At 65.5% G+C, this 56350-nt stretch carries 52 protein-coding genes and 2 pseudogenes (1 of these 54 cut by a window edge); 20 read left to right on the top strand and 34 right to left on the bottom strand.

Going from position 1 to position 56350, the window contains the following annotated elements:
• Both ACPUER_RS05875 and ACPUER_RS05880 read left to right on the top strand, forming a co-directional pair.
• Positions 1-227, top strand: a 227-nt coding sequence (locus ACPUER_RS05875) for a hypothetical protein (protein WP_425130594.1), incomplete at its 5' end; no start/stop codon positions are given.
• Positions 228-667: 440 nt separating this feature from the next.
• Complete coding sequence (locus ACPUER_RS05880; RefSeq protein ID WP_072440314.1) at positions 668-1105, top strand: ATPase; 438 nt, start codon at positions 668-670, stop codon at positions 1103-1105.
• A gap of 188 nt (positions 1106-1293) precedes the next feature.
• Here the strand turns inward: ACPUER_RS05880 and ACPUER_RS05885 are convergent, their stop codons facing one another.
• From ACPUER_RS05885 to ACPUER_RS05920, 8 genes are all read right to left on the bottom strand, one after another.
• A complete protein-coding gene (locus ACPUER_RS05885) occupies positions 1294-1980 on the bottom strand; it encodes a DUF429 domain-containing protein (RefSeq protein ID WP_425130595.1) in 687 nt (228 codons plus the stop codon).
• Between the two features lie 9 nt (positions 1981-1989).
• Positions 1990-2514, bottom strand: a complete 525-nt coding sequence (locus ACPUER_RS05890) for an HD domain-containing protein (RefSeq protein WP_034182569.1) — start codon at positions 2512-2514, stop codon at positions 1990-1992.
• 121 nt (positions 2515-2635) lie between these two features.
• Positions 2636-6106: an AAA family ATPase gene (locus tag ACPUER_RS05895; RefSeq protein ID WP_425130596.1), complete on the bottom strand. Its 3471-nt coding sequence runs from the start codon at positions 6104-6106 to the stop codon at positions 2636-2638.
• Between the two features lie 3 nt (positions 6107-6109).
• On the bottom strand, positions 6110-7360 hold the full coding sequence (locus ACPUER_RS05900; protein ID WP_425130597.1) for a metallophosphoesterase family protein: 1251 nt from the start codon (positions 7358-7360) through the stop codon (positions 6110-6112).
• Positions 7361-7782: 422 nt separating this feature from the next.
• On the bottom strand, positions 7783-8325 hold the full coding sequence (locus tag ACPUER_RS05905) for a hypothetical protein (protein ID WP_034182565.1): 543 nt from the start codon (positions 8323-8325) through the stop codon (positions 7783-7785).
• Positions 8326-8638: 313 nt separating this feature from the next.
• On the bottom strand, positions 8639-8878 hold the full coding sequence (locus tag ACPUER_RS05910) for a hypothetical protein (protein ID WP_425130598.1): 240 nt from the start codon (positions 8876-8878) through the stop codon (positions 8639-8641).
• A 207-nt stretch (positions 8879-9085) separates the two neighbouring features.
• Positions 9086-11071: a gamma-glutamyltransferase family protein gene (locus ACPUER_RS05915; RefSeq protein WP_425130599.1), complete on the bottom strand. Its 1986-nt coding sequence runs from the start codon at positions 11069-11071 to the stop codon at positions 9086-9088.
• Positions 11072-11088: 17 nt separating this feature from the next.
• Positions 11089-11547: a hypothetical protein gene (locus tag ACPUER_RS05920; protein ID WP_425130600.1), complete on the bottom strand. Its 459-nt coding sequence runs from the start codon at positions 11545-11547 to the stop codon at positions 11089-11091.
• Between the two features lie 43 nt (positions 11548-11590).
• On the opposite strand from ACPUER_RS05920, the gene ACPUER_RS05925 reads away from it, so the two are divergent.
• Positions 11591-12529 (top strand): tyrosine-type recombinase/integrase, encoded by a 939-nt coding sequence (locus tag ACPUER_RS05925; RefSeq protein WP_425130673.1) that lies wholly within the window; start codon positions 11591-11593, stop codon positions 12527-12529.
• 33 nt (positions 12530-12562) lie between these two features.
• Here the strand turns inward: ACPUER_RS05925 and ACPUER_RS05930 are convergent, their stop codons facing one another.
• The 3 genes and pseudogenes from ACPUER_RS05930 to ACPUER_RS05940 all read right to left on the bottom strand — a co-directional run.
• Entirely contained in the window at positions 12563-13042 is a 480-nt protein-coding gene (locus ACPUER_RS05930; RefSeq protein WP_175963970.1) for an RES family NAD+ phosphorylase, read from the bottom strand.
• The gene (gene parS / locus ACPUER_RS05935) at positions 13039-13494 is read right to left on the bottom strand and encodes a type II RES/Xre toxin-antitoxin system antitoxin (protein WP_031403156.1); all 456 of its coding nucleotides are present in this window, start codon (positions 13492-13494) and stop codon (positions 13039-13041) included. Before parS ends, ACPUER_RS05930 begins: the two co-directional genes overlap by 4 nt.
• A gap of 324 nt (positions 13495-13818) precedes the next feature.
• Positions 13819-13911 (bottom strand): annotated as a pseudogene (locus ACPUER_RS05940) (catalase); the annotation flags it as partial.
• Here ACPUER_RS05940 and ACPUER_RS05945 point away from each other — a divergent pair.
• From ACPUER_RS05945 to ACPUER_RS05955, 3 genes and pseudogenes are all read left to right on the top strand, one after another.
• Positions 13910-14056 (top strand): annotated as a pseudogene (locus ACPUER_RS05945) (helix-turn-helix domain-containing protein); the annotation flags it as partial. The pseudogenes ACPUER_RS05940 and ACPUER_RS05945 overlap by 2 nt on opposite strands.
• A gap of 334 nt (positions 14057-14390) precedes the next feature.
• A complete protein-coding gene (locus ACPUER_RS05950; protein WP_011349305.1) occupies positions 14391-14702 on the top strand; it encodes a DUF4148 domain-containing protein in 312 nt (103 codons plus the stop codon).
• A gap of 320 nt (positions 14703-15022) precedes the next feature.
• Positions 15023-15736, top strand: coding sequence for a dienelactone hydrolase family protein (locus tag ACPUER_RS05955; protein ID WP_425130601.1), 714 nt, complete (start codon positions 15023-15025; stop codon positions 15734-15736).
• A 414-nt stretch (positions 15737-16150) separates the two neighbouring features.
• Here the strand turns inward: ACPUER_RS05955 and ACPUER_RS05960 are convergent, their stop codons facing one another.
• A complete protein-coding gene (locus ACPUER_RS05960; protein WP_310144247.1) occupies positions 16151-17092 on the bottom strand; it encodes a LysR family transcriptional regulator in 942 nt (313 codons plus the stop codon).
• Positions 17093-17391: 299 nt separating this feature from the next.
• A complete protein-coding gene (locus tag ACPUER_RS05965; protein WP_425130602.1) occupies positions 17392-18690 on the bottom strand; it encodes an adenylosuccinate synthase in 1299 nt (432 codons plus the stop codon).
• A gap of 140 nt (positions 18691-18830) precedes the next feature.
• Between ACPUER_RS05965 and gcvA the strand changes: the two genes are divergently transcribed.
• Positions 18831-19736, top strand: a complete 906-nt coding sequence (gcvA, locus tag ACPUER_RS05970) for a transcriptional regulator GcvA (RefSeq protein WP_175963967.1) — start codon at positions 18831-18833, stop codon at positions 19734-19736.
• A 179-nt stretch (positions 19737-19915) separates the two neighbouring features.
• Here the strand turns inward: gcvA and ACPUER_RS05975 are convergent, their stop codons facing one another.
• The gene (locus ACPUER_RS05975; protein WP_072440343.1) at positions 19916-20227 is read right to left on the bottom strand and encodes a hypothetical protein; all 312 of its coding nucleotides are present in this window, start codon (positions 20225-20227) and stop codon (positions 19916-19918) included.
• Between the two features lie 748 nt (positions 20228-20975).
• On the opposite strand from ACPUER_RS05975, the gene ACPUER_RS05980 reads away from it, so the two are divergent.
• Positions 20976-21254, top strand: a complete 279-nt coding sequence (locus ACPUER_RS05980; protein ID WP_425130603.1) for a hypothetical protein — start codon at positions 20976-20978, stop codon at positions 21252-21254.
• 1539 nt (positions 21255-22793) lie between these two features.
• Positions 22794-24110 carry a replication initiation protein gene (locus ACPUER_RS05985; protein WP_175963965.1) on the top strand — a complete coding sequence of 439 codons (1317 nt, stop codon included), beginning with the start codon at positions 22794-22796 and terminating at the stop codon, positions 24108-24110.
• Positions 24111-24203: 93 nt separating this feature from the next.
• Here ACPUER_RS05985 and ACPUER_RS05990 read toward each other — a convergent pair whose 3' ends face one another.
• Together ACPUER_RS05990 and ACPUER_RS05995 are read right to left on the bottom strand one after the other, a co-directional pair.
• Positions 24204-25235 carry a ParB/RepB/Spo0J family partition protein gene (locus ACPUER_RS05990; RefSeq protein WP_347063937.1) on the bottom strand — a complete coding sequence of 344 codons (1032 nt, stop codon included), beginning with the start codon at positions 25233-25235 and terminating at the stop codon, positions 24204-24206.
• On the bottom strand, positions 25228-25923 hold the full coding sequence (locus ACPUER_RS05995) for a ParA family protein (protein WP_006759638.1): 696 nt from the start codon (positions 25921-25923) through the stop codon (positions 25228-25230). The genes ACPUER_RS05990 and ACPUER_RS05995 overlap by 8 nt, the downstream gene beginning before the upstream one ends.
• 1409 nt (positions 25924-27332) lie before the next feature.
• Between ACPUER_RS05995 and ACPUER_RS06000 the strand changes: the two genes are divergently transcribed.
• The gene (locus ACPUER_RS06000; RefSeq protein ID WP_425130604.1) at positions 27333-27497 is read left to right on the top strand and encodes a hypothetical protein; all 165 of its coding nucleotides are present in this window, start codon (positions 27333-27335) and stop codon (positions 27495-27497) included.
• Positions 27498-27958: 461 nt separating this feature from the next.
• Here ACPUER_RS06000 and ACPUER_RS06005 read toward each other — a convergent pair whose 3' ends face one another.
• Positions 27959-29086, bottom strand: coding sequence for an MBL fold metallo-hydrolase (locus ACPUER_RS06005; RefSeq protein WP_425130605.1), 1128 nt, complete (start codon positions 29084-29086; stop codon positions 27959-27961).
• An 83-nt stretch (positions 29087-29169) separates the two neighbouring features.
• Between ACPUER_RS06005 and ACPUER_RS06010 the strand changes: the two genes are divergently transcribed.
• Positions 29170-29823, top strand: coding sequence for a TetR/AcrR family transcriptional regulator (locus ACPUER_RS06010; protein WP_425130606.1), 654 nt, complete (start codon positions 29170-29172; stop codon positions 29821-29823).
• A 198-nt stretch (positions 29824-30021) separates the two neighbouring features.
• Positions 30022-30513 carry a flavodoxin family protein gene (locus tag ACPUER_RS06015; protein ID WP_175963960.1) on the top strand — a complete coding sequence of 164 codons (492 nt, stop codon included), beginning with the start codon at positions 30022-30024 and terminating at the stop codon, positions 30511-30513.
• Positions 30514-30612: 99 nt separating this feature from the next.
• On the opposite strand, the gene ACPUER_RS06020 is transcribed toward ACPUER_RS06015, so the two are convergent.
• Positions 30613-31197 (bottom strand): DUF2889 domain-containing protein, encoded by a 585-nt coding sequence (locus ACPUER_RS06020; RefSeq protein WP_425130607.1) that lies wholly within the window; start codon positions 31195-31197, stop codon positions 30613-30615.
• 764 nt (positions 31198-31961) lie between these two features.
• Between ACPUER_RS06020 and ACPUER_RS06025 the strand changes: the two genes are divergently transcribed.
• Positions 31962-32624 (top strand): ProQ/FinO family protein, encoded by a 663-nt coding sequence (locus tag ACPUER_RS06025; protein WP_175963980.1) that lies wholly within the window; start codon positions 31962-31964, stop codon positions 32622-32624.
• A gap of 501 nt (positions 32625-33125) precedes the next feature.
• Positions 33126-34187 (top strand): EamA family transporter, encoded by a 1062-nt coding sequence (locus ACPUER_RS06030; protein WP_425130608.1) that lies wholly within the window; start codon positions 33126-33128, stop codon positions 34185-34187.
• Positions 34188-34337: 150 nt separating this feature from the next.
• Here ACPUER_RS06030 and ACPUER_RS06035 read toward each other — a convergent pair whose 3' ends face one another.
• From ACPUER_RS06035 to ACPUER_RS06070, 8 genes are all read right to left on the bottom strand, one after another.
• Positions 34338-34685 (bottom strand): bleomycin resistance protein, encoded by a 348-nt coding sequence (locus tag ACPUER_RS06035; RefSeq protein ID WP_425130609.1) that lies wholly within the window; start codon positions 34683-34685, stop codon positions 34338-34340.
• Positions 34686-34744: 59 nt separating this feature from the next.
• On the bottom strand, positions 34745-35347 hold the full coding sequence (locus tag ACPUER_RS06040; protein WP_425130610.1) for a nitrogen fixation protein NifQ: 603 nt from the start codon (positions 35345-35347) through the stop codon (positions 34745-34747).
• A gap of 84 nt (positions 35348-35431) precedes the next feature.
• Complete coding sequence (locus ACPUER_RS06045) at positions 35432-35857, bottom strand: TOBE domain-containing protein (protein ID WP_175963955.1); 426 nt, start codon at positions 35855-35857, stop codon at positions 35432-35434.
• Positions 35858-36046: 189 nt separating this feature from the next.
• A complete protein-coding gene (locus tag ACPUER_RS06050) occupies positions 36047-37546 on the bottom strand; it encodes an efflux transporter outer membrane subunit (protein WP_425130611.1) in 1500 nt (499 codons plus the stop codon).
• Positions 37543-38520 carry an efflux RND transporter periplasmic adaptor subunit gene (locus tag ACPUER_RS06055; RefSeq protein WP_425130612.1) on the bottom strand — a complete coding sequence of 326 codons (978 nt, stop codon included), beginning with the start codon at positions 38518-38520 and terminating at the stop codon, positions 37543-37545. Before ACPUER_RS06055 ends, ACPUER_RS06050 begins: the two co-directional genes overlap by 4 nt.
• A gap of 1 nt (position 38521) precedes the next feature.
• Positions 38522-38734, bottom strand: coding sequence for a DUF1656 domain-containing protein (locus tag ACPUER_RS06060; RefSeq protein WP_175963952.1), 213 nt, complete (start codon positions 38732-38734; stop codon positions 38522-38524).
• Positions 38735-38768: 34 nt separating this feature from the next.
• Complete coding sequence (locus ACPUER_RS06065; RefSeq protein WP_175963951.1) at positions 38769-40892, bottom strand: FUSC family protein; 2124 nt, start codon at positions 40890-40892, stop codon at positions 38769-38771.
• Positions 40889-41368, bottom strand: a complete 480-nt coding sequence (locus ACPUER_RS06070; RefSeq protein WP_175963950.1) for a MarR family winged helix-turn-helix transcriptional regulator — start codon at positions 41366-41368, stop codon at positions 40889-40891. The genes ACPUER_RS06065 and ACPUER_RS06070 overlap by 4 nt, the downstream gene beginning before the upstream one ends.
• A gap of 319 nt (positions 41369-41687) precedes the next feature.
• Between ACPUER_RS06070 and ACPUER_RS06075 the strand changes: the two genes are divergently transcribed.
• Positions 41688-42548, top strand: coding sequence for an FAS1-like dehydratase domain-containing protein (locus ACPUER_RS06075; protein WP_425130613.1), 861 nt, complete (start codon positions 41688-41690; stop codon positions 42546-42548).
• Positions 42549-42649: 101 nt separating this feature from the next.
• Here ACPUER_RS06075 and ACPUER_RS06080 read toward each other — a convergent pair whose 3' ends face one another.
• Positions 42650-43582 carry an MBL fold metallo-hydrolase gene (locus ACPUER_RS06080; RefSeq protein ID WP_425130614.1) on the bottom strand — a complete coding sequence of 311 codons (933 nt, stop codon included), beginning with the start codon at positions 43580-43582 and terminating at the stop codon, positions 42650-42652.
• Between the two features lie 372 nt (positions 43583-43954).
• Between ACPUER_RS06080 and ACPUER_RS06085 the strand changes: the two genes are divergently transcribed.
• On the top strand, positions 43955-44242 hold the full coding sequence (locus ACPUER_RS06085) for a DUF1330 domain-containing protein (protein WP_175963947.1): 288 nt from the start codon (positions 43955-43957) through the stop codon (positions 44240-44242).
• A 178-nt stretch (positions 44243-44420) separates the two neighbouring features.
• On the opposite strand, the gene ACPUER_RS06090 is transcribed toward ACPUER_RS06085, so the two are convergent.
• From ACPUER_RS06090 to ACPUER_RS06100, 3 genes are all read right to left on the bottom strand, one after another.
• Positions 44421-46121, bottom strand: coding sequence for a dihydroxyacetone kinase family protein (locus ACPUER_RS06090; protein WP_425130615.1), 1701 nt, complete (start codon positions 46119-46121; stop codon positions 44421-44423).
• 239 nt (positions 46122-46360) lie between these two features.
• Positions 46361-47518: a sigma-54 interaction domain-containing protein gene (locus tag ACPUER_RS06095; protein WP_425130616.1), complete on the bottom strand. Its 1158-nt coding sequence runs from the start codon at positions 47516-47518 to the stop codon at positions 46361-46363.
• On the bottom strand, positions 47515-47733 hold the full coding sequence (locus tag ACPUER_RS06100) for a hypothetical protein (protein ID WP_425130617.1): 219 nt from the start codon (positions 47731-47733) through the stop codon (positions 47515-47517). The genes ACPUER_RS06095 and ACPUER_RS06100 overlap by 4 nt, the downstream gene beginning before the upstream one ends.
• Positions 47734-48075: 342 nt before the next feature.
• Here ACPUER_RS06100 and msuE point away from each other — a divergent pair, with 342 nt between their 5' ends.
• Entirely contained in the window at positions 48076-48636 is a 561-nt protein-coding gene (gene msuE / locus ACPUER_RS06105; protein WP_310135966.1) for an FMN reductase, read from the top strand.
• Positions 48637-48671: 35 nt separating this feature from the next.
• Positions 48672-49775 (top strand): dimethylsulfone monooxygenase SfnG, encoded by a 1104-nt coding sequence (gene sfnG, locus ACPUER_RS06110; RefSeq protein ID WP_425130618.1) that lies wholly within the window; start codon positions 48672-48674, stop codon positions 49773-49775.
• 60 nt (positions 49776-49835) lie between these two features.
• Here sfnG and ACPUER_RS06115 read toward each other — a convergent pair whose 3' ends face one another.
• On the bottom strand, positions 49836-50483 hold the full coding sequence (locus ACPUER_RS06115) for a LysE family translocator (protein WP_310135972.1): 648 nt from the start codon (positions 50481-50483) through the stop codon (positions 49836-49838).
• A gap of 106 nt (positions 50484-50589) precedes the next feature.
• On the opposite strand from ACPUER_RS06115, the gene ACPUER_RS06120 reads away from it, so the two are divergent.
• A complete protein-coding gene (locus ACPUER_RS06120; protein WP_175963940.1) occupies positions 50590-51441 on the top strand; it encodes a LysR substrate-binding domain-containing protein in 852 nt (283 codons plus the stop codon).
• A 22-nt stretch (positions 51442-51463) separates the two neighbouring features.
• Here ACPUER_RS06120 and ACPUER_RS06125 read toward each other — a convergent pair whose 3' ends face one another.
• Positions 51464-52354: a LysR substrate-binding domain-containing protein gene (locus tag ACPUER_RS06125; RefSeq protein ID WP_425130619.1), complete on the bottom strand. Its 891-nt coding sequence runs from the start codon at positions 52352-52354 to the stop codon at positions 51464-51466.
• Positions 52355-52506: 152 nt separating this feature from the next.
• On the opposite strand from ACPUER_RS06125, the gene ydiJ reads away from it, so the two are divergent.
• Positions 52507-55557 (top strand): D-2-hydroxyglutarate dehydrogenase YdiJ, encoded by a 3051-nt coding sequence (ydiJ, locus tag ACPUER_RS06130; RefSeq protein ID WP_425130620.1) that lies wholly within the window; start codon positions 52507-52509, stop codon positions 55555-55557.
• A 93-nt stretch (positions 55558-55650) separates the two neighbouring features.
• On the opposite strand, the gene ACPUER_RS06135 is transcribed toward ydiJ, so the two are convergent.
• Together ACPUER_RS06135 and ACPUER_RS06140 are read right to left on the bottom strand one after the other, a co-directional pair.
• Positions 55651-55953 carry an XRE family transcriptional regulator gene (locus ACPUER_RS06135; RefSeq protein WP_310135979.1) on the bottom strand — a complete coding sequence of 101 codons (303 nt, stop codon included), beginning with the start codon at positions 55951-55953 and terminating at the stop codon, positions 55651-55653.
• Positions 55954-56040: 87 nt separating this feature from the next.
• Positions 56041-56350, bottom strand: partial view of a branched-chain amino acid ABC transporter substrate-binding protein gene (locus ACPUER_RS06140; RefSeq protein ID WP_175963936.1) — the 3' portion only. The gene runs 845 nt beyond the window's last position; only the last 310 of its 1155 coding nucleotides appear in the window; its start codon lies off the right edge, out of view; it ends in the stop codon at positions 56041-56043.

The following is a 56350-nucleotide window of genomic DNA, read 5'->3' on the forward strand; positions in this document are numbered from 1 at the left end:
TTCGAACCGGTCGCTCACTCAAAGCTGACAGGAATATGAATCACTTCATAAACCTGACTTACTTTAGTGTGAGACTCTTGATACTTTCGCTTTCTGATCCGAGGATCAGCTCGCTTCCATCAAGCGCCCACACTTATCGGCTGTTAATTTTTAAAGAGCGTTTCTGCGAGGAACTTCGTGTTTCTCAGCAGCGCTGCGTTTTCAGCAGCAGAGAAGCGAAATTATGAACCGTGTTTCGCAGCTCGTCAACAACTTTTTAACCACTTCGTTGCGACTGCGCGGTCCATCTTCCTGCGCCAGCCGTGCGCCCAACCTGCCGCACACCGCCGACTTCGCTTCCCCTCTCCCGCGCCGCGTTTCCGTTAGCGCGAAAGAGGCGTGATTCTATGCACCCGCCCCCGTCTCCGCAAGCCCTTTTGTGAAATTGTTTTGAAAAAGCCTCTCTTTCCTCATATATATACGAGGCCGACGGCATGCCGTCCCAGGCGCGCTCCGGATTCGCATCCCCGCCAATCAACGGGCCGCCGGAACGCAACGCCGCGCCGCCCGGCTGCAACGTCGCGCGTTCGTGCCTTCATGGGTTTCGCAACCCTGTCCTGAGGATCGGACAAGGGGGCTCGCGCGGTCGAGTATCATGCCGCGACCGAACCACGTACTCATATCGACGATGGACAGCACCACTCAACCCGGCGACGCCGATCTTCGCGACGAATATGCAGCGCTGCGCGAGCGCGCCATCCTGCTCGAAGAACAGGCCCCGCCACTTCTGCAACGCATCTCGGATGTATTGCCGCGGATCAGCGGCGAATCCGAACTCGCGGACGAGCATCGCGAACGGCTCATCGGCGCACGCAATGCGGCGCTGGTTTCGATCGAAAACTATCAGCAGGCGATTCCTTTCCTGCAGACGGCCGACTCGATCATCGAGCAGATGGACAAGACGCCCGAGCGCGACGAAGACATCGAGTGGCGTGAATCGCTGCTGCAACGGCTCGACGAACTGATCGACGTCGCGGTCGTGATGATCGACGATGCGGAAGGCTACTTCGAACAGGCGCAAGCCTGCGATCTGTCCAGCGTGCCGAAATCCATCCTCGAGGATTGAGCAGTGCCGCTCGGGATCGCGCGGCGCACCGGCGTCATGTCGTGTGCACCCGCAATCCCGATGCATGCCGACAGACAATCGCTGCCTGACACCTTCGTCGTCAGGCCAGCCGCACACCTCCCGCAAAAGCTCACCTTGCCGCAACGACAATCCTGCGATCTGCGCCCGCCCGGGGTCGCGCGTCGCAACTACAACGAGTCGAGCACAATCGTCTCGCTCACGATCGGCACACGGATATATCCCCCCTCTGCATCGCCATACGCATGCGCGCTTCCATCGATGACGTATTGCGCCGTCAGCGCGCACAGGGTCGCGTCTCGCGCATCGACGGATAGCAGCGTCGACACGTCGATCCCCAGCCGTTCCAGCAATTGCCGGCGCTGGTTGCGCTTCTGCTTTGCCGACGCAACCGCCTTGCCCAGCATCGCGCAGGTAATCGCGTACGGATAGGTTTCGAAGCTCGCGCGCCCGCCCGCATAGTGCGCGCCGGTCAGCAATGGATAGGCATCCGCGAGCGCGCGGTAGACACGCTCTCCGATGAACATCCAGTCGAAGAAGCCCGACGTGCTCGCGACCGCCTGCTCCCGCGACGGCGTCGGAAAGCACGAGATCCGTTCGCGCGCGAGCGCCTGCTCGGCCGCCCGACGCCCGCTTCCCGCCCACCACAGGCTCGGCGCGTCGACGCCAACGGCCACGACGTCATGAGCGAGGCACAGCGCAGGCAACGCCTCGGGCGCGATCCGCCGTTCGCGGCAGACAACCGTCGACCCGCGCAGGATCACGAGATCGCACAGCTTCCTGTCGCCCCCGACGTCGACACCCGCCACCGCAGCCGGTTGCCGTGCGGCGGATCCGACGGATCGGGCCGAACGCATGCGGGCGCCTCAGTCCGCGGGCCGTGCGCCGTACGCGGCGTCGAAGATCGCCTCGAGACCGGGATGCACGCCGCGCATCGGATCGACGACCGACTTCGCCCAGTCGAAGTACGCCTGCTTGCGCTCGAGCGGCCAGTCCGCTGGCGGATGCCGCGCGATGTCGCGCAGGTTGCAGATCTTGTCGGCCAGCTTCACGAGCTTGGCGCGCCGGCTGATGGTCGCCGCATGCTCGACCTGCAGGCGCTTGCGCTCGTCCTTCGGCAGCGACTTGTCGTCCGTGACTTCCATCACGATGTCCGCCACGTCCTTGCCGAACAGCCGCAGCAGTTCCTGCTCGGTCGTCTCCGTATCCTCGACCGTGTCGTGCAGCACGGCTGCGACGATCACGCGTTCGTCCTCGACGCCGGCTTCGTTGGCCAGCACGTCGGCAAGCGCGATCGGATGATTGATATACGGCGACGCTTCTTCGTCCTTGCGCCGCTGATTGCGATGCTTGTCCGCCGCGAACGCGATCGCGGCTACCAGCTTTTTCATGTTCCCCCCTCGTGTGGCCAGTCCCGCGACCGGCAGAACCGGTCGCGTGCATTTCGGAACCGCACATACTACCTGCACGCGATGACTCTTCCCGTGTGCCGGCATCCCTGCGCGCCCCGCATCACGCGCCGGCCGGCGCGCGCTGCAGTTCGACCACGTTGACCCGCGCGCCGAATACGTCCTTCACGAGCGGCAGCAGGTGATCGTGGTGCGTCAGGAACAGCACCTGGGTTCGCGTCGACAGATCGCGCAGCGCGTCGAGCCCAGCCTTCGCGCGCGCGTCGTCGAAGTTGATGAACAGGTCGTCGGCAACGAACGGCAGCGCGGTCCTGCTGCCGAGCTGCAGCTCCAGCGCCGCGATCCGCAGCGCGAGGAACAACTGGTCGCGCGTCCCTTCGCTCAACCCTGCGACCTCGACCGACGCCCCCTTTATCCGCCGTGCATACAGCGCGGGCGGCGTCCGTTCGGTATCGACGGTGAGCTTCGCGAACTCGCCCAGCGTGAGCCCGGCGAAGATTTCGCCCGCCCGCCTGAGCATCGGCCCCTGCTTCTGGTCGCGATAGCGATCCGTCGCCCACTTCAGCAAGCGGCTGGCGGTGGCCGCCTCCAGATACTGTTCGGCCGCGTCGCCCATCGCCGCGAGCGCTTCCTGCCGCTTCGATTCGGCGACGGCCGCGTTCGCCTGGCCGTCGATCGCGCCGAACGCCTGGTCGGCCACGACCTGCTGCTGCGCGAGCTCGTTCAACCGCTTGCCGACATCGCCCAGCGACTGCTTCACAGCCTCCAGACGCGCCGGCACGTCGGCGATGTCCTGTTCCGCAACCTCAGCCTCGACGGCCGAACGGGACAGCCCGTCGCCGTCGCGCACCAGCGCCTCGTGCGCGGCATCGACCGCCTGCCGAAGCTGGCGCTGTCGATCCGAGCGTTCGGCCAGCGGCAGCGCCGCGTCGATCGACGCCACGCCGGCCAATTGAAGCAGCGGCTGGATACGCGCATCGGCGCCCGCCACCGCGGCGGCCGCATCCGTGACCTTGCCGTCGGCCTGCCGCACGGCTTCGTCGGCACGCTCGATCGCGCGCGCGATTTCCTTTGCGGCCGCGAGACGCATCGCCAGCCTGCGTGCAACGTCCAGCCAGTCGCCGCTCGCCAGCCATTCCGGCGCGAGCGTTTCGGCAAGCCGCCGCGCGCCGGCCTCGAGCGCGGCCAGCTCGGCGCGGATCGCAGCGATCCGGTTGCGCGGCGCATCCGCATCGGCCAGTTCGGCCGTCACCACATTCGCGAGCCCGAGCGCGCCTTCTGCCGCTGCCAGCGTCACCGCGCTCGCGGAAAGTTTCGCGTCGGCCAGCGCGTCGCGCCATTGCGCATGCCACGCATCGTAGGCTGCTTGCGCATGGCCGACTCGCGACTGCGCCGTTGCGCACCCGCGTTCGGCTTCCCGCGCGCGGTCGTCGAGGCTGTCCTTCTGCGCGATCGCTTTCTCGGCCGACTGCACGAACGTCTCGGCGATGGCGACGAGTGCCGCCAGTCCGTCCGTCTCGCTGCCTCGCGACACCGTATGCAGCGCCGAACGCAACGCGGCTTCGGCACCGGCGCGCGCCGCGCGAATCGTGTCGAATTCGCGGCGCTGACGGTCGAGATCGGCCTGCGCCGCGAACACCGTATCGCGCTTTGCGAGCCAGTCGCCCATCGCCGCCAGCGGCATGCCGGGCACCGCGGCCGTCATCGCGAGCTCGGCCCATGCGTCGCGATGCGCGGCCAGCTCGCGCTCGCGTTCGTCCGACGCAGCCTGCCTGCGCGCCACACCGGCACGCGCGGATTCGACCTGCTGACGCAGCGACTGCAGCGTCGCCGCCGCCTGCGTGGCGCCGAGCTGCGCATCGACGAGTTCGTCGGCCAGACGAATCGCGTCGTCGACCGCCGGTGCGCCAGTTGCCAGATCGACGGCGCCGCTGCGGATGTCGCCCCATGCGCCGTCGCGTCGTGCGCGCGCCGCCAGCACGTCGGCGGTCGTGACGACCTTGTGGTTCTCCGCGAAATGCTTCTCCTGCAATTCGAGCCGCTCGAGCTCTTCGAGCGCGCCGTCCCGCGCGTCGCGTGCGGCAGCAGCCGCGCTTGCGCGCTCGCTGTCTTCCTTGAGCAACGCGCCGAGCCGCGCCGCCGACGGCACGTCGAGCGCGCGCAGCGTGTCGACCGGCATGCGCCATTGGCCGAGCGCATCGAGCGCGCCGGACAGCGTGCGTTCGGCGGCAGCGATTTCGTGTTCGAGCGCCTGTTCGCGCTGGCCGCTGTTGCGAAAGCCTTGCGCATCGGCGAGCGCCGCGCGCAGCGCTTCCGGCACGTCGGCGGTCGACAGGCGCGCCCGTTGCTCCTGCACCTGCGCAAGCTCGTGCGTTCGTTCGTCGAGCGATTCGCGCGCGCCGGCGAGCGCCTGGTGCAGCGCGCCGTGTTCGCGCAGCAGGTTCGCGACGGTCTTCAGCGACAGCGCCGTCGGCAGCGACGCGCGCAGCGTCGCTTCGTCCGTCGGCCAGTCGAGCTGCGCGGCGGCCGAAAACGCGGCGGACAGGTGCCGCTCGACGTCGGCGCCGAGCAGCAACAGATCCTGCGCGTGATTCATACACGCGCCGCGCAGCCGATCGAGCGCTTCGATGTCGGCTTCGAGCGCCAGCGTATCGGCGTCGGCATCGATCGCATCGCGCGCCTGCCGTTTCGCAAGCAGGTCGGCACGCCGTTCTTCGAGCACCTTCTGTTCGGCCGCGAGATCGCCCTGCGCCTTCAGCAGGTCCGCATACGCGGTCGGCGGCAACTCGACGACCGCGCCCAGTTCTGCCAGCGCCGCATCCTTGACCGTCAGCTCCTTCAGGTACGGCGCCAACCGCCGAACGCGCTCGAGCTTCGAGCGCAGCGATTCGAGCCGGCGCTGCTCCACCCGCGCGTGCTCGATCTGCTGTTCGACCGCCTCGCGCGCGTCCTTGCGATCGACCCAGTCGCGCGTGCGCACCTGGACCGTCTTCAGTTCGGCCACGGCTTCGTTGAACGATGTTTCTGCCAGCGCAAACGCGCTGCCGCTGCGGCGCGGTGCCCAAAGTTCGACCGAACGCGCGTCGAGTTCCTCGCGCACCGGCCCGAGACTGCCAACACCGGCGGCCGATTCGAACAGCACCTGGCCGAGCTTGTCGGATGCGTCGAGAATGCTGCGGCCGCCGTCGACCAGCCGCCCGTGATCGAGCCCGAACATCTGCTCGAAGAATTCGCGCGTCGCGCCGTCGAGGATGGCGGCCAGATAGTCGTCGGGAAGTTTGTCGTCGGCAGGCGTGCGCAACGGACTGCGTCCGCGCGCACGGTGGAACGCGAACTCGCCCGTGCCGTTCTCGAGCACGCCGCCGATCCGCAGTTCAGGCGTGCTGTGCAGGAAATCGAGCGGCGTCTGCAGCTTCATCCCGAACAGCAACTCGGACACGGCCGTGCGGATCGTCGACTTGCCGGCCTCGTTCGGCCCGACGATCACATGAAAATCCTCGCCGGCCGACGGGAACCGCAGTGTTTCGTCGGTGAATTTGCCGTACTTGATCAGATCGAGCTGGCTGATGCGCATCGCTTACTCCCCCCTTGCCAGCCGCGCGAGCAACGCGGGACCGACCTGCTCGACCAGCGCCGTGAGCTCGCCCGCGCGCGCCATCGTCAACAACGGCACTTCCTCCTTCACGTCGCTGCGGACCTTGCCGACGAACGGCTTCAGGTCGCGTTCGAGCAGCGCGAGGAAATCCGGATCGTGCGCGGCTTCGGCCAGGATCTGCTTCAAATCCTCCAGCGCTTCAAGCTGCTCGCTCTCGCCCTGCTGATGATCGGCGGCAGACGTCGCGAGCCGGACCTTCTCCAGCCACAGCCGCTCGTTGCCGATGATGCCGATCTGGTTCAGTACCTCCGCACGCAGCTGCGGCGCGCGGCCGAAAAAGAGCCCATGCGCAGGCGTGCGCCCCGTGACCGTCACGCGCACCGCGCGCGGCACGTGGCCGTCGACGGTCAGCAGCGCCTCCAGCGACTGGCCGATCTTTCTCGACAGGTCGGCGACCGTGAAGCAATCGGATGCGTCGACCGACACGGCTTCCCAGCGCAGCACGTCGAGATACAGACGCTCGACCTGCGTGCGGCCTTGCTCGACCGTCACGAGCACCGCGCCGCGGCGCCCCGTCTCGCGGATATGGCGCCCTTGCAGGTTGCCCGGAAACACGACGGTGGACGGCCCCGTCCATTTCTGGAATTCGTGCACGTGGCCGAGCGCCCAGTAGTCGTAGCCCTTTGCGTGCAGTTCGGCCAGCGTGCACGGCGCATAGTTCGGGTGCGCCGCATAACCTTCGAGCGCCGTGTGCAGCACGCCGATGTTGTAGTACCCGGGCACCGGGTCCGGATAACCGATCGCAAGATTGTCGACGACGGCCTTGTCCTTGAAGCTCTGCCCGTGCAGCGCGACATCGAATTCCGGCAGCTTGTGGGTTTCGGGCTTGCGGTGGCCGAACACGGTGACGTTGTCGGGCAGCGTCAGCTTCTTCGTCATCTCGCTTTCGGCATCGTGGTTGCCGCCGAGGACGAATGCGCGAATGCCGGCCTTGCGCAGGCGCCCCATCTGCTGGCCGAAGAAGATGCCCGTGTTGTGATCCTTCCAGTCGCCGTCGTACAGATCGCCGGCGATCACGAGGAACGCCACTTCCTCTTCGATCGCGCGATCCACGAGTTGCCGCAGCGCCTCGCGCGACGCGTTGCGCAACTGCGCGGCCGGCGCGTCGGGATACGCGCTCAGGCCGTGCAACGGGCTGTCAAGGTGAATGTCTGCCGCGTGGATGAACTTCACGAAGATTCCTCTGTTTCATGACGAAGGGCGGCGCCGCGTGCGCAGGCCCGGCCGTCAATCTCAATCCTGGTAGCCGCCGGGTTCGCCGGAACGGCGTTTTGATGTCGTCTGTCGTCACGATATCGATCGGACATGCTTGCCCGCGTCGGCCGGCGCTGCCATCGCGGCGGCCCGGCAACCGGGAGCCCCGCTATTTAAGCATGGCGGCCGGGCAATGGGCAGGGACCGCGCGCGTCGCCTGTCGCGGGCTCGTGCCCGGGGCATCCGGTAGCGCGCACGTGCCCATCGCGCCGCCGGATTCGCGGCGAACGCCGATGCATCACTGTATTGCGAGGAACGTCGAACGGCGCGCCGTGTGTGCCGATAAAAAAACGGCCCGGCCCGCTTCGAAGCGGGCCGGGCCGTGATTGGATGCGTGTTGCTTACAGCGCGCCGCCTTGTGCCGAAGCCGAACCCTTCACGCCGACCGATGCGCCGCCCTGCACCGAATTCGTCGCGCCTTCGAGCGCTTCGCCGGCCTTCGCCTTCGCGCCGCCCGCAACATCGCCTGCCGTCGACACCGCGCCTTGCGCGTGGCTCTTTGCGGTGCCTGCGACGTGCTTCACGTGCGACTTCGTCGAGTGTACGGCCGAGGCTGCGGCATCCTTCGCCGTGCCCGCTGCCGAACCCACCGCCTGGGTCGCGCCGCCCACCGCATTGCCGGCTGCCGCGCCGACGCCGCCGACCGTCTTGCCGACGCCGTTCAGCGCACCGCCGACGAGGTTGCCTGCGCCCGAACCCGAGCCTGCCGCATTCGCGCCGGCGCCAGCCTGCACGCCCACGCCGCCGCCGAGCAGCGGCGTCTGGACCTGTGCGCCGACGCCTGCGGAACCCTCTGCGCCGGTCTGGGCCGTCTGTGCGAAAGCAGCCGACGTCGCCATCGCCGTCAGAGCGGCACCCAGCAGAATCGTACGAATCTTGTTCATGGTCATTCTCCCCAAAAGACGTTGTTGCTGCGGGCCGCGTTCGTGCGGCTTGTCGCATGCCTCGCCGCGACGTGCGGCAGGTGGAGCTAATGTAGCGGCGCCGACGCGCAAAACGATTGATTTGCGGGGACTGTTACTTCAGTTGCAAATGCTGACGATTGACTCACACTGTTTGACAATCGGGGGCTTGAGATGGGAAAGACGGCGTACTTGCCGACGAGCAGGCGCGAACCCGACGGCATGCGGCACGGGTCACCCCGCGATCACGCTTCACCCGATCGCCGCGCATCGGGAAACCACGAAAGTGAAACGGCTAGCAGGGGAACCAGCCGTTTTTATAGGCATTCCAAAGTATGTGTGTCGACCGGACCTCGGTGCGGCGCGACAACCGGCGCCTCGCGATCGATTCGATATCGTCGGACACACACGCCGCCGCTCCGGCGTTGTCCGATGCGCCGAAGGCGAGCTTGAATGCCTTTTCCCGCAATGCGTCTACTGCCGGCCTGTCGATCGCCGTACCCGGATCGTCGTCGATCGCATCGCATGCCGCCATCCGCGGCGCATCGAGCGGCTCGGCATCGCGACTGTCCAGCGCGCTGTCGCAATCGACATCGCCGAGGGAACCGAAAAGCCTGGCGCCGACAGGACTGCGTCCATTTCAAGCAGACGTGCGTGCGTCATTGCAGCCCCTTAAAGAAACGCGGCCCCGATCGCCTGTTGGCAGATACAGGCAGATCGGGGCCGTGCGCGTTCCGCCCGGTTACGGCCGGAACGTATCGCCGAGCACGACGCCTTCGCGACGCGGATCGGTGCCGCCCTGCAACGCGGGCGACTGGCCGACCGTCACGCGCATTACGGTGTTGACGCCGCTCGCCTGCGCGGACGTCGACACCTTGTGCCCGAGCGCGAGCAGCCCCGTGATCAGCGGATCGTTCGCACCGTTGTTCGCCGCGTTGACGTTCGGATGCTCGCCACCGATCGTGGTCGTCGGGCTGTTGCTCGCGCCGAAATCGACGAGGCCCGCGGACTGCTGCGCATCGAGCCCCCAGTCGAGCGCGCCGACCAGCGTCTTGACCACGTATTGCGGAATCGTACCGCCGCCCGGCGAACCGGTCGCCATCACGAAATCGCCGCGCGAGCCGTCGGCGGCCTGACCGAACACGATCGTCGGCGCCATCGAGCTGCGCGGCCGCTTGCCCGGCTGCAGGCGGTTGGCCACCGGATTGCCGGCGCTGTCGACCGGGTTCGCGGAAAAGTCGGTCAACTGATTGTTCAGCAGGAAACCGTTGGTCATGTGGAACGAGCCCATGCTCGACTCGACCGTCGTCGTCGCGCTCAGCACGTTGCCGTCGCCGTCGACGATCGTGAACTGGTTCGTGCCGTGCTCGATCAGCGTCGTGTCGACGCCGAGCGGCACCGCGCCGAAATTGCCGGGCTGTGCGGTGCCCATGCTCTTGGCCGCGTCGATCAGCGCCGCTCGCGATTTCAGGTACGGTTTGTTCAGCAGCGTGTCCCACGTGCCGCCCGGCAGCGGCACGAAATCCGTATCGGCCACGTACTTGTCGCGGTCGGCATACGCGAGCCGTTCGGCCTCGGTGACGAGGTGCACACCCGCGACGGTCGGCTTGCCGCCCTCGAGATCGATCGCCGTCGGCTTCAGCGACTTCAGGTCGAAGTTCTCGAGAATGCCGAGCGCCGCGGCGACCGCGATACCACCCGACGACGGCGGCGGCATCCCGCACACCCAGTAGCTGCGATAGGTCGTGCATACGGGTTCGCGGCGTTTCGCCTGATACGCGGCCAGATCCGCGACGGTCGTCTTGCCTGGGGTGAGCGTCGAGCCGTCCGCGCCCTTCGTCGTGGCGGTCTTCGCGACGATGTCCTGCGCGATCTGCCCCGTGTACAGCGCATTCGCACCCGACTGCGCCATCAGCGTCAGCGTGTGCGCGTACGCGGGGTTCTTCAGTACGGTGCCGAGCGTCTTCGGCGAGCCGTCGGCATTCAGGAAATACGCGGCGGCCTCGGGGTCGCGCTTCAGGTTCGCGGCGTTTGCCGCGATCGCGTCGGCGAGCCGGCCGCCGATCGGGAAGCCGTTGGTCGCGAGCGTGATCGCATCGCCGAACAGGTTCTGCCACGGCAACCGGCCGTGATCCTGCTGCAGCGCCTCGATGAGCCGCGGCACGCCGATCGTGCCGATCGAGCGGCCGCTGGCGCGCGCGTTCGGCAGCGGCGCCGAATGGTCGGTCGTGTCGTCGACGTAGCGCAGGTAGTTCTCCGTCGCGGCGGCCGGAGCGGTTTCCCGGCCGTCGTATGCCTGCAGCGTCTTGCCGCGCGCATCGTAGTAGAGCAGCACGCCGCCCGACCCGAGGCCCGTCGCCTCTGGCACCGTCAGGCCGAGCACGGCCTGCACGGCGACCGCCGCGTCGGCGGCCGTGCCGCCTTTCTTCAGCACTGCGCAGCCGGCCGCGCTCGCGTAAGCGTTCGACGTCGCCACCAGGTAGGTCTTCGCATAGACGGGCTTCATCCCGGTGCGATAACCCGACGACGCTTCCGGCAGCGACGGATCACCCGGCTGGTTCGAGCCCACCACGACCGTCGCGCCGCTGTTGTCGACCGCGAGGCAGCTCGTATCGGTCGAAGGTGCCTGCGTGCGCCCCGCTTCGTTCTCGACGTCGCCGCCGCATGCCGTCAGCAGGGCAGCCGCGAGCAACGCGGACGCATACGGGAAAATCGCTGTTCTGTTCATTGTCTGTCGATGTTCTTTTAGGTCGTTGCGATGGACACCGCGCTGCCTGCAACCCCCTCGGTGTACAGGCAACGCGTTCGATAGTCCCACGAACAAATTTTTTTCCGCAATAAGGAAATGACGCGACGCGACCGGTCGTTGTATGTGCAGCGCCACCGAACCGGCTTGAGGGTTCGCTTGCTGCACTGCATCGGCGCTCGCAGGTTCTCGACCCGCGTCAGCGCGTTGTCGAAATCGCGCTGGCCACGCCGCTCGCGCAAGCAATTCCTGCCGCCGTGGTCAGCGGCGAATGGTTCGGGATGTGGATGTCGAAGCAATGAAACGGCGTACCGGACGCGTTCCGGTTCTGCATCACGCAGCTGCTCGTGCTTGTTTGCTTGTTGACCTGACGATGCGCGACGACGTGTCGACGACACGCGTGCCGCGCACTGATGCGCCGGTTGCATTGCACGGGCCGGCCGGATTGGAATGGACATCGGGACGATTGCCGGCGTCACCGCGTCCGGCTATAAATCGTGGATGGATACGAATCGCTGGATTCACGATCCCGTCGGCGCCTTTCGCGCATGGCAGGAAACCACCGCGACCGGCGCCGGCCGCCGGCCGTTCGCGCCGCGCTCGGTCGTGCAGCACGTCGCGATGTTCGAACGGTTCCTGCGCCATCTGATCGCGCACGGCGTGTCGCTGGCCACGTTCGGGCCCGACCACGTCGCAGCCTTCCTGACGGAGCTCGAACGCACGTGCGCGCCCGGCACCTCGACCCGCGTGCGTTACGCGAAGCTGATCGACCGGCTGGGCCGGCATCTGGTCGACACCGGCGTGCGGACGATCCATCCGGCCGGCCGGACGACGCGCCATCTCGCGTGGCCGGACGGCGAGCCCGAGCCGTGCTACCTGCCGCCCGACGCCGACGCGGCGCTGCAGCGCCATGTGCAGCCGCGATCGGACGACACGCCGGCCGACTGCCGGAATCGCGCGATCGTCGCGCTGCTGCTTGCGAGCGGCATCACGTCCGCCGAGATTCGCGCGACGACGCATGACGCGCCCGATCTCGACGCGCTGCCGCCGGCGCTGTCCGTGCCGCGCGATCGCGCGCGGCCGGCGCGCCGGATCGAACTCGCCGCGTTCGCGCTGGCGCCGCTCGCCGCATGGCGTGCGCGCTCGGCAGACGCACCGGCATCGGTACTGCTGTTTCCCGCGCCGCGCGGCGGTGGCACGATGAACGACATGTTTCTGCTGCTCGTGGTGCGCGACGCGCTGACCTCGATCGGCTTCCACGCAGCGGACATGAGCCCGCGCGTGCTGCGCAACACGTATGCGCGCCGCCAGTTGCTCGCCGGCCACACGCACGCCGATGTCAGCGCCATGCTCGGTCTCGTCAGTACGCGAACGGTCACGCGCATCCGGCAGACGCTGCCGCCCGATGCGGCCGCGGATCGCGCCGCACACGAGCGTTGAACCAGCTCACGGCACGGGCCCTGTTCTTTTTTTCTATTCGCCCGGCTTCGACTCGATCAGCCGCAGAATCCGGGTGTCGTACGGCGATTGCATGACTTCCGCGACGCGGATCTCGGGCGCGGCCGGATGCAGCGGATTCAGCAGGAAGTTGTGCGCGTGCGGCACGACGACACTCGGGACGCGCAACAGCGCGCTCGGCTGCGTATGCAGCCACTCGGTGCCGGCGCTGCGGGTCCAGTCGACGTTCGTTTGCCAGTCGTCCGGCGCGTCGCCTTCCGCGATCTCGGCGACGTCCACCGATTCCGGCACCTCGATACGAAGCAACTGGTATCCGCTCGGCAATTGCGCGACGGTGGCGATTTCGAAATGCACGAGCGTCTCGAGCAACGCGAGTGCCGGATGCTCGGCGAGATACACGACGGGCTGTCCGGCAAAATGCCAGCGCCCGCCGGCGCGCAACCCGCCGATGCCTTTCAGGTCGGCGTAATTGCTGATCCGCCACAGCGTCATCAAGCGAAGTACCCCTCGTCGATCTGCGTGAGGACCTCTTCGACGAGCCGCGCGCCATGCTCGGTGCTCGCCATGTCGAGCGACGTGCGGCCGCCGAAGCGCTGAAGCCCGTTGCGCAGCCACGCCATCGCCTTGTCCTGGTCGCCGAACGTGGCCGTCGCCTGCGCGACGATGCGCGCGAGGCGAATCGCCTTGTCGGATTCCTCCGGCGACAGGCGTTCGTGCGCCTGGCGACGGTGGCTCAGCGTGCGGCGCGGGATGATGAAGGCCAGCTCGTCCGATTTCAGCCCGCGCTCCGACAGCCGGTCGATCACCGAGACGTCGACACGTGCGCTCGCCAGCTCGGCAAGATCGGCACCCGATCGGACACGGATCGCCAGTAGCTGCTCGAGAATCGTGAATTCGGCCTGACGCGGATGCGCGACACCCGAAGGATGAAAAGCGATGGTGCTCATGACCTCTCTCCGGCAATTTGCCCAATCATTATAGGCGTTTTGCCGAGGACTTGTGGGGGCGAGTTGGGAGAGCCGTTGTGGCCTGTCCGCCAAGCGTCGGCGAAGAAGCCAGCGGATGTGGCCGGCTGTCTGGCAACAGATTTCGGCGCTTGCGAATCGAAGATTCGCCTGGGTGAGGTGATGCAGTTATTCAGTATATAAAATCAGAGAAACATCTGGTGATTGTTACGTAACAACTTTTTTACTGACTTAAGGCGATTCCGCCCTCGGAGGTGCTCGCGAAGCGTTCTCGATCATGCTTCGACGGAGCGTGGCCACCAAGAGACACTTCGGCGCGTTCACCGGAATCTGATTGAAATTGACGCCAAGACGGTAACGCTGCGCATCGCCGGCGAAAAACAGGCGCGCCTGCAACACGGCGGCTCGTCATTTGCTCGAGAACACGCATGACACGCAGAAACAGGTCGCCGCGAAATGCGGCTTCGCGAATGTCGATACGCTCAGGCGGTCATTCACCCGGCACGTCGGGATCACGCCCGCCGAATATCGGAAGCGTCAGGCGGCCCGACCAAGTGACGCGGAAGTGCATGAGCCATGCCGACCATCTCGCCCAAATACTTCGGAATGCGATTCAATTGATCGTCACGCGGCCGCTGGTCTATCGATCACATCGAGACCCGAAAGGCTGCGCCTTACGCCTATGCAGCGCGAGCCGACAGGCCCTCCGGCATGCCCGCAATCACCAGACAAAAACGCTAATTCCCGCGGATCGTTTACCCAGTTGCAATAATTATTCGCTGGAACGCGTATTTCCGACCCGTAACGCGATCGCTACGATGCAATCAACCGCTGAACGCAACAAGCGAAGCGCGAAATCAACGAAACCGGAGGTCATCATGAAGTCGTTCATCTACGCTGTCGTCGCCGCAACCGCCCTGTCCGCCTCGTATGGCGCATTCGCACAATCGAACCCGTCGGGCCAGTTGACGCGTGCCCAGGTGCGCGCGGAACTCGTCCAGCTCGAACAGGCCGGCTACAAGCCCGAAGTCTCCGATCAGTACTACCCCCGCGCGCTGCAGACGGCACAGGCCCGCGTAACGAACGCCGATGAAACCGGTTACGGCGCACAAGCCGCCGCCGGCGTGCGTGCCGGCCGCGCAATCGCGGTCAAGCAGGATGGCCGCGACTCCGTGTATTTCGGCCAGTAAGCCCGACGCACACGGCGCGTTCCGATCTGCGCGCGGCAAACGAAACACCCCGCTCCCGTTCATCGGGCGCGGGGTGTTCGCTTTTCGGTGATCCGCTCCGTGACCGGATCGCGACCGTCGATCGACACGCCCCCGCCGATCGCGCGCCGCGCAGCGCCGTTCACGCAGGCAGCCGGCGTTTGCGCATAGAATGGCCGCGTGGTCGGTGTCGGCCGAAACGAACGCGAGCGAAACCACGACGCCCTGCATGTCCGATCGTCACCGCGCCCGCTGGCCGGCCCGCTGCCGTACTCATCGCATTTTTGAAAAGGAGCGGTTTCATGTCTCAAGCATCCGGTTCCATGATCACGTTTCGCCGCCCGGACGGCCAGGAACTACAGGGTTATCTCGCCAGGCCGGAAAAGACCGAAGGCGCGCCCGCGGTCGTCGTCATCCAGGAATGGTGGGGGCTGAACGACCAGATCCGCGGCGTCGCGGATCGCCTCGCGCGCTGCGGCTACTTCGCGCTCGTGCCCGACCTGTATCGCGGCAAGTCGACGGTCGAGGAAGAAGAGGCACACCACCTGATGACCGGCCTCGATTTCGGCGACGCCGCATCGCAGGACATTCCCGGCGCCGTCACATATCTGAAGACGTTGGCTCCGCGCGTCGCGGTGACGGGCTTCTGCATGGGCGGTGCGCTGACGCTGTTGTCGCTGCAGTTCGCCGACGCGGACGCGGGCGTCACGTGGTACGGCTTCCCGCCGCTCGACTACCTCGATCCGGCGAAGCTCAACGTGCCGCTGATGGGCCACTGGGCCACACAGGATGCATTCTTCGCGATCGACCAGGTCGACGCGCTGGAAAAGAAGCTGACCGATGCGAAGGTCGGTGTCGAATTCCATCGTTATCTCGCGCATCACGGATTCGCGAACGAAACGGCCGTCGGCGCCGGCCGCATCTCCGGCACGCAGTTCGATCCAGTGTGGTCGCAAATCGCGTGGGATCGCACGCTTACGTTCTTCGGCCGCACGCTCTGGGCGAAGCCGCAGTAATACGCGATCGACGCGCTCGCGATAAGCCGACGCAAACAAAAACGCCACGGACTTTCATCCGTGGCGTTTTTGTTTGCCGGGTACCGTCGAGCGGCGTGGCGGCCGGCCGTACGTGTACCCGCTTCCGGACGACGTCGCACTGCCGTTCCGCCGTTGAGCGAATACTGGGCCGGCTGCACCGCCGCGCGAACGCGATGAAGCAGGTCGAACCGATTCCAGGAAGTTGGCACCGCGCATCGAACCAACGACGTTCGATATCGAAAGCAAGCGATTTCATAAAGACGTGCTGGTTGCCGGGGGCGTCGTTTCCCGGGTCGATCGCGATCGCATCGTCGACGCCTGCCTTAAATGCAGGACTACGGATTATTTCATTTTCTGGAGCAAAACGCGCATATGAACAGCGGCAGTGCTGACTCAGGATTTGCAGGACGCGTTCAGCGCGGCCTCGTCGGCGGACAGCATTTCGGGCACGCATTCGCGCAGGAAATCGACGAACGTGCGGATCTTCGCGTCGAGATACTGACGCGAAGCGTACAGCGTGTAGACCGTCAGCTTCTGCAACCGGTATTCGGGCAGCACGCGCACCAGCGCACCGCTCGCGAGCGCGGGCAGTGCGGACGACATCGGCAGCGAGCCGATCCCGAGGCCGGCGCGCAGTGCGGCACCCAGCGCATCGGCGATGTTCACCTGGAAATCGGGCAACGGCAGGTCGAACGTCTCGTGACCGTCCGGGCCGTCGAGATGCCAGCGATCGCGCGGGAACACCGGCGTGACGATCTGCAGGCACGCATGCCCTTCGAGCTCGCGCACCGTGCGCGGCGTGCCGCGCTCCTTCAGATACGCGGGCGACGCGCACAGCACGCTGTGCACCTCGCCGAGCCGCTGCGACACGAGCCCCGAATCGGGTAGCTCCGTCGTGCTCAACTGCAGCGACACGTCGTAACCTTCGTCGATGATGTCGGGCACGTGCTGCGACAGCGTCAGCTCGACCGCGACCGACGGATAGCGCTGCCGGTAGCGCACGACCGCGGGCACCACATAGGCCTGGCCGAAACTCGTCGTCGCGTGAACGTGCAGCCGTCCGGACGGCTTCGCCTGTGCGTCCGCCGCCTCGGCTTCCGCTTCGTCGATATAACCAAGGATGCGCTGGCAACGATCGAGATAGCGCTGCCCGGCGTCGGTCAGCGCGATGCGGCGCGTGCTGCGGTTGAGCAGACGCGTGCGCAGATGCGTTTCGAGCTGCGCGACAGAACGCGATGCATATGCCGTCGTGATGTCCAGGCGCTGGGCCGCGCTCGTGAAGCTGCCCTCCTCCGCGACCCGGACGAAAATGCGCATCATCTGTAACGTGTCCATCGGCCTGTCCCCGGGATTGAGATCACGGCGCGCCGCCGTGCGGCCGTGGTGCCGGCGGCTCCGGCGCAGGCCGGTCTGGCGCGAATTGTGCGGAACAGTACAGCAGCGCTGCAGGCGTGTCCAGTTCGCCGTGTGCGGCGTGATCCGGACGCCGAATCGTATCGTGGAGCCGCCCTTCGCGCCGCGTCCGTGCCGGGCGTGTACGCGATCGAACACGCCGGCACGCAAACTACGTCGGGTCGGCAAAAACTACCCGGCGACCACGATGCCGATCCGCGATTTACGCCGTCGACGGCACGTTACGCGGCGGCCGCCGCATCGAACGGATTACGCAACACGATCGTGTCGTCGCGCTCCGCACCGGTCGTGATCATCGATACCGGCGCGCCCGCTACCGCTTCGATGCGCGCAATGAAATCCTGTGCGGCGCGCGGCAGCGCCGCACGCTCGCGCACGCCCTTCACGGTGCCATGCCAGCCGTCGAACCGTTCGTAGACCGGCTTCGCGCGCGACTGCGCGTCGAGGCTCGAGGGCAGATGGTCGACCCGCGCGCCGTCGAGTTCGTAGCCGACGCACAGCTCGATCGACTTGAAACCGTCGAGTACATCGAGCTTGGTAAGCGTCAGCGAATCGATGCCCGAGATCCTGACCGCCTGGCGCAACTGCGCGGCATCGAGCCATCCGCAGCGTCGCGGCCGGCCGGTGTTGACGCCGAATTCCTGCCCGCGTGCGCGCAGTGTTTCGCCCGTTGCGTCGGTCAACTCGGTGAGGAACGGGCCGCCGCCGACACGCGTCGCATACGCCTTGGTCACGCCCAGCACGTGGCCGAGCTTCGACGCGCCGAGGCCCGTGCCGGCCGCTGCCGCCGATGCGACAGTGCCCGACGACGTCACGAACGGATACGTGCCCCAGTCGATGTCCAGCATCACGGCCTGCGAACCCTCGAACAGGATGCGTTCGCCGCGATCGGTCGCGTCGTTGAGGTCGGCCCAGACGGGACGCACGAACGGCAGGATCTTCGGCGCGAGATCGACGAGCGTCGCCAGCATCGCGTCGCGCGAACACTCGTCGAGCCCCAGGCCACGGAACCACGCGTTGTGATGGTCGACGAGCACGTCGAGCTTGTCGGCGAGCCGGCCGGGTTCCGCGAGATCGCCGACGCGCAGCCCGCGACGCCCGACCTTGTCCTCGTAAGCCGGTCCGATCCCGCGCAGCGTGGTACCGATCGGTTCGCGGCGCAGGCGCTCCTGTGCCTGGTCGATCGCGCGGTGAATCGGCAGCACCAGCGTCGCGTTCTCGGCGATCGACAGGTTGTCCGGCGTCACCGATAGCCCGAGCTCGGCCATCCGCGCGATCTCCGCGAGCAGCGCTTCCGGATCGAGCGCCACGCCGTTGCCGATCACGCCGCGCTTGCCGCGCACGATGCCGCTCGGCAGCAGCGCAAGCTTGTACGTCTTGCCGCCGACGACCAGCGTATGGCCCGCGTTGTGGCCGCCGTTGTAGCGTGCGACGAGGTCGGCCTGAGCCGCCAGCCAGTCCACGACGCGCCCCTTACCCTCGTCACCCCATTGCGCACCCACGACCACCACGTTCGGCATGCTCCGCACTCCATGTGAGAAATTCAGACACTCGTTCGGCCGAGCCGGCCGTTTGTGTGCCATATTGGCGGAGCTGGATCGCCCGATCAAACGATTAAACCTGAACTATCGCGTGAGTAAATTTCACGCGAAACGATGCAATGGCCCGACGTCTTCCTCCGTTGAATTCGCTACGCGCGTTCGAAGCAGCCGCCCGACTCGGCAGCTTCACGCTTGCCGCCGACGAGCTGTGCGTGACGCACGGCGCGATCAGCCGGCACGTGCAGCAACTGGAGGCGTGGCTCGGACGGCCGCTATTCGAACGCCACAACCGGCGGGTCGAACTGACCGACGCCGGCCGCGCGTATCTCGCCGAGGTCGGTGCGTCGTTCGACCGGATCGCGCTCGCCACCGCGCAGCACTTCGGCCACGCGCAGCAGCGCGTGCTGCGCGTCAGCGCGCCCGCGACGTTTTCGTTGCGCTGGCTCGTGCCGAAGCTGTCGTCATTCCAGGTCGCCCATCCGACGATCGAGGTACGGCTGTCGACGTCGAACGAGCCGATCGAGAAACTGCGCGACAAGGTCGACCTGATCGTTCGAGGCGGCCCGCAAGCCATCGACGGTTACGTCGCGGAGGAATTCCTGTCCGAAGTCCGGCTGCCGGTGTGTGCGCCGAAGCTGCTGGAAGGCCGGCCGTTGCGTACGCCTGCCGATCTCGCCGGCTTCACGCTGCTGCACGCGGCGACCTATCCCGGCATGTGGCCCGAATGGCTCGCGGCGGCCGGGCATCCGAATCTCGTGCCGCGACATTCGCTCACGCTCGAGCATTTCTACCTGACGCTGCAAGGCGCACTCGACGGACTCGGCGTCGCGATGGGGCCGATCGCGCTCGTCGCGGACGACATCGCCGAAGGCCGGCTCGTGCAGCCGTTCAGCGAACCGGCTCTGCCGCCGTGGCGCTACTTCACGTATGTGGCGTCCGCGCGCGCGGACGACGAGGCGGTGTGTGCCTTCAAGGACTGGCTGAAGGTGACGGGGAACGCAGCCGCATCGGGCGCGCAGCACTGACCGTATCGACCTGCCGGTCATGCCCGCCATTCAATGTAGGATTCCGAATCAAATAGCACAAATGCGCGGATCGGGTTTGTGCTCGTTCATGAGCGGCATTCTGCTTTTGACGTGCATCGCGTGACCGCGATGCACGCGGCAAGCCGCGGATCGTATCGCAGCTTGCCGCCGAACGGCGCTTACTGGCTTGCGCCGGCGGCTTTCTTCTCCGCGTTCTGCAGGTTCTGCGGATAGTTCGGGTCGTTGGCCGCCGGCTTGTAACCGGCGTCTTCGAGTTTCTTCAGCTCGGCGGTGTTTTTCGCGCGCGCAGCCTTGCGCTCCGCTTTGCGTTGAGCTCTGGCCGCCTTGCGTGCCTGGCTCTTCGCCGCCTTGGCGTCCTGTGCAGGAGGCGTGCTGGCGGCGTCGGTCTGGGCAAATGCAGGAACTGCCGAGCCGAACAGGAACGCGGCTGCGGTAGCAGCCAGCGTGAGTTTTCTGATCTGGATTCGCATCGCTGAACTCTCTTTTCTGATGATTATCACGGTTGGAAAGACCATCGAGATACCGCCCCTGTCCTGATCGGTCGTCATGTCGCGATCGGGACCTGTGCATCATAACCGCGTCGTGAAAAATGTGGCGCCAACGTGCAAACGGAGTTGGGGATACACGTATGGGAGAACACGTGGACGTTGCTCTACCGTCGCGCGGAAGAGACAGGGACGTACATCGCGTTTCGGCGCGCGTGAAGATCGCGCGGTCGAGGCAGCGGAAACGTCGGACGTACAGCACGCTTCGATGATGAAGATCGATCACATGGCGTGATGCGCGGCCGCGATTCCGATGACATTCGTATCGTCGTGTCTAGCTCGCATGCCGATTGCTGTTTCATAGGTGGTGTTAGCAGCACGCTCATGCTTGCGGTGATCTTCGTCACATGAAGCGCAATCACCGCAATAGTTGTCGATCTGTGTGCAATGTTGCCGCTCGACGCGGCTCCAGCGACGGGTTCTCCCATAAACGGCCACGATTCGGCTCGTCCGGTGATCGATGCGATCGTCTCGTGTTACTGCACCGGAAGGCGACGTCGTCTGGTGTGTATAGCGAAATGGGTAGACGCTCGGCGTAGGGTGAAGACGTTGACCGGAACCCCCTCACGAATGCGCGGGGGGAGCCGCACAAGCATTGCGATACTCCGTCCGGCAGACGTTGCGCGTCGTGTTGATGCCGCGACAACGCTTGTCAGTCGGCCCGACTCTGCTCGTGAACACGTCAGGCAACGCGCGCGGGCCACAGATTTTTCATTTGATGATTTTGGCCGTCGAGTATCCCTTGCGGATGCCGCGGCTGCACAGCTTGCATATACCTGTGGGACGCGTCGCCGGTGAGCTTTTCCGGGATCAGGAAGTTTCTGACGGTGAGAATGTTCGGGATCGTTATTCGAATTCGATTGCGGTGAGCTTCTTCAGCGGCCGCATCTTCACGTTGGCTCGTAACACTCACGAGATCGGCCCAGGAGCCGGCCACCTGTGCGGCTGGTAAAGCGGGAGGCGACTCTTGCTTCCGGGAGGCTGTGTTGGCCTCTCGTTGCCATTCAAGAGCACAGCATTACTCTTCGGTCGATCCAAAGGTAGAAAGTTGCGGGACCTCGGGGCGGGGAAGCAAGCCGCGTCTATTTCCTCTGTGCACAGTCCACAGGCTAAATGTAACGAGAAGCGTCGGTAGACGACCGGCAAAAAACTTGTCCACAGAACGGGAAGCATGAGTACAAAAAACCATTCGCGTGCCGTCCAGGGTGATTTCGAACTGCTGTGGGTGAAACTGACAATGTTCATGTGTTCGGTCGCTGATCCGATTTGGCTGTCGATCACAGGAGCGCGGGTCGTCGCGGCCCCGGCTTTTCGGTCCCATAGATGGGAACCTGAATGCGGAAACCGGTGATTTCTGCCCGGTTTCCTCCCATAGGTTTCTACTTTTAGGTGTTGTGAGTGGGCACTCACCTCTCCGGGAACCCTTGTTGGGCCTGAGGGCTTGTTCCATCAAGGCCTCAGGCTCTGTCCAGCAGGCCTGAATCGAAGCAGCGGGATGCTTAACGAACCATAGACGGATCCCATGGGTAGCGGTTTATGGGGCTTGTCTTTCTGTGACAGCACACGTGTGTTTACATCTTTGGTAAACCACGTTTACTTCTTTAACTACTTTTAGACGGCTCACAGCCTTATTCCACAAGGGTTTGACCGGTGTTCGGTACCCATTTATGGGAGCACAGGTGGAAGGGTTTGGGGTTTCAGGTCTGTGGATTTGGGGTTTTGGGTACCGGGTTGTGGGGAATCGGGGCTGTGGATATGGGGCAAGCGTACCCGGTTATGGGAAATCAGCCTGAAAACGAGATGGGTAGTCGTCTATGGGAACGCAGGCAGGTAGCCTTTTATGGGACGTTTTTTTTTGACCCGTAAGTGCTTGCGTGCACAGTGATTTTTTTCGGGGAGCCGTTTATGGTGTCTCTCGATGGTAACCGTTTATGGGTGGTCAATCGGGCCGGCCGAGCGTGTTTCACCAGGACCTCTCTGCTGGCTGCTCCCATAGACAGGATCGATGTCGCGGACAGGTAACCTCTTATGGGATAACCGAATGGTTGCCGTTTATGGGAGCGATTTCTCCCTTCGAGGCCGAAAGTAACGCTATCGCCCATGTCGAAGGTTGCCGACAGGTAGCTGTCCATGGGAGTCGATGAAGGTAGCCCGTTATGGGAGGAAAACGGCTGCGTGTTGCAAGGCACCACGAATCCGGTCGTCGATCGCGATTCCGCTCGTTTGCCCCCATGGATGGGTACCTTCCCTGGGGCAAATCTCGTGCCGGGTTTCTGTCGCCGGACCCGAAAGGTAGCTTCTTGTGGGAGGTTTTTTGGCCAAAAGGTAGATGGATATGGGGCCCTGCGCAGATTGTTTCATCACGAATTTCCCTTTTGCATCTGAAGGTTAGCCGTGATATTGCAAGTGATGCTGGAGCGAGGGCGTTGCTCTGCGGCGTGAGAAGGTATAAAGTCCGCTCTCAACAAGGTCACCTTATCCGGACATCACGATGCCGCGCAAGCCCGCAAGCAAAGGCTCAGACAAACAGGTTTCACTGTTTCAGACACCCGAGCCTCCCGACTTGCTGCGCAAGGCGGTCCAGGCGATTCATATCGCGCCCAAGTCGGGAAAGATCGGTCTGCAGCAGCGCAAGATGTTCAGCTCGCTGATCAAGAACGCGCTTCGGCAGGAGGCGTTCGAGCCGGGCCGGACGAGCTTCTCGATCTCGATCGCCTCGCTTTCGCACGAGAGCGGGTTGAACAGCAACAACACGAAGTACGTGAAGGACACGGTCAACTCGCTGATCAGTACCGTCGTCAACTGGGACTACCTGGCCGCGGACCGTTCGACGGTCTGGAAAGCGTCGGGCCTGCTCGCGGGCGCGGAGCTCGAGCAATCGGTGCTGAAGTACAGCTTCTCCGACCAGATTCGCAGCGAGCTGCTCAACCCGGAAATCTACGCGCTGATCGATATGCGGATCGCCCGCGAATTCCGGCGCTCACACTCGCTCGCGCTGTGGGAAAACACGGTGCGCTACGAAGGGATCGGCATCACCGCGAAGATTCCGCTGCCGAAATTCCGCGACCTCATTCTCGGCCAGGACAAGGCGTCGCAGTCGTACAAGGAATACAAGCTGTTCAAGAGCAAGGTCCTGGTGCCGTGCATTCAGGAGGTGAACGAAGTATCGGATCACACGCTCGAGCTGATCGAACACAAGTCCGGCCGCAGCGTGGAAGCCGTTCAGTTCAAGGTGACGCGCAAGCAGAGTGCCGATACGGTCGAAGACGGCGACGTCAAGAACGAAGCGCTGGTCGAGGAGGTCGCGAAGTTCGGCATTCCGCGTTCGGAAGCCCGCCGGCTGATCACGCAATACGGCGTGCAGCGCATCAAGGCGGCGATTGCCTATACGCTCAATCGGACTACGAAGAAGAACGCGGCGCCGGTCGACAACGTGGCCGCGTATTTCCGCAAGGCGCTGACGCACGGCTACACGCTGGCCGACGGGCAGGGAACCGAAGCGGCCGCACCGGCGAAGGAATCCTCGCAGAGCAAGCAGGAGCAGATTCGCGACAAATATCTGGCGGCGAAGGTCGAGGAAGCCGGCGCGTATTTCCGCGAGTTGGAGATCGACGACCAGACCAAGCTGATCGATCGCTACAACGAGACGGTGGCGGGCTCGAAGGATCTCACGCTGTCGCCGAAGAAGAAGGCGAGCAAGCTCGCGCAGACCAGCTTTTTCCGATGGCTGGCGCTGGATACCTGGGGCGAACCGACCTCGGACGACCTGCTGGAATTCCTGCTCAAAAGCAGTCTCGCAAGCAACTGAACAAGGCCTCGCAACCGGGAGGGCGCCGTGCGCCGGACTTCACCGTCCGGTTTCGCGGCGCAACGCGGATGCGAGGCCTTTTGCTTGGGCGCGTTACTTTTGCGTGGCGGCTGCCAGCTCGGCGACGTAGGCGTCGATAACGGTCTTGAGCCTGTCGGCGAGCGCTTCCTGATGGGACGTGTCGACGCCCTTGAGCTGCAGGTCCAGACGCCCGTCCGGGTAGGTCTTCAACTGGCCGATCGCTTGCGATTCGAGCGCGAAGTCGTGACGAACGCTGTAGCGCGTGCGTCCCGCTTTCTTGTTGTCGTCACTCTGCGCACGCAGGAAATTCTCGAGATCGCGGACCGATTTCTTCCGGTCGATCACGGCCGTGAGCAGCCGGTCGGCCGTCGGTTCGCCCAGGCGCTCGAAGATCAGCTTCAGGAAGTACGCTGCCTGCAGGCCGACCACGTCGTTCGCGCTGGCCATCCGCTCCAGCAGCGTGTTGGGCAGTGCGTTGAGCGACAGCGTCTTGCTGATCGATGCCTTGTCCTTGCCGATCTTCTCCGCGAGCGTGTTCTGGTCCTGAAAGACCTTCTCGTCGAGGAGACGCTTCCATGCGACCGCATCGTCGAAGATCGTCTGGCGTTCGTGATCGTGGTTCGCCCGATACGCGATCGTATAGAGCTGCTCGGGCGTGTGGTCCGTGCGGAACGTGGCGTTGATGGTTTCGTCGCCGTTGATGCTCGTCGCGCGCAGCCGGCGTTGCCCGTCGATCACGACGAGCTTGCCGGGAAACTCCGGGAGCCGCGTGACCTTGATCGGCTCGATCTGCCCTTCCCGTTTCAATGTCAGCGCGAGCTCGTGCAGGCTCGACTCCGAATAGAACACGCGCGGGTTGAACGGGTTCGGGATGCAGTCCTTGACCAGTACCTTCTGCGGCGCGCCAAGATCCGGTGTGCCGGCGGGTGCGACCGCGGCCGGGGGCACGGCGGCGGGCGTCGCGTCGACGACGTTCGGTGCAGCCGGCGGCTCGGGCAAGCGGGTTTCCAGTGCAGCGTTTTCCTGCGCGAGCCCGCGCAACAGGCCGGCCGCGAGATGCAGGTTGCCGGTCGGCTTCTTGTCTTTCGATGTGTCCTTAGCCATGGGCGGCTCCGGTAGCGCGCGTCGACGCGATGTATTGGGCCATTTCCGTGACCAGCCTTTCGATTTCCGCGCGGGCTTCCTTCAGCCCCTTCAGGTATCGATTGTGATGATGGATCGTGGTGCCGAGTGCGAACGTCTGACGGTAGACCTCGCGTTGCGCGATCTGGCTGTCGAGCAAATGCTCCCCTATTTCTTCAGCTCTTAGAATTTTTAAAATTTCTTCACGCATTTTAGTTTTTCCATTAACACTATTCAGCATTAATGCGGAAGAAAGATTCGGGTTACGAACGGCTCGCATCGACTCGATCATGCGAATCATCGCGACGGTGCTGTACAGGTCCGCCGGCGACGGTGACAGCGGCACGAGGCAGAAGTCGGCGACTTCGAGCACGGACGCGATGCGCGGATCTTCGAGGTTGCCCGGACAGTCGACGACGATCACGTCGAAGTTTGCGTCCTGCTTCTTGATTTCGCCGCCGATGCCGCGACCGGCGGGGGCCAGCGAAAGGACCGTCATCGGCAAGGTGTTCTCACCGCTCGTCACCCACCGAACGGAAGTGCCTTGAGGGTCGGCATCGATCAACGCGACCTTGTTGCCACCGGCCTCGAACGCAGCCGCGATGTTGACGGAGATGGTTGTCTTTCCAGTACCACCTTTTTGATTACTGACGGCGATCTTGAAAGCCATTAAATTCCTCCAAGGAGTTTTGCGTAATATATTCAGTTGTTATCGAAATGTCCAGAAAAGTGTTCGGCTTGATGCATGTCTTGGAGATCGTTGTTGTTGTCACGTGACAAGTAGGTCGAACGGCTAACGAACCAATCGTGAATGCTGATCAAGTAAAAATAAAATTGTCGATTACGGTCACGAAGAATGCGCAAAGGGTTGAAGGAAATTCGACTGTCATTGGCGTCGGTGATGAAACTCGATCGCAGAGACTTGTGGAATGGCAGCGCCTTTGGCGCTAACAGAGCCCCTTGCGAATCTGATTGACCGGTTCACGGATGTCGTCGAGGGGCGTCGTTGTCACGTGACAAGTCGCCGGGAACTGGTCGCAGTCGGTGTTGCGTGTCGACAGGAAGAGCTTGATTCGATTGGGATGTGGATTTCGGTTATGCCAATCAACGCTCGATAGTAAGCGTAAGCCAGTGGCTGGTTCAATTGCTTGCCTGGGGGAGTTGTCACGTGACAAGCAACTAGGCTGTAACGCAGCGGCGTTGTAATTTCTCGATAACGGTTACGATCGGTCAAATTTAGATGCGTTAAGCGGATCAAAGCGGAGCGAATTTATAGATAGTTTCTGCCGCTGCGTTCAGTTGGTATATGTTCTGTCCGAGAAGTTGTCACGTGACAACAAAGGCAGCCCGAGCATCATAGAAAACGGCAGGACGATCGTCGCAGTCGTCAGAGGCAAGTGTCTTCGCCGATGATCGAGGCGGTATTCGTCCCGGCCGTCAGGACCGACGGCGGCGATGCCCGACATTCTCGTGGTGGCTGAATGCCATGATCGCTTGGTGAGTCGCACTCAAGGGCAGACGATTATTAACGCATCGTGATGCGACCCCATTTAATGATATGGCTATCGCCGACGTGGTGCGTGCATAGTCCGGCAGGGGAGGGGTGCGAGGCTTCGCTGCATCTTCCAGCGCCACAACCGGCGCAATTCCGTATCCCGCATTCCATATCTATTAGCAGTCTGACAACGGTCGGCACAGGGGTGAGGGCAAATCCCTACGCCAAAGGTCGCCTGCCGGTCCAACCAAGTCGAATCGTGAAACATTCGAAAAAAGTGGGGCGCCGCCGGAAATCCTTATCCAGCAATGGTTTGCGCCATATTCTTCATGTTGTTTCACGCAAAACACGCCTGATTCTCCTTGGAATTGGGGGCGTATGAATTTTTCATGGGCTACTGACGTCATCCAGGAGTTGAGTGGTGAATTATGTTGTAATTGATACGTGATTGGTGGTATTTGATACATTTCGCGCCGAATGCTATCGTAGACAACGTCCAGTGAGTGTTGGTCCGGTGCATGACGATCGCTCGTCGAGTCACTGATCTGATGTCCAGCGCGCTAACATTCAACGCGAGTTGTCACGTGACAACGCTTTTCACCGATCGCGCGATACTACAAAGGGTTGTGGAATTCTTAGGGTCGACCGACGGCTCATTTGCCGTTGCAAATCGGTTGAACAGCAAGGTCACATCTATTCTTCTGCAGGCTCATGTCGGTGAGCTGGTGGAAGTAATGATGGAAGATTGAGCCGCCTATCTAAACTTGCGTGCGAACCCATCGACTCGTGACGCCCTGTCGAACATAAGGCGGTTGAACTGGTCGAGATAAGGTCAGCGCCCACGAATTACCCGATTCTTGCCCAGAACGACGAGGCCGAAGCCGCGGGCAACCATGCAGCCTATCGGATGTGTAGGTGCTTTCCTTCGATGGAAACGTAGATTCGAAAGGGGCAGCAGCTAGGCGCTCGCCGGTTTCGTGCGAATTTGCAGATGCGATCCGCCGGCGTTTGCCGAAGCCTGCTGTCGCGGTCGGTCAACCGGTGCCCCGTATTGTTGAATGAAGCTATCGGGCGGCGCCGCGTGCATCATTTCCGATTCAGGTGATCGTATCGGCAGACAAGCCGCCAACGAACAACTGCCCCGAAAACGCGATGGCCGGAAACGCGGCACCGCCGCGCTTCCGCACGAAAGACGTAATGACAGGCGAACCTATTTCGTCGCTTGCGACGCGCAAAATTGCCACCTGCGCGATTTCGTTGCTGCCGCCGCGTTCGCGTGCTCGTCTACCGTGCGCCACCACCGCTCGCCTCGATGCGGCTCGTCGAGATCAAGGCGCTCGCCCATTCTGGGCGTGGACAACTCGATGCCGCGCACGATCGACAACGCCGTTACTCGCTCGAACGGCTCGTGCCAGCGATGCATCGCGAGATCGAACGTACCGTTGTGGATCGGGATCAGACAGCGTCCGCGCAAATCGATATGCGCCTGAACGGTTTCTTCCGGTTGCATGTGCACGTACGGCCATTGCGCATCGTATGCGCCCGTTTCGATCAGCGTCACGTCGAACGGCCCGAGGCGCTCGCCGATCGTACGGAACCCGTCGAAGTAGCCCGTATCGCCGCTGAAAAACACGCGCAGGTCGTCGTCGACGATGACCCACGACGCCCACAGCGTGCTGTTGCCGTCGAACAGGCTGCGCCCGGAGAAGTGTTGCGCGGGTGTTGCGGTCAGCGTCAGGCCGGCCACGTCGACGCTCTGCCACCAGTCGAGCTGACGGACCTTCTTCGCGTCGATGCCCCATTCGATCAGACGGTCGCCGACGCCCAGCGTTGTCACGAACACGCCGGTGGTGGCCGCGAGCGCGAGCACCGTATCGCGGTCAAGGTGATCGTAGTGATCGTGCGACAGGATCACACCGCGTAGCGGCGGAAGATCTGCAAGCGCTATCGGCGGCGCATGGAAGCGCTTGGGGCCAACATTCCGAAACGGTGATGCACGCTCGGCAAACACGGGATCGGTCAGCCAGAATTCTCCACGCAACTTGAGCAGCAGCGTCGAATGGCCAAGCCGGTACAGGCTGCGATCGGGCGCCGCGTCGAGCTGTGCACGGGTCAGCAAATCGACGGGCAGTGCGCCAGCCGGCACGGTATTGTGCGGCTTGTTGAACAGCATGTTCCAGGCAATCCCGAGCGTCTTGCCGATACCTTCGGCAGGACGCGGCGCGACATTGCTGAAGCGCTCGCCATTGTGCTGCGGCGAACCGCCGGACAGCGCGCGTCCGCGCCTGGCGGCTGCAAAACCCAGAATGCGGTGAATCAAAACAAGAGGCGATGCCATGTCGGTTCGTCCGAGGATAAAAGTACACTAAGCAGTGTAATTTATTTCTGAGATAAGTAAACTGCCCGGTGTAAAATTTCGGTATGGATACCAGCACTCTCCCTCAACGCCTGACCGATCGAAAGCGTGCGGCCATCATCGACGCGGCGATCGAGGAATTTCTCGCTGCAGGCTACGATGCAACCAGCATGGATCGCATCGCTGCGCGCGCGGACGTGTCGAAGCGTACGGTCTACAACCACTTTCCCGGCAAGGAAACGTTGTTCGCCGCGATCCTGCACAAGCTGTGGGATGCGACCCAAACCGGTAGCTCACCGACTTATCGCACCGACGTGCCGCTGCGCGAGCAGCTGCTCGCCTTGCTGGAGCGCAAATTGCGCCTGCTGAACGACGATGCGTTTCTCGCACTTGCGCGCGTCGCGATCGGCGCGGCCATCCATTCGCCGGAGCGTGCGCGCGACATGGTCGAACGCCTCGGCGAGCGCGAGGAAGACCTGACGGTCTGGGTGCGTGCGGCAGCGTTGGCCGGCCGCCTGTCGGTCACCGATCCGGGGTTTGCCGCGCATCAGTTGCATGGTGTCGTGAAGGCATTTGCATTCTGGCCGCAGGTGACGATGGGCCAGCCGCCGCTCACGGCGCCGGAGCAACAGAAAGTCGCGGAATCGGCCGCCGATATGTTTCTCGCGTACTACGCGCGTCCGGACGACGGCGACGCATTACGCGTCGCGCCGGATTGACCGCACATCAGGAAGATCATGCGCGAATCGAAGTCGATGTCATGCACGCGATCGATGCACGCTTGGCATCGCTGAGCCGGCAAACCGACTGATCCGCAAGAGCGAACGCACAACCGCCCCCACACACGTGATGACTGGCCATCCAACGGAAACCGGCGATACGCCGACCCACCTGAAGCCTGACACGAGCGACTACGAATGAAGACGCTGTTGATCGTCTATCACACGATGACCGGAGGCACGCAACAGATGGCCGAAGCGGCGGCCGACGCGGCGCGCGAGCAACCCGGTGTCGATGTCAGGCTGCAGCGCGCGGACGCGACGAGCGCAGACGATGTGCTGGCCGCCGACGCATACCTGTTTGCGACGCCCGAGAATCTTGCGTCGATGTCCGGGCTGATGAAGGACTTTTTCGATCGCTGCTACTACGCGGCGCTCGATCGCGTGAACGGCCGTCCATACGCGGCAATGATCTGCGCGGGAAGCGATGGGCAGAACGCGCTGCGCCAGATCGACCGGATCGCGACCGGATGGCGATTGAAGAGCGTGGCGCCCGGCCTGATCGTCTGTACTCACGCGCAGACGCCTGAGCGCATCCTCGCGCCGAAGACGATCGACGACGATGATCGTGCGCGCTGCGCCGAACTTGGCGCGGGCCTTGCCGCCGGACTCGCACTGGGCGTCTTCTGATTTCGGACCGGCAGCATTCGCGCTGGTCCGCGCAGACAACGCACGCATCCATGTGCGTCACCGATCCTGCAGACGCCGAACCGGCCGAATGCCGGGATCTTAGCTGCCTTTTGCCGTCGGCTCAGGCCGGTGGTATTCGGGCCAAAGACGTTTCACGAGATCGCGCGACGCGCCATACGCATGGCAACTGTCGATCTTGAGCGGCTTGCCTTCGCGGTCGCGGGCGTCGAGCGACGACCGCCGCATACCGACCATCGTTTGATAGGCCGTGGTTGCAACCGGGCCGAGCAATTCCTTCAGATGCGTGCACGTATCGCAGGACGGCAGACGCTTGCGGATCTCGCTGTTCCAGCCGGCACCGATGCTCAGTCCGACGAGCGCCTGCAGCGAGTCGCCGCCGCCGGGACACTGCGCATACGGATGCGACCGGATGAAGGTGGATACGGCGCGTACGACCATGTCGGCGTCGAAGACCAGCGTCACGCCGAGATCGTGGATCGGAGACAGCGCAGCGACCGTCCGCGTGCCGCCCGGTGGCGTGAAATCGCTGGTCTTGCGGTCCGCGAGGCAGGCCGTCACTTCGAACAGGCCGTCGCTGCGCCGATAGCCGCGCATGTCGATCTGCCGATGGTGAATCTCCTCGCGCGTGATGCCGTCGTGCGGGATGTCGTGTGGGAGAACCATGTATCCGCTCCGCTTCGTACAACCGGTTCTTTAGCAGGCAAGAGGGATGCTGCCGGCCGACCGGGGCGACGCAAAACGGGCCAAGGTACGCTGCCGACGACGTTGACCCGGCCATACTACGCATGTTCCGGTATCTTCGTACGCCACACGATCGATGCGGACGCAACGAGTCGTGTACGGGTCCGGTGCAATCGATGGGCGTACCGGGATGTCACGACAGGCTGCGTCGATCCATCGTCATGTGCGTCCCGTTGTCGCGATCGCCGATTCGCATGCAGCCGACGGGGCGCCGTCCGCGATCCGGAATCGTCGCCGTGGCCGGCGATGCGCCCGCGCGGCACGATCTTTTTCGGCTCCGCAACGCGCAACACGCAACACCACGCGCCGGGTATCGATCAGCGGACGCCGTCGGGCCGACCGTTTCGCTCACAACTGGCCCGATTTTCGATGACGGTTGTGAACGACGTGACTTCCGGAAACGTATACATATAATGCGCAACGCGGCCGCGCGGACGCATTTTCCGCACGCTGGATCGGGCAAATGCAGACCGGCGAGTCAGCCGGCCGTCGCGCGTACCGGTATACTTCCCTCCTGCCTTGTCCGGCATCGTGGCCGGGTGCCTGAAAACAGAGTGGCGTGCGCGATGCGGCCCCGTAGTGTTCCGCATCGGCGGCAGACGGGTCGCACGCGTGGCGGCGAAGCTTTTTGCGCCGCGCGGAATGGCCGCACGAACCACACCTTATATTCCTGGTGGATTGAATTTATGGGTTTTGAACAACTTGCCGAATTGCGGGCGCAGCTCGCAGCGAAGGCCAAGCAGGAGCGCAACGCGAAGCGACCTGCGGCGCCGACGGACGCCGGCGCGAAGCCGAAGTCCGGCGACCAGCCGGCCCGCGGGGCCAAACCGGGTGCCGGCTCCAAAGCGCAGCACCGCGCGAAGCCCGCTTCGGCGAAGCCGTCGGCGCCGGTCGATCCGGTCATCGTTGCGATCGGCAAACTGCAGCGGAAGTTTCCGCGCGCGTTCCCGAAGAATCCGGCCCCCAAAGTACCGCTCAAGGTCGGCATCTGGGACGACCTCGCACGCGAGGCTCAGGCCGTGGGCCTCAACGAAGCCGAACTGCGTGAAGCGATGTCGACGTGGTGCCGCGGCAACCGCTACTGGTCGTGCCTTGTCGAAGACGCGGTGCGGGTCGATCTGCAGGGCAACGAAGCAGGGCGCGTGACGCATGACGACGCCGCGCGGGCGCGTCGGCTGAAGGCACGCCGTCCCGGCAAGGGTGCGGCGCAATCGTCCAAGGGCGCGCAGCAGCAGCCGAAGGCCGAGCAGCAGGCCGAGGCCGCCGCAGCAGCGCCGGAACCGGCGAACGCGGAAGCTCAGACCGACGTTGCGCAGCAGATCGAGCAGCAAACGGCCGGAAACGAGTAACACGCACCGCGTCGCCGTCGACTGTACGGCGCTCACCCGCATGCATGCCGCATGCGGCGAATCACACGACAGACTGACCTGCCTCGAAAGGGGCAGGTCAGGACTGCCTCCACCGGCGGTTGACTCGCCGGCACTCCCCCTGCGACATCAGACCGGCAACGCAACCGGACGAACAGATTCCGTCAATCGGCGCTACATCCGCGATGCTTCGACTTTGAAGTTTGCGCATGGATAGTACGCATGCCTGATTGCGATGGCACTTCAATCACATAATTCGGTTTCCTAAGATAGTGATATCGGGATCGTCGATCGGCATGTGAACGACTCTGTCCGGCCATCGTGACATGATGACGAGCGATAATCCCGGCTGGATCGTGACACCACGCGCAGGTTGTTCAGCGCGATGCGGCTTGCACTTCGAAAGGTGCGGGAGGCTTGCTCCGACACGAGCCGACCCGAAGCCACGGCCACCGTTTTTTTTACGTCAATTCAAACCGGATCATGAACCAGAGACATTCCGCGATTCTCGTCGCGCTCACCGCGGCCGCGCTGTTCGGCGCAGCGACACCGCTCGCCAAGGCGCTGATCGGCGCAATGTCGCCGTTCATGGTCGCCGGCCTGTTCTATCTCGGCAGCGGCGTTGGGCTCGGCATCGGGATCCTGCTGCGCGGGTTGCACAACCGTTGTGCACCGGCCGCGGATGCCGCGCCGCTCCAGCGCGCCGACCTGCCCTGGCTGGCCGGCGCGATCGCGGCGGGCGGCGTGGCCGGCCCGGCGTTGCTGATGCTCGGGCTGTCGAGCACGCCGGCTGCGACGAGCGCGCTGCTGCTCAATCTCGAAGGCGTGCTGACGGCCATCATCGCGTGGGTCGTGTTTCGCGAGAACGTGGATGTGCAGGTGTTCCTCGGAATGGTCGCGATCGTCGCGGGCGGCGCGCTGCTGTCGTGGATACCGGGCCGGGCAGGCCTGCCGGTCGGCTCGCTGCTGATCGTCGGCGCATGCCTGTGCTGGGCGATCGACAACAACCTGACCCGCAAGGTCGCCGCGAACGACGCGATGGTCATCGCGTGCGTGAAAGGGCTGATCGCCGGGCCCGTGAACATCGGCATCGCGCTGGCGACCGGTGCAACGCTGCCCGCCGTACCGGTCACGGCCGCCGCGATGCTGACGGGGCTCGGCGGCTACGGGATCAGCCTCGTGCTGTTCGTCGTCGCGCTACGTCATCTCGGCAGCGCGCGTACGGGCGCATATTTTTCAATCGCGCCGCTGTTCGGCGTGGTGCTGTCGCTGCTGATCTGGCCCGCGCTGCCGCCCGCGACGTTCTGGATCGCCGCCGCGCTGATGGCGCTCGGCATCTGGCTGCATGTGCGCGAACGGCACGAACACACGCATGCGCACGAGCGGCTCGAGCATATTCACCGGCATCGGCACGACGAACATCACCAGCATACGCACGACTTTCCGTACGATGGCAACGAACCGCACACGCATCCGCATGTGCATCTGCCGATCACGCATAGTCACGCACATTTCCCGGACATTCATCACCGGCATCGGCATTGACTGCGTCGTAAGCGGTGAACGGCCCGACGCATACGATGCGCATCGCAAGGTGACCATTTATGGGGCATGCGTCGAATCGTGCGCCCGTGTATTTCCATCGTCGCTCGATCGCGGCAGCGACAGGGGGCGTGCCTAGTCTTCCGTCTGGATCTACCGGATCAGCGAACCGTCCGGATCGATCAGTGCGCCGACCGTGCCGCCCCACGCTTCGCGTGTCGGCCGGTGCGCACGCGGCCAGCCGGTCCGTTGCTCCGGAATGCCGGCTGCGAGCATGTCGTCGAAGAAGGCGCCGACATCCGCGAGCCGGAAACAGCAACTGAACCAGCTCGCGGCTGGATCGAGTTCGGGGTGCGGAAAGAATTCCAGCAACAGGTCACCGCGTTTGAGGATCATCCAGCCGTCGTCGCGCCACGTTTCGACGAACCCCAGTTTCTCGTAGAAGCGGGACGTGGTTTCGAAATCGCGCGACGGCAGGTTGGGGCTCGCAATGTCGGTCAAGGCGGTTTCTCCGGTTGGCGATGCGACGAAACGCGCGGGCAGCGCAGCCGCCGCGGCGGCTATCGCGCGTGAGGAAAGCAGAAGCCGAAATCTTCGCAGCCCGGGCATCCGGGGGCGGGCCCCGGTGGTATGCCGAGCGATGCAGCCACTTCCTGTGCGAGGAATTTTTTCCAGCGCAGGTGAGCGACGTTGCGCGCGGCGAGCACGGGGAAATAGCGATCGAGCATCGCCGATACCGCATCGCGTCCGTCGAGCCCGAGGTCGCGCCACAGATGATCGGGGCGCAGGCACGCATGCGCGATGATCGACGCCAGGCAGTCGGCGTCGTCGCGGGTCGCAGCGGGATTCGCGTCGTCCATCAGCCGCGCGTGCAGCGTCGCGACGAATGCCGCGTGGGTGGATGGCAGCAGCGCCATCGCCACCGTCGACACGAGTGCGGCGGCATCGGGGGAAGGCAGGCGCCGAAACTGGCGCGCAAGCAGGCCAGCCAGCTGCGCATGAGACAGGCCGAGAAGCCCGAGTTCGTTGCGGCGCGCGCGTGCCGCAACGAGGGCGCCGAACAGGCGTGCGTCGGGAGTGTCGGCGTTGGCCGCCGCGAGCAGCAGCGACTGCAACGCCCGTTCATGCGAGGACGGTTCGATGCGATCGTGTGCGGCGGTCATCGTGCGCACCTGCGTGACAGCCGGGCGACACGACCCGCGCGAATGCGCGGCGCAAACCGGATCGCGATTGCGCTCGTCATGTGATCACTCGACGCCGACGATCACGCTCGATGCCTTGAAGATCGCGGCCGCGGCCGTGCCGCTCGCGAGGCCGAGGCGATCGACGCTGTCGTTGGTGACGATCGCGACGATCTCGGCGCCGCCCGCGGCCTGGATCACGACTTCCGAATTGACCGCACCCGTCGCGACCGACGATACGGTGCCCGCGACGCAGTTGCGGGCCGACACCTTGCTGCTGTCGACGTCGACCATCACGATGACCGACGATGCCTTGACGAGCGCGAACGCCTGCGTGCCGGCCGCGAGGCCCAGCGAAGCCGCGCTGCCGTGAGTGATCACGGCGACGATGTCGAGGCCGTCCTGCGTGCGGAGCGTGATTTCGTCGTTGACGGCACCGGGCTTGACGGCGCTGATCTGGCCGGCGAAATGGTTGCGGGCGCTGGTTCGCATGATGACTCTCCGAGGGGATGCCGCTGCCGGAGCGGCAGCGGAAGATGAATGGAAGTGCATCGGGCAGTTTACCGTCAACGCGGGTGTCCGTCGTTCTCCGGATGCTATGGCGCGAATCAGGAAAACCCGTTTGCACACGGCGTTTCACGAAGCCGGCGCCATATACCGAGATCTATGACGCTGGGGCCATTACTCGTTCGCCGCGCGTGTCGAGGCGGCACGCGCGGCGGTGGGCCGGGCATCCCCCGCGTTCGCCGCGTTGTCGCTGTCCCATCCGCCGCCAAGCGCGAGGAACAGCCGCACCTGATCGGCGGCGACCTGCCCTTCGGCCGCCGCGACCTGTGCCTGCACGCTCGTCAGCGTGCGCGTCGCGTCGAGGTCGGAAAGGAACGACTCGCGGCCGGCCGCGTAGAGACGATGGGTTTCGTCGGCGGAATGGCGCGCCGATTCGTAGGCCGTGCGCAGCGCATCGGTGCGCTGCACGTCGGCGGCATAGGTCGCGAGGCTCGACTGCGTTTCGCGCAGCGCGTTCAGCACGACACCGTCGAAGTGCGCGAGCGCACCGCCCGTCGCAGCCTCGGCTTCGCGTACACGTGCACGTTGGCCGTTGACGGGGAATGACCAGCTGATCAGTGGTCCGAACGACCAGCGATTGGTCGTGGACGAAAACAGGTCGGCGGCGAGGCCGACCGAGCCGGCCGACGCGCCGATGCTGATCGACGGGTACAGCGCGGCGGTCGCCACGCCGATTCGCGCGGTTGCCGCGGCAAGCTGCCGCTCGGCTTCGCGAACGTCGGGGCGGCGGCGCAGCAGCGCGGCACCGTCGCCGATCGGAATCGGCTGGCGCAGCTTAGGCAGGCGTTCGCATTCGGCGACGGCCTTCGGCAGGTCGGCCGGCGAGCGCGCGAGCAGCGCGGCGAGCTGGTATTGCGCGACCTTGCGGCGGCCTTCGAAGCGCGGGATATCGGCGGCGAGCGTGCGCACCTGCGTCACGCCGCGCGTCACGTCGGTCTGGTTGCCGCGTCCGGCATCGCGCAGCCGCTGCGACAGCGCGACGCGCTGCTTCTGCAGCGCGAGCGACTGCTTCGCGATCGCCAGCTCGTCGCCGGCCGAGCACGATTCGACGTACGCCCGCACGACGTCGGCGACGACCGTGATGCGTGCCAGGTCGCCGGCCGCCCTGACTGCTTCGCTGTCCGCGCGCGCGGCTTCGACGCCGCGCCGCAGCTTGCCGAACAGGTCGATCTCGTACGACACGTTGAAACCGACCGCGCCTTCGTTGACGACCGGCAGCTTGTTTTCGAGCAGGTACTGTTCGGCCGATTCCTGTGCGCGTTGCACGGCTGCCTCCGCACCGCCCGAGAATCCGCCCTGTTCGTTCGCGACTTCCAGCGCCGCGCGCGAGCGCGCGAGGTTGGCAGCGGCGACGCGCAGGTCGGTGTTCGACTTCAGCGCGCTGCGCACGAGCTCGTCGAGCACGGGATCGTCGTATAGCTGCCACCAGTTACCGGGCACCGCATCACGCGATACGAGCATGCCGTTCGCGTCGTCGAGCGCGTGGTTCGCGAGCGGCGCATTCACGTACGCCTGCTGCGGCAGCGTGTAATCGGGGCCGACGGACTTGCACGCGCCGAGTGCGAGCGCGAGTGGCGCGAGTGCCGCCGCGAGGCGCAGACCGTGCCGTTTCATCGCGATGCTCCCGCCGTGCTTGCGGCCGCACCGGAAGCCGTCGATACCGGCGCGACTGCCGACGTCGCGCTGGCGGCAGCCGGCTTCGCGTTGTCGCGGCGGCGCGTGTCGGCTTCGCGCATCGAAACCGTCGCGGTGCGGCCCGCGATCATCCGGAAGTCGTCGGGCACCTCGTCGAGCACGACGCGCACCGGCACGCGCTGCGCCAGCCGCACCCAGCTGAATGCCGGGTTCACGTTCGGCAGCAGGTTCGCACCCTGCGTGCGGTCGCGGTCCTCGATCGCGGCGACGATGCTTTGCACGTGGCCGCGCAGCGCATGCGGCTCGCCCATCACGACGATGTCGACCGGCTGGCCGATATGAATGCCGCGAAGCTTGGTTTCCTCGAAGTAGCCGTCGACGCGGAACGAATTGCGGTCGACGACCGACAGCACCGCGCGGCCGGCCGGCACGTATTCGCCGACGCGCGGCGCGCGGTCGTTCAGGTAGCCGTCGACCGGGCTCACGATCGTCGTGCGCTGCAGGTTCAGTTTCGCGGTGTCGAGCGACACCTGCGCATCGGCGACGGCGGCCTCGCCCTGTTCGACGCGCGTGCGGCTTTCCTCGACCTGCTCGCTCGCGACGAGGTTGCCGAGCTGCAGGTTGCGCGCGTATTCGCGCTTCGCCTGGGCGAGCGTCGCGCGGCGCTGCGAGAGCGTCGCTTCGGCGAGCCGTTCCGCGAGCGTGTAGCGGGCCTGGTCGATCACGAACAGCACCTGGCCGCGCCTGACCTCCTGGTTGTCGGCGACCTGCACCGACGTGATGAGGCCCGACACGTCCGGCGCGACCTGGATCACGTCGGCGCGCACGTGCCCGTCGCGCGTCCACGGCGAGAACATGTAGTAGTTGATGATCCGCCACAGCACGAGGCCGGCCACGACGACGACGATCAGGGTGAGCAGGATTTGCCCTGCCGAGAGCCAGGATTTTTTCACGTTAGGTAGCCGCGAGATGGTGGGAAACGATCACGACGGCGGCAAACACGAACACGTAGATGCCGAGGTCGAAGATCGAACGGTGCCAGACGAGGCGGTAGAAGCCGACGCGCTCGAGCACCGCGCGCACGGCGATGTTGATCAGGTAGGCGATCAGCATCAGCACGAGCGGAGCCGGCACGAATACGCCGAAGATGTCGATTTCGCCGATCATGGTCGCGCTCGGAAGGACAGGTTGGAAAGCCGGATCATGCGCGTGCTCCGCCCGGTGCCTGCGGCGCTTGTGCGGCCGCGGCCGGATACAGCGACAGGCGCAGGCCGACGAGCGCGTGCAGCGTGTCGCGCAGCCGGCGATGCGTGGCGGGCGTGGCCGGCGCCGTGCCGCCGTCGGCCGGTGCGGTGCCCGGCAGGTTGCGGCCGGCCACGCGGTGCAGCGCATCGTCGATCGACGCGAGCAGCGCCGGCGGCGCGGGCTGGCGCGCGTTCGCGGCCGCGCAGCGCGTGTAGTGGTCGGTGACGCCGGCGAGCACGCGATCGATCGCGTCGGGCACGTCGCCCGACAGCCGGCGGCGCGAGCGGCGCAGGTCGAGCGCGTTCAGCGCGATGCGCAGGTCGCGGAAGCTTTCGATCGACGGGTGGCGGTGGTCGTCGGATGCGCCGAGACGCGGCAACAGTTGCGTGACGCGATCGAGCATCCGCGATGCGTGGTTGCGCTGGTCGTCGAGCGGCTGTGTCGATGCGGAGCGCACGACGTCCTCCCAGCCCGAGCGCAGCAGGCGCCGCACCGCGAGTTCCGCGCCGAACGGCCGCGTCGCGCGTGTCCACAGGTATGCGAACAACAGCCCGGCAACGCCGGCGAGATTGCTGTTCAGGAACACGAAGAAGTCGGCTTCGTATGCGCTCTGGATGCTGATGAAGGTGGCCGTATTCACCGCGACGAGCATCGTCACCATGTTGAACTGCGGGCGCGGCAGCAGCGTGCCGATCAGGATGAACGGGCCCGCGAACATCAGCACGAGCATCGCGAAGTCGTGCACGTGCGGCAGCACGACGAACAGGTACAGGCCCGCGAACACGACGCTCGCGGCCGTCGACAGGAAGAACTTGAACACCAGCGGCGCGGGCTCGTCGAGCGCGGCGAAGAAGCTGCACGACACGGCCACGAGCGTGACGGCGGCCGCGCCGTCGTGCCAGCCGGACGAGATCCACAGCCAGCACGCGAACACGATCGCGAGCACGACGGTCAGCGTGGAGAACAGCATCATCCCGCGATCGAAGAAGCGTTCGGTGCCGCCGAGCCGCCAGTGCCGGTAGCGCGGCTGCCAGACGCCTGACTCGTTCGCGATCAGCGCGCGCAGCGAGCGGCAGTCCTGCCAGATGTCGATGACCTGGCGCAGCCGCCACAGCGCATTCGACAGCAGCGCACCGTCCCAGCTCGTCAGCGCACTGTCGGCGGGCTGCAGCGCGGCGATGCGCTCGCGCAGGTTGTCCGCGACCGGATCGTGCGCCATGTCGCCGTCGGCGCCGGATTTCACGGCCGGCAGCGGTGCGTCGAACCACTTCGCGGCGTCGACCAGCAGCGCGTCGAGCGCGGGCGGGCGCACGTGCAGGTCGCGCATCAGCGCGATCAGCGGATCGGCGAGCGACGACATCAGCGGCAGGAACAACTGCATCCGGCCCGCGAGCGCCTGCGCGCGCGCGAGGATGCTCGGATGCGCATGGTCGTAACCCAACTGGCTCAGCAGGAATTCGAGGCCGGTGATCGTCGTCGCGAGGCGCTGCCGGCACGCGGACAGCGCCTTGCCGGCGATATGCCCGGACAGCGTCTCGCGACCGTAGAACGCGGCGTCCTTGAACCATGCGTCGGTGCGCTCGATCAGCGTCGGCGCGAGCCGGTTCGGGAACACGGCACTGCCGACCACGCTCGCGCACACGATGCCGAGCACGATTTCCTCGGTGCGCGCGATCGCGACGTCGAATACCGTGGACGGATCGGTCACGGTCGGCAGCGCGATCAGCGGCATCGTATAACCGGCGAGCATGAACACGTAGCTGCGCGCGGTGCGGTCGGAGATCGCGAGGTAGAGCAGCGTGCCGCACCACGTCGCGACGATGATGCTGAACAGGATCGGCGTTTCGACGAACGGCGGTACGAAGAAGATCGCGGCGGCCGCGCCGAGCGCGGTGCCGAGCGCGCGATACAGCGCCTTCGAGCGCGTCGCGCCGACGAACGGGTTCGACACGATGTAGACGCTCGCCATCGCCCAGTACGGGCGCGGCAGCTGGAAATACAGGCCGAGGTACAGCGCCAGCATCGACGCGGCGAACGTCTTGCCCGAGAACAGCCAGTCGCGAAGGCTCGGATAGGTCATGACGCGGAATCGGCGGCGTGGGGCGGGTGCGGCGTGGGCTGCGTCGCGTCGGACGCGTTGAAGGCGTTCAGCACGCGCAGCGTCGTTTCGAGATCGGCGCGCGTGACGCCCTTGAGCACCTGTGCGCGCAGCACGCGCAGGTCTTCCTCCATCTTCGCGGTGACCGCGCGACCGGCGGCCGTCAGCGAGATCGTTTTCGCGCGCCGGTCGTGCGGATCCTCGTCACGGCGCGCGAGGCCGGCCGCGCACAGCTGGTCGAGCAGGCGCACGAGCGACGGCCCTTCGATGCCGACGTGTTCGGCGAGCGTGCCCTGCCGTACGCCTTCGCCGAGGCGGCCGGCGATCAACAGCGGCGTCGCGCAGGCTTCGGACACGTTGTACGCGTTCAGCACGCCGTCGCTGGTACGGCGCCACTTGCGCGCGGACAGCACGAGCAGGCTGCTGACGGCGAGGCGGAGGTCGTGCAGATTGGTCATGGGCGAGATGATAGGGGCAAAAACATTCGATAGCAAACTATCGGTTTGTTGTCACCCGCGTGTCATGTCGCGCGTGGCCCTGCCGGCCCGTTTGAAGCAATTTAGGCGGCGTGCCGGCGACGGTCAAGCTGTAAGGTTGGTGTCCGGGAGCCGCATGCGGTCGCGCGGCGACTATATTGAATGGTCAGACGAGATCGGTCGGAAAGGGAAGGGCCGTGCATCAGGAAAATGCGGGGCAAGGGTTCGGGAAAGCCGACTTCGCGAAACGGCGCGCGGCGCGCATATTAGGAGCATTGCAATCGCATCGGAGACTTCGCACGTGTCGACCTCATCTTCCCAGCCAGCCGACGCGGCGTCGATCGACGCGTGGCTCGGCAAGACCGAAACGCTCGGCGACGACATCGCCGTGTTCCCGCTGAACGCGCTCGCGGCCACGCTCGACCGCCCGTCGCCCGGCGATGTCGTGCCGCCGCTGTGGCACTGGCTGTATTTCCTGCCCGTCGCGCCGCTGGCCGAGATCGGCCCCGACGGCCACCCGAAGCGCGGCGGTTTCCTGCCGCCCGTGCCGCTGCCGCGCCGCATGTGGGCCGGCGGCCGCCTGACGTTCCATGCGCCGCTGCGCGCGGGGCGTCGTGCGACGCGTGAATCGACGATCGCGAACATCGAGGACAAGACGGGCCGCAGCGGCCGGCTCGTGTTCGTGACGGTGCAGCACCGGATCGAGTGCGACGGCGCGCTGTGCGTCGAGGAAGAGCACGACATCGTCTATCGCGACGCGCCGCAGCCGGGCGCGAGCGCGCCGAAGCCGATCGCGGCGCCCGCGGGCGAAACGTGGTCGCGCATCGTCACCGCCGACGCCGTGATGCTGTTCCGCTATTCGGCGCTGACCTTCAACGGTCACCGCATCCACTACGACCGCAGCTATGCGACGCAGGAGGAAGGTTATCCGGGGCTCGTCGTGCACGGCCCGCTGATCGCGACGCTGCTCGTCGATCTCGTGCACCGCGAACGGCCCGACGCGACGCTCGCAAGCTTCGCGTTCCGCGCGGCGCGCCCGACCTTCGACGGGCAGCCGTTCACGCTGTGCGGCAAGCCGTCGGACGACAGTGGCACGATCGAGCTGTGGGCGAAGGATCAGGATGGCTGGTTGACGATGCAGGCTACCGCGACGCTCGCCTGACGCACCGGCTATCCGACGTTGCCGATGCCGCTGGCGTTGCGCATCCAGAGCGTGCTGCGCGTCAGCAGCTGGATGGCGGCGTCGCCGATCGTTGAGATCAATCAGTAGTCCCACAGAACCGGAACAAAGCGAAAGCCTTTGCCGTTTTTTGCAATGTGGCCGATGGACGGGAACGCGACATGTGCCGCGGCCAGCAGAGCGCCGGTTTCGGCGGCTTCGTCGAGCAGCGCGATACGCACGTCCACAGACGCTTCAGGATCGTGCTCGAAGCCATTTTGCCACTCGGGATTATCGAAGTTGACTTCGAAAATCGCGTCGCCTACGAACGTCAGCTTCTCGCCGTTCGATGCGACGTCCACGACGCAGTGCCCCGGCGTGTGCCCGCCCGTCACGCGCGCCGATACGCCCGCTGCGACTTCCACGGTCTGATCGAACTGCACGATGTTCTCGCCGTAGAGCTCCACGAACTTTGCAGCAGCCTTGCGGAGCGCGGGGGGCACCGTTTCAGGCATCACCGTCTTGCTGAAGTCCGGATTTTTCCAGAACGCCACTTCCGCGGCCGATACGTGAATGCGCACGTCCGGGCGCAGCTTGGCCTTGACGCCGTCGACGTTCAGCCCGCCGACGTGATCCATGTGCATATGCGTAATCACGATATCGGTGATGGTAGCCAAGTCGATGCCGGCCGATTCCAGGCGCATCACCGACTGCCCGGCGCGGGTGAAGTATTCGAAACCGTCGCCGACGCCCGAATCGATCAGGATCAGGCGATCGCCGCTGCGCACCAGCGCGATATTCAGCGCCCAGTCGAACATGTCGCGTTGCAGGAAACGACCATCGAACCATTCGTTGCGGTCCGCTTCGCTCACGTTGGTGGACATGGTGGAGGTCGGCAGCGGCAGCACGCCATCGCTGATCAGCACGACATCGACGTCGCCCACGCGCACGGCGTAGCGGGAAGGCACGAGTTCGCCCGACCCTTCTTTGCCAAGGTCGGCGATAACTGGCTGCACATTGCGGGTTGTCTGGCTCATCTTCGATAGTCCGGTTGATTAAATGGGGGTAAGCGCGTACTGCGCGCCGCGGTCCACGAGCGCGACCACCAATTCGGCGCGTTTCGTTTTGCTCGCTTTCCGACCGAGCGTGAGACAGATTGTAGTCAGGGGGTGCGAGCGCCAGTAGCATCGCGAATGCGTACACCATGTTGTCCGAATGGCGACAATCGACGACGGGCGGCCGCATTTCGACCTGTATTCGTCCTGTACGGCAAGCCGGAGCCGGTCGGGCTCGGACTTGGGCAGGCCGCGCCGTTTTTCGGCGAACACCTGTAAGCTGCGTGCAGGCCGCGTGCGGTTTGTCGAGCAGCGCGGCCGTCCCTTTCACGCATCGCATCAGGAGCACGCATCTTGGCCACCTATATTGTGTTTACACGGGAAAGCACGCAGGACCAGCACGAACTCGACGTCTACCAGAGCCAGGTCGGCGCGACGCTCGCCGGCCACCCGGTGAAGGTGCTCGCCGCCTACGGGCCGCAGGAAACGCTGGAGGGCGACGGCCCGGAAGGCGTCGTGATCGTCGAGTTTCCGTCGAAGGAAGCCGCGCACGCGTGGTACCACGGCCCCGAATACCAGACGGTCGTCCAGCACCGCTTCAAGGGCGCGCGCTATCGCGCGGTGCTGGTCGAAGGCGTCTGAGCGCGGCACCGCAGGTATTGCCCCCGACACGATGCATGGCAGGCGAAGATGCGCTGATTCCGGCGTGTCGGGGTCGAAGTCGATGGCGGTGAATCCGGCCGGCATCGCAATGGCAGCGCACATCGGCGCGCGGCGTGCAGCGATGCGCGACGATGCGTCGAAGCCGCGCCTTTCGCATTCACCCGACGTGCGCCTGCAACGCCCGCAACCAGTACGACACCGCAACCGCGCCGCCATCCGGCGTGCCGATCGCGCGTTCGCCGAGATAGCTCGCACGCCCCGCGCGCGGCGTCATGCGCGCCGTTTCCCGCGCGCCGTGTTCGGCGGCCTCGACGGCTGCCGCCCATGCGCTCGCGGGATCGCGATCGCTGTCGAGCGCTCGGTCGAACGCATCGGCAGCCGGCACCAGCGCATCGAGCATCGTCCGGTCGCCGGCGTGCGCGCCGCCGAGTTCGCTGATTGAATCCACCGCGTTTCGGAATGCCGCGGCCCAGTCGCGTGCCGAAGGCTCGGCGATATCGGCCAGCCGGCGCGACGCGCGCAGCAGCGCGGTCGCATAGAACGGTCCCGAACTGCCCGCAATGGCACGGCGCAACGCGGCGCCAAGCGCCGCGAGCGCACCGGCCGGCGTGCCGTACACGGCTTCGGGCAATTCGAGAATCGCCTGTGCGGCGCGCAGCATGCTCGCGCCGAGATCGCCGTCGCCGGCCGCCGCATCGAGGTCGGTCAGCGTCTGCTCGTGATCGATCAGCGTCTGCGCGACCGCGTGCAGCGCCGGCTGCAGGCGCGCGGCCCACGCGCGGCCGGCCGCGTCGAGCGGCGGCAGCGGTGCGTCGTGCGAGTCGGCCGCGGCCACGCGGATGTGCGTATTCACGGCGCCGCCGCCCGGCCATGCACGTGCCTGCGTCGGCGCGTCGAGCAGCGCCGCGCGTTCTTCGTTCAGCCGCAGCACCGAGATCGAGCAGCCGGGCATGTTCAGCGCCGACAGGAACGTGCCGGCCCACGCGCGCGCGACGACGATGCCGCGCCGGCTCAGGTTGTCGTACGCGGCGCGCAGCACGATCGCGAGTTCCATGTCCGGCGTCGCGCCGAGACCGTTGACGAACAGCGCGACGCGTTCGCCGCCGTCGAGCACGAGATCGGCGACGATGCTCGACAGCAACGTGTCGACCAGCGCGTCGGCGGGCAGCGGCGTGCGGCGTTCGACACCTTTCTCGCCGTGGATGCCGAGGCCGAGCTCGATTTCGTGATCGGCGAGGCTGAAGCCCGACTTGTCGGCGCCCGGGATCGTGCAGCCGTCGAGCGCGACGCCCATCGTGCCGAGTTCGGCCGCCGCGTCGCGCGCGATTCCCGCGACGCGGGCGAGCGGCAGCCCGCGCGCGGCGGCCGCGCCGGCGAGCTTGTGGATCAGCACGGTGCCGGCGATCCCGCGCCGCTGGCCGCGCTCGACACGGCCGCGCAGCGACACGTCGTCGGCGACGATGACGGTCTCGACCGGAATGCCTTCCGCCCGCGCGAGCTCGGCGGCGAGCCCGAAATTGAGCCGGTCGCCCGTGTAGTTCTTCACGATCAGCAGTGCGCCGTTCGGGCCGGCGCTCGCGCGGATCGCGGCGAGCACGGCGTCGGTGGACGGCGACGTGAACACTTCGCCGCACACGGCCGCGCTCAGCATCCCTTCGCCGACGTAGCCGCCGTGTGCGGGCTCGTGGCCGCTGCCGCCGCCGGAGAGGATCGCGACGGGCCGCTGCGACGGCTCGGGCAGCGGCTGGCGGACGAGCACGAGCTCGTCGCCGAGGATCGCGAGATGCGGCGACTGCCGCGCGATGCCTTCCAGCATTTCTCGCACGACATCGGACGGGCGGTTCACAAGCTTCTTCATGACGACGGTTCCTGACGGGTGAACGGGGCTCGGCCGGGCCCGCGCGGGCGCCGGACGGCTTTCGTGCAGCGGATGTTCGTGCGGGTGCCCTGTCGCAGGCAGGGTCGGCATCGCCGCCCGGATGCGGCGACGGGCGCGCGCTTCGCGCCACGATACATCAGGTCGGAACCTCGATGCACGGATCGCGGGCGCGATCGTGCCGTGCCGGGGCGAGCGATGGTCTGCCCCAGGGAATGCTGCTACTTCGCCGCCGCGATCTCCTTCGCGCGAATCAGCCGCGCGCGCAGCACGTTGCGACTGATGCCGAGCAGCCGCGCCGCCTGGATCTGGTTACGGTGGCTGAACTCGAACGCGACGCGCATCACGGTGTCCTCGATGCGTTCGAACAGGTTGCCGTGCCCGTCGTCGAACAGGTCGCGCAGCGCGCGTTCGAGTGCGTCCTGCGCGGCGGCGGACGAATCCGGCGCGCGCGCGGCGGCCGCCGGCGTGCACGGCGATGCAATGTGCAGGTCGGTGTCCTGCAGCGAATCGTGGCGACTTACGAGCAGCGCATGATGGATCACGTTCTCCAGTTCGCGGATATTGCCGGGCCAGCCGTGCGCCTCGAGCCTGCGCTCGGCGCGCGGATCGATGCTGCGCGGCCCGTATCCGAGGCGGCTGCGGTAGTCGTCGAAGAAGTGGCGCGCGAGCGGCAGGATGTCGCCCGGCCGCTCGCGCAGCGTCGGCACCGCGAGCTGCACGACGTTGAGCCGGTAGAACAGGTCGCCGCGAAAATGCCCGGTCGCGACCGCCTGCTGCAGGTCGACGTTGGTCGCGGCGACCACGCGCACGTCGATCGGCATGCTCGTGCGCGAACCGAGCCGCACGACCTCGCGCTCCTGCAGCACGCGCAGCAGCTTGACCTGCATCGACAGCGGCAGGTCGCCGATCTCGTCGAGAAACAGCGTGCCGCCGTTCGCGGCTTCGAACCAGCCCGGCTTCGCGCTGAATGCACCCGTAAACGCGCCTTTCTCGTGGCCGAACAGTTCGCTCTCGACCAGCGTTTCGGAGAACGCGCCGCAGTTCACGGCGACGAACGGCCCGTCGCTGCGGCGGCTGAGGCTGTGCACGTGGCGCGCGATCAGTTCCTTGCCGGTGCCCGTCTCGCCGACGATCAGCACGTTCGCGTCGCTCGGCGCGACGAGGCGAATCCGTTCGAGCAGCGCGACCGAGCGCGGATCGACGAATACCTGCGCGCGGGCGCGGATCGACGTCGCGAGCGCAGGCCGGTCGGGCAGCGTGAGGACGGGCGCGAGGCGTTCGGTTGTTTGCCGGGCGTCAGACGTGCCCGGTTCGTCGCGGGACGGCGTGACGACGCGCAGGTCGGCCGCGCGAGGCGATACGGAATGGGATGTCATGGCTGTGTAGGCATCGGGTCGCTGCACGGGTCGGTCAGGCCACGATGGACATTGCTGCCCGGGTGCTGCGTATTCAGCAGAGTGTTCAACGTTTTGCGCCACGCGGGAAGCATCGATTTCTGATAACCAATGCCGGATTGCTGCGCTGGACGCAGTTGCGCAATGCGATGTCGTTCGGTGAAGCGAATTGTGGCGCGCGGACGTTGATAAAGCATCGGTTTAGACACTGCTGCAGCGATGTGCCGCGTGCGTTGCGGATTCCACGCCGAAACGGAAAGACGCCCACAACATACACCGTGCTGCTGATCAGGAAGCAGCGAATCAGCACAGCTGTTTCCTGCGATTCATCTCGCTGCGGAATATGGATGTGATGCGCCGGCTGGCACGCTTATCGACATGCGGCGATCGGCGAATATGCCGCGACAGGACGTCGATTGCGACGCATTTCGTCATGCAGACGATCGCTTTTCATGGCGATCTCCGCATTGGCACGCTCCTTGCGGACCCATGACGTGACGGGTGCGTTGGCGCCCGACTCGACAATGGGAATGCAACCGATGAGCAATGCCATCAACGTGGTCGCGATATCGGGCGGCCTGCAACGGCCGTCGCGCACGCTGGCGCTGACCGACGCGATCGTCGCTGCGCTCGGCGCCGCGCTGCCGATCGATACGCGGCTGATCGAACTCGGCGAGATCGGCGGCCGGCTGGCCGGCGCGCTGACGCGCGCGCAGGTGCCGGCCGACCTCGAAGCGCTGATCCGCGCGATCGAGACGGCCGATGCGCTCGTCGTCGCTAGCCCCGTGTATCGCGCGTCATACACGGGCCTCTTCAAGCACCTGTTCGACCTCGTGCGTCACGACGCGCTCGTCGACGTGCCCGTGCTGCTCGCCGCCACCGGCGGCAGCGAGCGCCATGCGCTCGTGATCGATCATCAATTGCGGCCGCTGTTCAGCTTCTTCCAGGCGCGCACGCTGCCGATCGGCGTGTACGCATCCGAAAGCGATTTCGACCGATACGACATCGCGAACCCGGCGCTGCGCGCGCGCATCGCGCTCGCCGTCGATCGCGCGGTGCCGCAACTGCGCCCGCATGCGCTTTCCGCCGCGGCTGCGTAGGCCGTTTCCGTTTCCCCTTCGACCAGGACACCTTCATGAGCGTTACCGACTCTTCCGCCGATGGCGTCAAATTCGCCTACTGGGTACCGAACGTCAGCGGCGGCCTCGTCGTCAGCACGATCGAGCAGCGCACCGACTGGAGCCTCGAATACAACCAGCAGCTCGCACGCACGGCCGAAGCGGCCGGTTTCGACTATGCGCTGAGCCAGATCCGCTTCACGGCCGGCTACGGCGCCGAATACCAGCACGAGTCGGTGTCGTTCAGCCAGGCGCTGCTGCATGCGACGACGAAGCTCAAGGTGCTCGCCGCGATCCTGCCGGGGCCGTGGCATCCGGCGGTGGTCGCGAAGCAGCTCGCGACGATCGATCACATCTCGAACGGACGCATCGCGATCAACGTCGTGAGCGGCTGGTTCAAGGGCGAATTCACCGCGATCGGCGAGCCGTGGCTCGAGCACGACGAGCGCTATCGGCGCTCGAAGGAATTCATCCAGGCGCTGAAGGGCATCTGGACGCAGGACAACTTCACGTTCAAGGGCGATTTCTACCGCTTCAACGACTACACACTGAGCCCGAAACCCGTGCAGAAACCGCATCCGGAAATCTTCCAGGGCGGCAGCTCGCGCGCGGCGCGCGACAACGCGGCGAGCGTGTCCGACTGGTATTTCACGAACGGCAATACGCCGGAGAACCTGAAGGCGCAGATCGACGATATCCGCGCGAAGGCGGCCGCGAACAACCATCGCGTGCGCATCGGCGTCAACGCGTTCGTGATCGCACGCGACACCGAGGAAGAGGCGCGGGCCGTGCTCGACGACATCGTCCGGCACGCGCACGTCGAGGCCGTGCATGCGTTCGGCGATGCGGTGAAAGAGGCCGGCAAGGCGTCGCCGGAAGGCGAGGGCAACTGGGCGAGATCCACGTTCGAGGATCTCGTGCAGTACAACGACGGCTTCCGCACGAACCTGATCGGCACGCCGCAGCAGATCGCCGAACGGATCGTCGCGCTGAAGGCGATCGGCGTCGATCTCGTGCTGGCCGGGTTCCTGCATTTCATCGAGGAAGTCGAGTACTTCGGCCGGCGCGTGCTGCCGCTCGTGCGCGAACTCGAGGCGCAGCGGCAGGCGGTGGCCGCGTGATGGATGCCGGCCGGCGCGCGACTCGCGATTGCGGGAGCCTGCGCCGCGCCAGCGCGGCACTCACGCCACGCCAGCCATCTTCGATGCATCGACAACCATCTGCACGCCGAGGCTGCCGAGGATAAGACCCATTGCCCAGCGCTGTGCGAGCAGCAGCGCCGGGCGCCCGTGCAGGAATTTCGCGATGCTGCTCGAACAGATCGCCACCAGCCCGTTTGCCGACGCGAACGCGGCGATCAGCAGTGAACCGAGAAACAGCGACTGGCCGAACACGCTGCCTTGCCGGTAGTCGATGAACTGCGGCAGCAGCGACACGAACAGCATCGCGAGCTTCGGATTCAGCACGCTGGTCGTCGCGCCCATCGCCAGCAGCCGCAGCGGCTGCTCGTTCGGCAGCGCCCGCACCTCGAACGGCGAACGCCCGCCGGGCCTGACCGCCTGCCATGCGAGGTACAGCAGGTAGGCCGCACCGACCGCACCGAGCACGCTGCCCGCATAGGGCACGCTCATGAACAGCGTCGTGATGCCGAACGCCGCGCCGAACATGTAGAACAGGTAACCGATCATCACGCCGGCCAGCGAAATGAGCCCGGCCGCGCGCCCTTGCGCGATCGAGCGCGACATCACGTAGACCATGTTCGGCCCCGGCGTGACCGCGAGCATGCCGCCGATGACGAGAAATCCGTAGAGCGATCCGGACGTATGCATGTTTTCCGCTTCCTGCAACGAGTGCTGACGGGATTCATTGTCCGACCGTGGAGGCGAACAGTAAAACGGGATAAACTGAATCGATTGATCAGATTATCTGAATTAAATGAAGAAGCTCGACCTCGATGTGCTGGCGATGGTGGTGGCCGTCGCGGAATCCGGATCGTTCGCGCACGGCGCGCAGGCCGTGCATCGGTCGCCGTCGGCGGTGAGCATGCAGATCAAGGCGCTGGAAGACGCGCTCGGCAAGCCGCTTTTCATCCGCGATACGCGCAACGTGACGGCCACCGACGACGGCAGGACGCTCGCCGAATACGGGCGCCGGATGCTGGCGATGCGCGACGAGGCGTGGGCATCGGTCGTGCGCCCGGAGATCCGCGGCCGCGTGACGATCGGCGTGCCCGACGACTACATTTCGTCGCTGCTGCCGCAGGTGCTCGGCAAATTCGCGGCGATGCATCCGCGCGTGGAAGTGCGCGTGATCGGCCAGCCGAGCAGCGCGCTCGTGCCGATGCTGAAGGACAATACGGTCGACCTCGCGTGTCTCACGCGGATCAAGGGCGTGACCGGCGAGCTGATCCGGATGGAGCCGATCGTCTGGACCGGATCGCCGAAGCGGAACGTATGGGAAGAGCGGCCGCTGCCGGTGGCGTTTTTCACGCACGGCGGCAGCATGGCGCGCGATCACGCGATCAAGGCGCTGAACCGGCAGCGCATCCCGTTCCGGATGTCATACGAAAGCCCGAGCTACCTCGGGCTGCTCAGCATGGTCGAGGCCGGGCTCGCCGTCGCGCCGCTGGCGCGCTGCTGCATTCCGGAACACCTCGTCCAGCTTACGGAGAGTCACGGGCTGCCGCCGCTGGGCGAACTCGAGGTCGTACTCGCACGCAGCGCGCAGTCCGCGCGCCCGCCGTGCGACTACCTCGCCGAGCAGATCCTCGGCGAATGGCGCGCGTGACCGGCACGTTGCCGGCGGCATTTCAGCACGATTTCAGCAACCATTCGCGGAACGCGACGAGTGACGGCAGCGTCTCGTTTCCCGGCGGGTAGACGAGGTAATAGCCGCGCTGGCTCGTAATCGCGTCGCCGATCGACACGAGCGCGTCGCGGCTCAACTCGTCTTCCACCAGCACCTTCGGCACCAGCCCGATCCCCATCCCGGCCCGCACGGCCTGGATCAGGTGCGACGTCAGCTCGAAGCTCGGGCCGATGCGCATCTGGCGATGGTCGAGCCGATAGTGCGAGAACCACTCGGCCCACGCCTGCTGGTTGCTCGTCACGCCCAGCAGCGTCTGCTGCGCGGCCCAGGCCGGCGAGCGTGCTTCGGCCTTGCGGCGACTGCCCACGTCGGGGCTCGCGATCGCGATCAGGAACTCGTTGTACAGCCGATGCGCGTGCAGGCCGGGCCAGTCGTCCGCGCCGACGGTGATGGCCGCGTCGAGGTCGTCATTGAGGAAATCGATCGCGCCGATCCGCGAATGAAGATGCACGGTCACGCCCGGATGCGCGGCGTAGAAGTCGTGCAGGTGCGGCAGCAGCCATTTCGAGCCGAACGTCGGCAAGGTCGCGAGCCGCAGCGTGCCGGCGCCTGCCTGGTGGGACATGGCCTGCAGCGTCGCGCCGCGGATGCGCCCCAGTGCGCCGCTCAGCTCGACGAAGTAGCGGCGCCCGACTTCGGTCAACTTCACGGAGCGGCCTTCGCGCCGGAACAGCGGCACGCCGAGCTGATCCTCGAGCGTCTGGACCTGCCGGCTGATCGCGCTCTGGCTCAGCGACAGTTCCTCGGCTGCGCGCGTGTAGCTTTCGTGCCGCGCGGCTGCCTCGAACACGAGCAGCAGCGACATCGACGGGGTGAGGCGACGGTAATTCATGAGTTTTATGCAATATTCGCCGGGCGAGAATTCGTTTGTTTCTCGCGGAATTTGCCAAGATACTGCAATTCCCGGTTGCGTGGAAACTTGCTCAAAACTCATGTTTCGAAGCACGCGAGCACACCGGTTCACCCACCTTGCGCCTTTACCCCATGTCGATCGCCCCGTTGCCCCGTCCCGCCAGCCCGCCCGCGAACGCGTACCGTGACTTTCTCGCCGCGCTGCAGGTCGCCGGGTTCGCCGGGGAAATCCGCGCGGACCACGCGAACCGAACGGTGCAGGCCACCGACAACTCGATCTACCAGCGCCTGCCGCAAGCGGTGATCTGTCCCGCGCATGCGGACGACGTCCGGCTGGTGGCCCGGCTGCTCGCGGAACCCGCGCATCGCGATGTCGCGGTGGCCGCGCGCGGTGGCGGCACGGGCACCAACGGGCAGTCGCTGACCGACGGCGTGGTTGTCGACCTGTCGCGCAACATGAACCGGATCCTGGAAATCGACGTCGAGCAGCGCTGGGTGCGCGTGCAGGCGGGCGTCGTCAAGGATCAGCTCAATGCCGCGCTGAAGCCGCACGGGCTGTTTTTCGCGCCGGAGCTGTCGACGTCGAACCGCGCCACCGTCGGCGGGATGATCAACACCGACGCGAGCGGGCAGGGCAGCTGTACGTACGGCAAGACGCGCGATCACGTGCTCGAACTGGACTTCGTGCTGATGGGCGGCGAGCACCTGCACAGCGGCGCGCTTGCGGACGACGAACTGGAGCGCCGCTGTGCGCGGCAGGATCGCGTCGGCAAGGTCTACCGCACCGCGCGGCGCATCAGCGACGACAAGGCGGCGCTGATCGAAGCGAAGTTTCCGAAGCTCAATCGCTGCCTGACCGGCTATGACCTCGCGCACCTGCGCGAACCCGACGGCCGCTTCAACCTGAACAGCGTGCTGTGCGGTGCCGAAGGCTCGCTCGGTTTCGTCGTCGAGGCGAAGCTCAACGTGCTGCCGATTCCGAAGTATTCGGTGCTGGTCAACGTGCGCTATGCGGGCTTCATGGACGCGCTGCGCGATGCGCGCGCGCTGATCGGGCACAAGCCGCTGTCGATCGAGACGGTCGACTCGAAGGTGCTGATGCTCGCGATGAAGGACTTCGTGTGGAGCAGCGTGGCCGAGTATTTTCCGCAGGACGACGACCGGCGCCCGACGCTCGGCATCAACCTGATCGAATTCAGCGGCGACGATGCGAACGACGTCGATGCGCGCGTGCGCGCGTTCGTCGACCACCTGCGCACCGATACGAGCGTGGAGCGCCTCGGCCATACGCTCGCGGCCGGCGACGATGCGGTGAAGCGCGTATATGCGATGCGCAAGCGCGCGGTCGGCCTGCTCGGCAACGTGCAGGGCGAGGCGCGTCCGCAGCCGTTTGTCGAGGACACCGCGGTGCCGCCCGAGAACCTCGCCGCGTATATCGCCGAATTCCGCGCGCTGCTCGACGGCCACGGGCTGCAGTACGGAATGTTCGGCCATGTCGACGCGGGTGTGCTGCACGTGCGTCCGGCGCTCGACATGAAGGACCCGCGGCAGGCCGCGCTGGTGCGGCCCGTGTCGGATGCGGTGGCCGAACTCACGCAGCGGCATGGCGGCCTGCTGTGGGGCGAGCACGGCAAGGGCGTGCGCTCCGAATATGCGCCGGCCTTTTTCGGCGAGCTGTATCCGTCGCTGCAGCAACTGAAGGCCGCGTTCGATCCGTACAACCAGTTCAACCCGGGCAAGATCGCGACGCCGCCGGATCACGCGATGCGGCTGCTGAAGATCGACGAAGTACCGACGCGCGGCGACCACGACCGGCAGATCGACGAGCGTGTGTGGCAGAGCTACGGCACGGCGATGCACTGCAACGGCAACGGCGCGTGCTACAACTTCGATCCGGACGACGCGATGTGCCCGTCGTGGAAGGCGACGCGCGAACGCGTGCATTCGCCGAAGGGGCGCGCGTCGCTGATGCGCGAATGGTTGCGCCTGCAAGGACAGGCCGGTGTCGACGTCGTCGCGGCGGCGCGCGCGCGGCAGCCGTTCCTGAGCGGCGTTGCCGCCCGCTGGCGCAACAGCCGCGCCGCGCGCAGCGGCGCGGCCGATTTCTCGCACGAGGTGTACGACGCGATGGCCGGGTGCCTCGCGTGCAAGTCGTGCGCGGGACAGTGCCCGGTCAAGGTCAACGTGCCCGAGTTCCGTTCGCGCTTTCTCGAGCTGTATCACCGTCGCTATCAACGGCCGTTGCGCGACTACCTGATCGGCTCGCTCGAATTCACGATGCCGTGGATGGCGCGGGTGCCCGCGCTGTACAACGGGCTGATGCGCGCGGGGTGGGTGCGCACGCTGCTGGAGCGGCAGGTCGGCATGGTCGACAGCCCGCTGCTGAGCCGCTTCGATCTCGCGGCCGTGATCCGGCAATGGCGCGTGAAGCCGGCCGACCCGCATGCGCTCGCGGCGCTGAGCGATGCGCAGCGCGCGCGCAGCGTCGTCATCGTGCAGGACACGTTCACGCGCTATTTCGATACCGAGCAACTGGCGACACTGATCGAGCTGGCGGCGCGCGTGGGTTTTCAGGTGTGGCTCGCGCCGCTCGCGCCGAACGGCAAGGCGCTGCATGTGCAGGGCTTTCTGCGGGCGTTCGAGAAGGCGGCGATCCGCAATGCCGCGCAGCTTGCGGCGCTCGCGCGGTCGGGCGTCGCGCTGGTCGGCCTCGATCCGGCGATGACGCTCACGTATCGGCAGGAATACCTGAAGGTGACGGGGCTCACCGATGTGCCGAAGGTCGCGCTGCCGCAGGAATGGCTGCTGCACGCGCTGCCGGAAGCCGGCGCGGACGGCGTGTCCCGTACATACCGGCTGCTGCCGCACTGTACCGAGAAGACCAATGCGCCCGACAGCGGCAAGCAATGGGCGCAGGTGTTCGCGCGGCGCGGGCTGCGTTTGCAGGTTCAGGCGACCGGGTGCTGCGGGATGTCCGGTACGTATGGGCACGAGGCGCGCAACCTGCAGACGTCGAAGACGATCTATTCGCAGTCGTGGGCCGCGCACGTCGATGCGCCGGAGGACCAAGGAGAGGCGCTGGCGACCGGGTATTCGTGCCGCAGCCAGGTGAAGCGCATGTCGTCGACGCAGTTGCGTCATCCGTTGCAGGCGCTGCTCGATCACGTGCGTGCGGCGGGATGACGATCGGGCGGTGCGTGTTGCATTGCCCGTGTGACGGCGTCGCGCGTCGCGCGGCAATCTCAGTGCCGCCATCGACGCATGCGAAAGGGTCAGTCAGGAATCGGCCTTCGCGGCCTTCCGCGCATGCGGCTTGTCGGCCGCGGGAAACGTGCCGACGCCGCGCGGCCGTTTCGGTTCGATCCGCATTTGCCGGATCACGCGCCGGAAGTCGATCTCGTGCGCGGCCAGCGCGCCGATCAGCTTCGCGATGACCGCGAGGTGGGAGGGCACCGTGCCCTTGCTCGAATAGTTCGTGATCGAGCTTTCGTTCATCCGGATCAGACGCGCGAACTCGCGCGACGTCAGCTGCGCTTTTCTCAACTCCTGCTGAAATTCGGTATACGCCATTGCACACATGTTGCTTCGTCTCCGTGTTTCAGAAATCGGCCCGCGCGGCGCCGGCGCCGACGGGTGGCGTTCCCGTCGTGCCGGCGCACTGGCGGGTTACATCTTGACCTGGTCGAGGAAGGTCTTCTTGCCGGTCTTGTAGCCGTAGATCGAGATGATCCCGTGCGTCAGGTCGCCCTTCGCGTCGAACGTCGTCGTGCCGATCACGCCGTCGTATTTCGTCGCCGGCATCGCCGCGAGGATCTTCGCCGGGTCCGTCGAGTTCGCGCGCTTCATCGCGTCGACGGCGATGTAGACCGCGTCGTACGCGAACGGCGCATCGAACTTGATGCCCTGGTTGAAGCGCTTTTCGTACTTCGCGACGAACTTCGCGCCGCCCGGCATCGTCTCGAGCGCCGCGCCGGCC

The sequence above is a fragment of the Burkholderia sp. DN3021 genome (genome assembly GCF_049805555.1).
GTDB classification, from domain to species: domain Bacteria; phylum Pseudomonadota; class Gammaproteobacteria; order Burkholderiales; family Burkholderiaceae; genus Burkholderia; species Burkholderia pyrrocinia_C.

Excerpts from the sequence above, each read along its gene's own strand:
- ACPUER_RS05880 (WP_072440314.1), top strand. The coding sequence starts at position 668 with ATGGACAGCACCACTCAACCCGGCGACGCCGATCTTCGCGACGAATAT.
- ACPUER_RS05885 (WP_425130595.1), bottom strand. The coding sequence starts at position 1,980 with ATGCGTTCGGCCCGATCCGTCGGATCCGCCGCACGGCAACCGGCTGCG.
- ACPUER_RS05890 (WP_034182569.1), bottom strand. The coding sequence starts at position 2,514 with ATGAAAAAGCTGGTAGCCGCGATCGCGTTCGCGGCGGACAAGCATCGC.
- ACPUER_RS05895 (WP_425130596.1), bottom strand. The coding sequence starts at position 6,106 with ATGCGCATCAGCCAGCTCGATCTGATCAAGTACGGCAAATTCACCGAC.
- ACPUER_RS05905 (WP_034182565.1), bottom strand. The coding sequence starts at position 8,325 with ATGAACAAGATTCGTACGATTCTGCTGGGTGCCGCTCTGACGGCGATG.
- ACPUER_RS05910 (WP_425130598.1), bottom strand. The coding sequence starts at position 8,878 with ATGGCGGCATGCGATGCGATCGACGACGATCCGGGTACGGCGATCGAC.
- ACPUER_RS05915 (WP_425130599.1), bottom strand. The coding sequence starts at position 11,071 with ATGAACAGAACAGCGATTTTCCCGTATGCGTCCGCGTTGCTCGCGGCT.
- ACPUER_RS05920 (WP_425130600.1), bottom strand. The coding sequence starts at position 11,547 with ATGTCCATTCCAATCCGGCCGGCCCGTGCAATGCAACCGGCGCATCAG.
- ACPUER_RS05925 (WP_425130673.1), top strand. The coding sequence starts at position 11,591 with ATGGATACGAATCGCTGGATTCACGATCCCGTCGGCGCCTTTCGCGCA.
- parS (WP_031403156.1), bottom strand. The coding sequence starts at position 13,494 with ATGAGCACCATCGCTTTTCATCCTTCGGGTGTCGCGCATCCGCGTCAG.
- ACPUER_RS05950 (WP_011349305.1), top strand. The coding sequence starts at position 14,391 with ATGAAGTCGTTCATCTACGCTGTCGTCGCCGCAACCGCCCTGTCCGCC.
- ACPUER_RS05955 (WP_425130601.1), top strand. The coding sequence starts at position 15,023 with ATGTCTCAAGCATCCGGTTCCATGATCACGTTTCGCCGCCCGGACGGC.
- ACPUER_RS05960 (WP_310144247.1), bottom strand. The coding sequence starts at position 17,092 with ATGGACACGTTACAGATGATGCGCATTTTCGTCCGGGTCGCGGAGGAG.
- ACPUER_RS05965 (WP_425130602.1), bottom strand. The coding sequence starts at position 18,690 with ATGCCGAACGTGGTGGTCGTGGGTGCGCAATGGGGTGACGAGGGTAAG.
- gcvA (WP_175963967.1), top strand. The coding sequence starts at position 18,831 with ATGGCCCGACGTCTTCCTCCGTTGAATTCGCTACGCGCGTTCGAAGCA.
- ACPUER_RS05975 (WP_072440343.1), bottom strand. The coding sequence starts at position 20,227 with ATGCGAATCCAGATCAGAAAACTCACGCTGGCTGCTACCGCAGCCGCG.
- ACPUER_RS05985 (WP_175963965.1), top strand. The coding sequence starts at position 22,794 with ATGCCGCGCAAGCCCGCAAGCAAAGGCTCAGACAAACAGGTTTCACTG.
- ACPUER_RS05990 (WP_347063937.1), bottom strand. The coding sequence starts at position 25,235 with ATGGCTAAGGACACATCGAAAGACAAGAAGCCGACCGGCAACCTGCAT.
- ACPUER_RS05995 (WP_006759638.1), bottom strand. The coding sequence starts at position 25,923 with ATGGCTTTCAAGATCGCCGTCAGTAATCAAAAAGGTGGTACTGGAAAG.
- ACPUER_RS06005 (WP_425130605.1), bottom strand. The coding sequence starts at position 29,086 with ATGGCATCGCCTCTTGTTTTGATTCACCGCATTCTGGGTTTTGCAGCC.
- ACPUER_RS06010 (WP_425130606.1), top strand. The coding sequence starts at position 29,170 with ATGGATACCAGCACTCTCCCTCAACGCCTGACCGATCGAAAGCGTGCG.
- ACPUER_RS06015 (WP_175963960.1), top strand. The coding sequence starts at position 30,022 with ATGAAGACGCTGTTGATCGTCTATCACACGATGACCGGAGGCACGCAA.
- ACPUER_RS06020 (WP_425130607.1), bottom strand. The coding sequence starts at position 31,197 with ATGGTTCTCCCACACGACATCCCGCACGACGGCATCACGCGCGAGGAG.
- ACPUER_RS06025 (WP_175963980.1), top strand. The coding sequence starts at position 31,962 with ATGGGTTTTGAACAACTTGCCGAATTGCGGGCGCAGCTCGCAGCGAAG.
- ACPUER_RS06030 (WP_425130608.1), top strand. The coding sequence starts at position 33,126 with ATGAACCAGAGACATTCCGCGATTCTCGTCGCGCTCACCGCGGCCGCG.
- ACPUER_RS06040 (WP_425130610.1), bottom strand. The coding sequence starts at position 35,347 with ATGACCGCCGCACACGATCGCATCGAACCGTCCTCGCATGAACGGGCG.
- ACPUER_RS06045 (WP_175963955.1), bottom strand. The coding sequence starts at position 35,857 with ATGCGAACCAGCGCCCGCAACCATTTCGCCGGCCAGATCAGCGCCGTC.
- ACPUER_RS06050 (WP_425130611.1), bottom strand. The coding sequence starts at position 37,546 with ATGAAACGGCACGGTCTGCGCCTCGCGGCGGCACTCGCGCCACTCGCG.
- ACPUER_RS06060 (WP_175963952.1), bottom strand. The coding sequence starts at position 38,734 with ATGATCGGCGAAATCGACATCTTCGGCGTATTCGTGCCGGCTCCGCTC.
- ACPUER_RS06065 (WP_175963951.1), bottom strand. The coding sequence starts at position 40,892 with ATGACCTATCCGAGCCTTCGCGACTGGCTGTTCTCGGGCAAGACGTTC.
- ACPUER_RS06070 (WP_175963950.1), bottom strand. The coding sequence starts at position 41,368 with ATGACCAATCTGCACGACCTCCGCCTCGCCGTCAGCAGCCTGCTCGTG.
- ACPUER_RS06080 (WP_425130614.1), bottom strand. The coding sequence starts at position 43,582 with ATGAGCCAGACAACCCGCAATGTGCAGCCAGTTATCGCCGACCTTGGC.
- ACPUER_RS06090 (WP_425130615.1), bottom strand. The coding sequence starts at position 46,121 with ATGAAGAAGCTTGTGAACCGCCCGTCCGATGTCGTGCGAGAAATGCTG.
- ACPUER_RS06095 (WP_425130616.1), bottom strand. The coding sequence starts at position 47,518 with ATGACATCCCATTCCGTATCGCCTCGCGCGGCCGACCTGCGCGTCGTC.
- ACPUER_RS06100 (WP_425130617.1), bottom strand. The coding sequence starts at position 47,733 with ATGCTTTATCAACGTCCGCGCGCCACAATTCGCTTCACCGAACGACAT.
- msuE (WP_310135966.1), top strand. The coding sequence starts at position 48,076 with ATGAGCAATGCCATCAACGTGGTCGCGATATCGGGCGGCCTGCAACGG.
- sfnG (WP_425130618.1), top strand. The coding sequence starts at position 48,672 with ATGAGCGTTACCGACTCTTCCGCCGATGGCGTCAAATTCGCCTACTGG.
- ACPUER_RS06115 (WP_310135972.1), bottom strand. The coding sequence starts at position 50,483 with ATGCATACGTCCGGATCGCTCTACGGATTTCTCGTCATCGGCGGCATG.
- ACPUER_RS06120 (WP_175963940.1), top strand. The coding sequence starts at position 50,590 with ATGAAGAAGCTCGACCTCGATGTGCTGGCGATGGTGGTGGCCGTCGCG.
- ACPUER_RS06125 (WP_425130619.1), bottom strand. The coding sequence starts at position 52,354 with ATGAATTACCGTCGCCTCACCCCGTCGATGTCGCTGCTGCTCGTGTTC.
- ydiJ (WP_425130620.1), top strand. The coding sequence starts at position 52,507 with ATGTCGATCGCCCCGTTGCCCCGTCCCGCCAGCCCGCCCGCGAACGCG.
- ACPUER_RS06135 (WP_310135979.1), bottom strand. The coding sequence starts at position 55,953 with ATGTGTGCAATGGCGTATACCGAATTTCAGCAGGAGTTGAGAAAAGCG.